The 57,671-nt window shown below is 68.0% G+C and carries 46 protein-coding genes and 2 tRNA genes (1 of these 48 running past the window's edge); 17 read left to right on the top strand and 31 right to left on the bottom strand.

Annotated features, from left to right (window positions below):
- The 3 genes from A5712_RS09990 to A5712_RS09980 all read right to left on the bottom strand — a co-directional run.
- Positions 1-2,261, bottom strand: partial view of an NAD-glutamate dehydrogenase gene (locus tag A5712_RS09990; RefSeq protein ID WP_068104012.1) — the 5' portion only. It extends 2,611 nt beyond the left edge of the window; the window shows 2,261 of its 4,872 coding nt (coding positions 1-2,261); it begins with the start codon at positions 2,259-2,261; its stop codon lies beyond the left edge, outside the window.
- A gap of 79 nt (positions 2,262-2,340) precedes the next feature.
- The gene (gene ettA, locus A5712_RS09985) at positions 2,341-4,017 is read right to left on the bottom strand and encodes an energy-dependent translational throttle protein EttA (protein ID WP_068104010.1); all 1,677 of its coding nucleotides are present in this window, start codon (positions 4,015-4,017) and stop codon (positions 2,341-2,343) included.
- An 80-nt stretch (positions 4,018-4,097) separates the two neighbouring features.
- Positions 4,098-4,580 carry a single-stranded DNA-binding protein gene (locus A5712_RS09980; RefSeq protein ID WP_068104008.1) on the bottom strand — a complete coding sequence of 161 codons (483 nt, stop codon included), beginning with the start codon at positions 4,578-4,580 and terminating at the stop codon, positions 4,098-4,100.
- A 371-nt stretch (positions 4,581-4,951) separates the two neighbouring features.
- Between A5712_RS09980 and A5712_RS09975 the strand changes: the two genes are divergently transcribed.
- The 3 genes from A5712_RS09975 to A5712_RS09965 all read left to right on the top strand — a co-directional run bounded on the left by A5712_RS09975 (position 4,952) and on the right by A5712_RS09965 (position 7,053).
- The gene (locus A5712_RS09975; RefSeq protein ID WP_068104006.1) at positions 4,952-6,484 is read left to right on the top strand and encodes an adenylate/guanylate cyclase domain-containing protein; all 1,533 of its coding nucleotides are present in this window, start codon (positions 4,952-4,954) and stop codon (positions 6,482-6,484) included.
- A gap of 69 nt (positions 6,485-6,553) precedes the next feature.
- Positions 6,554-6,799: a type II toxin-antitoxin system Phd/YefM family antitoxin gene (locus A5712_RS09970; RefSeq protein ID WP_068104003.1), complete on the top strand. Its 246-nt coding sequence runs from the start codon at positions 6,554-6,556 to the stop codon at positions 6,797-6,799.
- A complete protein-coding gene (locus A5712_RS09965) occupies positions 6,796-7,053 on the top strand; it encodes a Txe/YoeB family addiction module toxin (protein WP_068104002.1) in 258 nt (85 codons plus the stop codon). Before A5712_RS09970 ends, A5712_RS09965 begins: the two co-directional genes overlap by 4 nt.
- A gap of 81 nt (positions 7,054-7,134) precedes the next feature.
- Here A5712_RS09965 and A5712_RS09960 read toward each other — a convergent pair whose 3' ends face one another.
- The 5 genes from A5712_RS09960 to A5712_RS09940 form a co-directional block, all read right to left on the bottom strand.
- The gene (locus A5712_RS09960; RefSeq protein WP_068104001.1) at positions 7,135-9,168 is read right to left on the bottom strand and encodes a cytochrome c oxidase assembly protein; all 2,034 of its coding nucleotides are present in this window, start codon (positions 9,166-9,168) and stop codon (positions 7,135-7,137) included.
- Between the two features lie 26 nt (positions 9,169-9,194).
- The gene (locus tag A5712_RS09955) at positions 9,195-11,564 is read right to left on the bottom strand and encodes a glycerol-3-phosphate 1-O-acyltransferase (protein ID WP_068103996.1); all 2,370 of its coding nucleotides are present in this window, start codon (positions 11,562-11,564) and stop codon (positions 9,195-9,197) included.
- Positions 11,561-13,336, bottom strand: coding sequence for an HAD-IB family hydrolase/lysophospholipid acyltransferase family protein (locus A5712_RS09950; protein ID WP_068103994.1), 1,776 nt, complete (start codon positions 13,334-13,336; stop codon positions 11,561-11,563). The genes A5712_RS09955 and A5712_RS09950 overlap by 4 nt, the downstream gene beginning before the upstream one ends.
- Positions 13,333-14,802, bottom strand: coding sequence for a wax ester/triacylglycerol synthase family O-acyltransferase (locus A5712_RS09945; RefSeq protein WP_068103992.1), 1,470 nt, complete (start codon positions 14,800-14,802; stop codon positions 13,333-13,335). The genes A5712_RS09950 and A5712_RS09945 overlap by 4 nt, the downstream gene beginning before the upstream one ends.
- Before the next feature lie 151 nt (positions 14,803-14,953).
- Positions 14,954-16,201, bottom strand: coding sequence for an alpha/beta hydrolase (locus tag A5712_RS09940; RefSeq protein WP_068103990.1), 1,248 nt, complete (start codon positions 16,199-16,201; stop codon positions 14,954-14,956).
- A 186-nt stretch (positions 16,202-16,387) separates the two neighbouring features.
- Between A5712_RS09940 and A5712_RS09935 the strand changes: the two genes are divergently transcribed.
- A tRNA-Arg gene (locus A5712_RS09935) sits at positions 16,388-16,461 on the top strand.
- A gap of 25 nt (positions 16,462-16,486) precedes the next feature.
- Here the strand turns inward: A5712_RS09935 and A5712_RS09930 are convergent.
- Entirely contained in the window at positions 16,487-16,795 is a 309-nt protein-coding gene (locus tag A5712_RS09930) for a hypothetical protein (protein WP_068103988.1), read from the bottom strand.
- Between the two features lie 185 nt (positions 16,796-16,980).
- Here A5712_RS09930 and A5712_RS09925 point away from each other — a divergent pair, with 185 nt between their 5' ends.
- The 4 genes from A5712_RS09925 (at position 16,981) to A5712_RS09910 (ending at position 19,164) form a co-directional block, all read left to right on the top strand.
- Positions 16,981-17,268, top strand: a complete 288-nt coding sequence (locus A5712_RS09925) for a hypothetical protein (protein WP_156766502.1) — start codon at positions 16,981-16,983, stop codon at positions 17,266-17,268.
- A gap of 204 nt (positions 17,269-17,472) precedes the next feature.
- Positions 17,473-17,775 (top strand): hypothetical protein, encoded by a 303-nt coding sequence (locus A5712_RS09920; protein WP_068103984.1) that lies wholly within the window; start codon positions 17,473-17,475, stop codon positions 17,773-17,775.
- Between the two features lie 176 nt (positions 17,776-17,951).
- Positions 17,952-18,383: an Hsp20/alpha crystallin family protein gene (locus tag A5712_RS09915; protein WP_068103981.1), complete on the top strand. Its 432-nt coding sequence runs from the start codon at positions 17,952-17,954 to the stop codon at positions 18,381-18,383.
- 94 nt (positions 18,384-18,477) lie between these two features.
- On the top strand, positions 18,478-19,164 hold the full coding sequence (locus A5712_RS09910) for a cutinase family protein (protein WP_197519359.1): 687 nt from the start codon (positions 18,478-18,480) through the stop codon (positions 19,162-19,164).
- A 33-nt stretch (positions 19,165-19,197) separates the two neighbouring features.
- On the opposite strand, the gene A5712_RS09905 is transcribed toward A5712_RS09910, so the two are convergent.
- The 3 genes from A5712_RS09905 to A5712_RS09895 all read right to left on the bottom strand — a co-directional run bounded on the left by A5712_RS09905 (position 19,198) and on the right by A5712_RS09895 (position 30,634).
- Positions 19,198-19,998 (bottom strand): DUF732 domain-containing protein, encoded by an 801-nt coding sequence (locus tag A5712_RS09905; protein WP_068103980.1) that lies wholly within the window; start codon positions 19,996-19,998, stop codon positions 19,198-19,200.
- Positions 19,999-20,306: 308 nt separating this feature from the next.
- Entirely contained in the window at positions 20,307-29,963 is a 9,657-nt protein-coding gene (locus tag A5712_RS09900) for a type I polyketide synthase (RefSeq protein ID WP_068103979.1), read from the bottom strand.
- Positions 29,964-30,070: 107 nt separating this feature from the next.
- Positions 30,071-30,634 carry a TetR/AcrR family transcriptional regulator gene (locus A5712_RS09895; protein WP_068103978.1) on the bottom strand — a complete coding sequence of 188 codons (564 nt, stop codon included), beginning with the start codon at positions 30,632-30,634 and terminating at the stop codon, positions 30,071-30,073.
- A 65-nt stretch (positions 30,635-30,699) separates the two neighbouring features.
- Between A5712_RS09895 and A5712_RS09890 the strand changes: the two genes are divergently transcribed.
- The gene (locus A5712_RS09890) at positions 30,700-31,125 is read left to right on the top strand and encodes a nitroreductase family deazaflavin-dependent oxidoreductase (RefSeq protein WP_068103976.1); all 426 of its coding nucleotides are present in this window, start codon (positions 30,700-30,702) and stop codon (positions 31,123-31,125) included.
- A gap of 3 nt (positions 31,126-31,128) precedes the next feature.
- On the opposite strand, the gene A5712_RS09885 is transcribed toward A5712_RS09890, so the two are convergent.
- Complete coding sequence (locus A5712_RS09885; RefSeq protein ID WP_068103974.1) at positions 31,129-31,377, bottom strand: hypothetical protein; 249 nt, start codon at positions 31,375-31,377, stop codon at positions 31,129-31,131.
- A gap of 131 nt (positions 31,378-31,508) precedes the next feature.
- Here A5712_RS09885 and A5712_RS09880 point away from each other — a divergent pair, with 131 nt between their 5' ends.
- Complete coding sequence (locus A5712_RS09880) at positions 31,509-32,279, top strand: enoyl-CoA hydratase (protein WP_068103972.1); 771 nt, start codon at positions 31,509-31,511, stop codon at positions 32,277-32,279.
- A 35-nt stretch (positions 32,280-32,314) separates the two neighbouring features.
- Here the strand turns inward: A5712_RS09880 and A5712_RS30165 are convergent, their stop codons facing one another.
- Positions 32,315-32,692, bottom strand: coding sequence for a DUF4189 domain-containing protein (locus tag A5712_RS30165; protein ID WP_082973375.1), 378 nt, complete (start codon positions 32,690-32,692; stop codon positions 32,315-32,317).
- Between the two features lie 262 nt (positions 32,693-32,954).
- Between A5712_RS30165 and A5712_RS09870 the strand changes: the two genes are divergently transcribed.
- Positions 32,955-33,389: a hypothetical protein gene (locus tag A5712_RS09870; protein ID WP_068103969.1), complete on the top strand. Its 435-nt coding sequence runs from the start codon at positions 32,955-32,957 to the stop codon at positions 33,387-33,389.
- Here A5712_RS09870 and A5712_RS09865 read toward each other — a convergent pair.
- The 11 genes from A5712_RS09865 to A5712_RS09815 all read right to left on the bottom strand — a co-directional run bounded on the left by A5712_RS09865 (position 33,386) and on the right by A5712_RS09815 (position 45,977).
- The gene (locus A5712_RS09865; RefSeq protein WP_068103968.1) at positions 33,386-34,543 is read right to left on the bottom strand and encodes a dihydrolipoamide acetyltransferase family protein; all 1,158 of its coding nucleotides are present in this window, start codon (positions 34,541-34,543) and stop codon (positions 33,386-33,388) included. The two genes, A5712_RS09870 and A5712_RS09865, sit on opposite strands and share 4 nt — an antisense overlap.
- A complete protein-coding gene (gene bkdB / locus A5712_RS09860) occupies positions 34,540-35,574 on the bottom strand; it encodes a 3-methyl-2-oxobutanoate dehydrogenase subunit beta (RefSeq protein ID WP_068103967.1) in 1,035 nt (344 codons plus the stop codon). The genes A5712_RS09865 and bkdB overlap by 4 nt, the downstream gene beginning before the upstream one ends.
- The gene (gene pdhA, locus A5712_RS09855) at positions 35,571-36,662 is read right to left on the bottom strand and encodes a pyruvate dehydrogenase (acetyl-transferring) E1 component subunit alpha (protein WP_068103966.1); all 1,092 of its coding nucleotides are present in this window, start codon (positions 36,660-36,662) and stop codon (positions 35,571-35,573) included. Before pdhA ends, bkdB begins: the two co-directional genes overlap by 4 nt.
- A gap of 128 nt (positions 36,663-36,790) precedes the next feature.
- Positions 36,791-37,612: a CoA ester lyase gene (locus A5712_RS09850; protein WP_068103964.1), complete on the bottom strand. Its 822-nt coding sequence runs from the start codon at positions 37,610-37,612 to the stop codon at positions 36,791-36,793.
- The gene (locus A5712_RS09845; RefSeq protein WP_068103962.1) at positions 37,612-38,106 is read right to left on the bottom strand and encodes a MaoC family dehydratase; all 495 of its coding nucleotides are present in this window, start codon (positions 38,104-38,106) and stop codon (positions 37,612-37,614) included. Before A5712_RS09845 ends, A5712_RS09850 begins: the two co-directional genes overlap by 1 nt.
- Complete coding sequence (locus A5712_RS09840) at positions 38,103-39,278, bottom strand: acyl-CoA dehydrogenase family protein (RefSeq protein ID WP_068103960.1); 1,176 nt, start codon at positions 39,276-39,278, stop codon at positions 38,103-38,105. The genes A5712_RS09845 and A5712_RS09840 overlap by 4 nt, the downstream gene beginning before the upstream one ends.
- On the bottom strand, positions 39,275-41,245 hold the full coding sequence (locus A5712_RS09835; protein WP_068103958.1) for an acetyl/propionyl/methylcrotonyl-CoA carboxylase subunit alpha: 1,971 nt from the start codon (positions 41,243-41,245) through the stop codon (positions 39,275-39,277). The genes A5712_RS09840 and A5712_RS09835 overlap by 4 nt, the downstream gene beginning before the upstream one ends.
- Before the next feature lie 4 nt (positions 41,246-41,249).
- Positions 41,250-42,836, bottom strand: coding sequence for a carboxyl transferase domain-containing protein (locus A5712_RS09830; protein WP_068103957.1), 1,587 nt, complete (start codon positions 42,834-42,836; stop codon positions 41,250-41,252).
- On the bottom strand, positions 42,833-43,483 hold the full coding sequence (locus A5712_RS09825; protein ID WP_068103956.1) for a CoA transferase subunit B: 651 nt from the start codon (positions 43,481-43,483) through the stop codon (positions 42,833-42,835). Before A5712_RS09825 ends, A5712_RS09830 begins: the two co-directional genes overlap by 4 nt.
- Positions 43,480-44,226: a CoA transferase subunit A gene (locus A5712_RS09820; protein ID WP_068103955.1), complete on the bottom strand. Its 747-nt coding sequence runs from the start codon at positions 44,224-44,226 to the stop codon at positions 43,480-43,482. Before A5712_RS09820 ends, A5712_RS09825 begins: the two co-directional genes overlap by 4 nt.
- Before the next feature lie 83 nt (positions 44,227-44,309).
- Positions 44,310-45,977, bottom strand: a complete 1,668-nt coding sequence (locus tag A5712_RS09815) for an AMP-binding protein (RefSeq protein WP_068103954.1) — start codon at positions 45,975-45,977, stop codon at positions 44,310-44,312.
- Positions 45,978-46,038: 61 nt separating this feature from the next.
- Between A5712_RS09815 and A5712_RS09810 the strand changes: the two genes are divergently transcribed.
- Both A5712_RS09810 and A5712_RS09805 read left to right on the top strand, forming a co-directional pair.
- Positions 46,039-46,686 (top strand): TetR/AcrR family transcriptional regulator, encoded by a 648-nt coding sequence (locus A5712_RS09810; protein ID WP_082973374.1) that lies wholly within the window; start codon positions 46,039-46,041, stop codon positions 46,684-46,686.
- Between the two features lie 67 nt (positions 46,687-46,753).
- On the top strand, positions 46,754-47,542 hold the full coding sequence (locus A5712_RS09805) for an MmpS family transport accessory protein (RefSeq protein ID WP_068103950.1): 789 nt from the start codon (positions 46,754-46,756) through the stop codon (positions 47,540-47,542).
- A 2-nt stretch (positions 47,543-47,544) separates the two neighbouring features.
- On the opposite strand, the gene A5712_RS09800 is transcribed toward A5712_RS09805, so the two are convergent.
- A complete protein-coding gene (locus A5712_RS09800) occupies positions 47,545-48,864 on the bottom strand; it encodes an MFS transporter (RefSeq protein ID WP_068103948.1) in 1,320 nt (439 codons plus the stop codon).
- A 43-nt stretch (positions 48,865-48,907) separates the two neighbouring features.
- Between A5712_RS09800 and cmrA the strand changes: the two genes are divergently transcribed.
- Together cmrA and A5712_RS09790 are read left to right on the top strand one after the other, a co-directional pair.
- Positions 48,908-49,714, top strand: a complete 807-nt coding sequence (cmrA, locus tag A5712_RS09795) for a mycolate reductase (RefSeq protein ID WP_068104094.1) — start codon at positions 48,908-48,910, stop codon at positions 49,712-49,714.
- Positions 49,715-49,883: 169 nt separating this feature from the next.
- Complete coding sequence (locus tag A5712_RS09790; RefSeq protein ID WP_156766500.1) at positions 49,884-50,819, top strand: cyclopropane mycolic acid synthase family methyltransferase; 936 nt, start codon at positions 49,884-49,886, stop codon at positions 50,817-50,819.
- Positions 50,820-50,822: 3 nt separating this feature from the next.
- Here the strand turns inward: A5712_RS09790 and A5712_RS09785 are convergent, their stop codons facing one another.
- Entirely contained in the window at positions 50,823-52,379 is a 1,557-nt protein-coding gene (locus A5712_RS09785) for a helicase HerA-like domain-containing protein (RefSeq protein WP_068103946.1), read from the bottom strand.
- Between the two features lie 105 nt (positions 52,380-52,484).
- On the opposite strand from A5712_RS09785, the gene orn reads away from it, so the two are divergent.
- Both orn and A5712_RS09775 read left to right on the top strand, forming a co-directional pair.
- Complete coding sequence (gene orn, locus A5712_RS09780; protein WP_068103945.1) at positions 52,485-53,132, top strand: oligoribonuclease; 648 nt, start codon at positions 52,485-52,487, stop codon at positions 53,130-53,132.
- Between the two features lie 53 nt (positions 53,133-53,185).
- A tRNA-His gene (locus A5712_RS09775) sits at positions 53,186-53,261 on the top strand.
- A gap of 47 nt (positions 53,262-53,308) precedes the next feature.
- Here the strand turns inward: A5712_RS09775 and A5712_RS09770 are convergent.
- The 4 genes from A5712_RS09770 to A5712_RS09755 form a co-directional block, all read right to left on the bottom strand.
- Positions 53,309-53,599, bottom strand: coding sequence for a hypothetical protein (locus A5712_RS09770; protein WP_067155278.1), 291 nt, complete (start codon positions 53,597-53,599; stop codon positions 53,309-53,311).
- Positions 53,600-53,686: 87 nt separating this feature from the next.
- Positions 53,687-54,910, bottom strand: a complete 1,224-nt coding sequence (locus A5712_RS09765) for an Ig-like domain-containing protein (protein ID WP_197519358.1) — start codon at positions 54,908-54,910, stop codon at positions 53,687-53,689.
- Between the two features lie 108 nt (positions 54,911-55,018).
- Positions 55,019-55,912: a DMT family transporter gene (locus A5712_RS09760; protein ID WP_068103944.1), complete on the bottom strand. Its 894-nt coding sequence runs from the start codon at positions 55,910-55,912 to the stop codon at positions 55,019-55,021.
- Positions 55,905-57,671, bottom strand: a 1,767-nt coding sequence (locus A5712_RS09755) for an MMPL family transporter (RefSeq protein WP_068103942.1), incomplete at its 5' end; no start/stop codon positions are given. The genes A5712_RS09755 and A5712_RS09760, both read right to left, overlap by 8 nt.

Genomic DNA, 57,671 nt, shown 5'->3' with positions numbered 1-57,671 from the left:
AGCGTGGCCTGCACCAGCGACGCGAACGCGCGCAGGATGCGGTCGGTGTCCAGGCCCACCACGGCGTCGATGTCCGCGGCGACCGCGGCGGCGGCCGCTTGCGCGTCGCGACCGGTCGGCGACCCCTTGGCAGCGGACGCCCGCGGATCGAAGAGCGCCTCGAACAGGGTGACAAGGGACCGCACGGTCGACGGATGCTCGCTCAGCACCGATTCGATGTGGGACTGGCTGTACGGAAAGCCGGCCTGCCGAAGGTATTTCGCGTAGGCGCGCAGCAGCACGACCTGCTGCCAGGTCAGCCGCGCGCGCATCACCAGCTCGTTGAACCGGTCGATCTCGACGCGCCCCTGCCAGATGGCGGTGACGGCGTCGGCAAATCGCTCCGCGGTGGACTCCCGTTCGGCCGCCGTCGTCGCCAGCGGGATCGTCGGGTGCGGCTGGATCTTGAACTGGTAGATCCACACCGCCAGCCCGTCCTGCCGCGTGACGGTGAACGGGCGCTCCTCGAGCACCACGACGCCCATGCTCTGCAACATCGGCAACAGCTGGCTCAACGAGGCGGTGTGACCGCCGACGAACCAGGTCAGCTGGGCGGCCGCGTCCTCGCCGCGGTCGGATAACACCAGCTTGACCGAATCATCGGACAGCTCTTTGATGATCGCGATGTGCTCGATGGCGTCGTCGGGCGTGACGGCCTGCTTGTAGACCTCGGAGAAGGCGGCGGCGTAGTGCTCGGCGTCGGCGTGCGAGACGGGCCCGGCGGAGACCTCGGCCGCGGCGGCGATCAGGCGGTCACCCCAGGTTCGCGCGGCTTCGCTGAGCAGCCCCTGGATCCGGACGCGGTTGGCTTCCGACACGTCGACGGTCGGGGTGTTCTCGGGCAGCCGGACCATGAAATGCATGAGCGCCCAAGGTGATTCGCTGACGCGCGCGGTGAACTCCAGTCGTGTACCGCCGAATTCGTGGACCAGGATGTCCTCGATCTGCAGGCGCACCGGGGTGGTGTAGCGATCGCGGGGCACATAGACCAGGCAGGAGACGAAGTACTGCAGGCGGTCGGCGCGCAGGAACAGCAAGGCGCGCCGCTGCGATCCCAGGTCCACCACCGCTTTGGCCATCGTCAGGAGCCGTTCGGCGCTGAGCGTGAACAGCTCCGAGCGCGGGACGGTCTGGATGACGTCGAGCAGCAACTGGCCCGGGTGGATGGGGTCGCCGTCGGCCATCGCGAGCGCCTCGCGGACCCGGCTCGAGACCGTCGGGATGTCCAGGACGTCGGCGTTCATGGCGGCGACCGTGAAAAGTCCGACGAAGCGGTGCTCGAAGACCGCCCTGCCGCCCTGGCCGTCGTCCGCGTATTCGCGAACCGCGATCGCGTACGGGTAGGCGCCGTAGCGCAGGTAGCTGCCGACCACGGATTGGGCCAGGACCAGCAGGTGGTCCTCGTCGGTCAGTCGCGGGCGCGAACCGGTGCGGGTGCGCAGGACCCCGAGGCCGGTTGCGCCGTCGGCGGAGACCACGTTGTCGTGCACCCGCGCGCGTTGATAGCCCAGCAGCAGGAAGTTTCCGTTGCCCAGCCAGCGCAGCAGCTGGGCGACGTCCTCGCGGTCCGGCGCCGAAAATCGGTCATCGGCGTTGGTCTGGACGGCCTCGGCCAGCTCGCTCAGGGCGCTGATCATCGAGGCGGCGTCAGTGGCGACCTGCTCGACGTCGGCAAGCACCTTGGGCAGCAGCCGTTCCACCTCGGCGAGGACCTTGCTGTCGACGGACGGCGACAGCGGGACGTAGATCCACGCCTCGCCGTCGTATTGCGACTTGCCGGGCAGTTTCGGTTCGACGCTGAGCAGCTCGCCGGCCGAGTCGCGGTGCACGTCGAACACCGGGGTCATGATGCCCGCGTAGGCGACTCCCAGCCGGTGCAGCAGCACCGTGACGGAGTCCAACAGCATGCTGCCGTGGTCGGTGACGACCTGCAGGGCGGGCCCGAATCCGTCGGGATCGTCGGCCGGGTGCACGCAGACACAGCTCTTGCCCTGCGATCGGCACTCGGCCAGGCGATAGTGCGCGCGCAGCATGGCGGGGGTCACCATGGCCGCGGGGTCGACGGGACCGGGTACGCCGGCGTCCAGGGCTCCCGGTTCGTCGCCGCGGGGACCGCGGTAGCTCTCGATGTAGGCGTTCGCGATCCAGTCGGGGATGTCGTCACTCGTGGTGAACGTGGTCCACGGCTTGAGATCCTGCCTAGCACCGGGATCGATCGTCATGCCGATTGCTCCCAACTCGCGACGGACGCCATTGCCCACCGGTACCCCGCTTTCCCGCGGGGCGCCGGCAGCCCTGACACTAGTCGCGCGTCAGCTTGCGGTGGGTCACTCGGTGCGGCCTGGCGGCGTCGACTCCGAGGCGTTCCACCTTGTTCTCCTCGTACGCGCCGAAGTTGCCCTCGAACCAGAACCACTTGGCCTCGTTGTCCTCGTCGCCTTCCCACGCCAGGATGTGCGTGCACGTGCGGTCGAGGAACCAGCGGTCGTGGCTGATCACCACCGCGCAGCCGGGGAACTTCTCCAGCGCGTTCTCCAGCGAGCTCAGAGTCTCGACGTCGAGGTCGTTGGTCGGCTCGTCCAGCAGGATGAGGTTGCCGCCCTCCTTCAACGTGAGCGCCAGGTTCAGCCGGTTGCGCTCACCGCCGGACAGCACGCCCGCCGGCTTCTGCTGGTCTGGCCCCTTGAAACCGAACGCCGACACATAGGCCCGCGACGGGATCTCGTTCTGCCCGACCTCGATGTAGTCCAGCCCGTCGGAGACCACTTCCCACACCGTCTTCTTGGGATCGATGCCGGCGCGGGTCTGGTCCACGTAGCTGAGCTTGACGGTCTCGCCGACCTTGACCGTGCCGCTGTCCGGCTGCTCGAGGCCGACGATGGTCTTGAACAACGTGGTCTTGCCGACCCCGTTGGGGCCGATGACGCCGACGATGCCGTTGCGCGGCAGCGTGAACGACAGGTCCTTGATCAGGGTGCGCCCGTCGTAGCCCTTGTCGAGGTGGTCGACCTCGACGACCACGTTGCCCAGCCGCGGCCCCACCGGGATCTGGATCTCCTCGAAGTCGAGCTTGCGCGTCTTCTCCGCCTCGGCGGCCATCTCTTCGTAGCGCTGCAGGCGTGCCTTGCTCTTGGCCTGGCGCGCCTTGGCGCCGGAGCGGACCCAGGCCAGCTCCTCGGTCAGCCGCTTCTGCAGCTTGGCGTCCTTGCGGCCCTGCACGGCGATCCGCTCGGCCTTCTTCTCCAGATAGGTCGAGTAGTTGCCCTCGTAGGGGTAGGCGCGGCCGCGGTCGAGCTCGAGGATCCACTCGGCGACGTTGTCCAGGAAGTAGCGGTCGTGGGTCACCGCGAGGATCGCCCCCGCGTACGCGGCCAAGTGCTGTTCGAGCCACTGCACGCTCTCGGCGTCCAGGTGGTTGGTCGGCTCGTCGAGCAACAGCAGGTCCGGTTTGGACAGCAGCAGCTTGCACAGCGCGACGCGGCGCCGCTCCCCGCCGGACAGGTTGGTGACCGGCTCGTCGGGCGGCGGGCAGCGCAGCGCGTCCATCGCCTGCTCCAGCTGGGAGTCGAGGTCCCACGCGTCGGCGTGGTCCAGCTCCTCCTGCAGCCGCCCCATCTCCTCCATCAGCTCGTCGGAGTAGTCGGTGGCCATCAGTTCGGCCACCTCGTTGAAGCGGTCGAGCTTGACCTTGATGTCGCCCAGGCCCTCTTCGACGTTGCCGCGGACCGTCTTCTCCTCGTTCAGCGGCGGCTCCTGCTGCAGGATGCCGACGCTGGCGCCGGTGGCCAGGAACGCCTCGCCGTTGTTGGGCTTGTCCAGGCCGGCCATGATCCGCAAGACGCTCGACTTGCCGGCGCCGTTGGGGCCGACGACACCGATCTTGGCCCCTGGGAAGAAGCTCAACGTGACGTCGTCCAGGATCACCTTGTCGCCGTGCGCCTTGCGGACCTTCTTCATCGTGTAGATGAACTCAGCCATGCCGCGGTTTTGCCTTTCTGGTCTTTGAGAGAGATCTCGCGGACCATCCTAGGCATCGCGCGGCGGCGCCGATCCCGCAGCTAAGCCGTCAGCGGCAGCGCTGCCGAATCGTCGGGCTCGACGCCGTCGTCGGCATCGGTCTCCTCACCAGCGGCATCCGTCCCTCCCGCCGTCGACGGCGCGGCGTCCGCGGGCGTCGGCCCGGTGTAGCCCGGCCTCTCGATGCGCACGATCGCGCGCGACACGTCCGGCCCGACGGATGTCGCCCGCATCTCGAGCGATGAACGGCGATTGCCGTCGCGGTCCTCGTACTCGCTGGTGTACACGTGGCCCACCACGATCACCGGCGCGCCCTTGCCCAGCGCGGCACCCACGCCGGTGACCAACTTGCCCCAGCAATTGACGTTGATGAACAGCGAGTTGCCCGACTCCCAGCCTCCGTCGGCCGTGCGCCGCCGGGAGTTGCTGGCCACGCGGAACTTGATGACCTCCTGGGTGCCGACCTGTCGGCGTTCGGGGTTGTTGACGATGTGGCCGACGACCGTAAGCGGTGTTTCAAACATGGGCTCAATTCCCTTTCTCGATTGCATTTCGCTCTGTGGTGACCATTGACCCCGGCACTACCGACGGACCCGGCGCAATACCGCTCGCACCCGCTGCCCGTGTGAAAAAAACCGTGACTGTGGATAGTTCCCCGTTTTGTCCGGATTGGGGATTTCAAGACCACTACCAGGCTGCTTGGCTGGGATCACTTGGCCGAGCCGGGCGTCCGAAATATTGCGTCGTTTCCTGAGATTGAAAGCAGCGATAGGTGCCGCCCGCCGCACCCAACATCTGCGCACATCTCAGATCGTCTCTGGCGCTGTCCGCGGAATCGTCAACACTTCCAGGTTTACTGAAGTCGTTAACTTGGCGGACGTTTAATCTCGCTGGCATGGGTCGCTTGTGGCAGTTTGTGTGGGACAGGTATGGGTCGCGGTACTCATGGGCGCTTTGGGCGATCGTCTTCCAATTCTTGCTGCCCGTCTACCTTGTTCCGCCGTTTGCCGTTGTTGCGTTAGAGAAGTCGGATCGCTACCTCGAAGCGGCGGCCATCACGGCTGTCGGCCTGCTGCTGCCGGTGTATGTGACGTTACTTCCCGGCCTTGGAGACATCCGCCTTGCGGAGCAGTGCGCAGCGGGCGTTGAGGTCGATCGAGCGAAGGCACTGGAGGCCACGTATACCTGGGCTCGGCGGACGGTTGCCCGAGCCTTGGTGAGCAATGCCGTTGCGCTGACGGTGATATTGGTTGTTGTCGGTGCGGCTGTGGGGGCGACATGGTCACGGTTGATCCAGTACGGAATTCTTGGCGCCGCCTACGGCGCTGGCATACAGGTGATAGCAGTGCACAGCTTCGCGGAAGCCGCACTACGACCTGCCAGGATCGCCATCGCCGGTGACATGAGCATCGGTGATTCGCTGCCGCGCTCCCGCCCGACGTTCGCCGTTTGGTCGGACATGCTAGTGGTCGCGGTCTCGTTCGTCTTCGCGGTTGGAGGGGCGATCGTGGCGGCTGTATTCAATCGGGTTAGTGAGGTCCCCGTAGCCTCCGTGGTGATCGGATGCGCGCTAACCCTTGTCTTCGGGGTGCCGATGACCGTCGGCGCCTCCTTCTCGCCGTCCTTGCGACCCATTCGTGAGCTCACCGAAGCAACCAAACGTGTTGCGGCCGGCGACTACCGCCAACGGGTGCCGGTGGTGCAGGATGACGACCTCGGTGCGCTGGCGGCATCGTTCAACCGCATGCAGGCCGGTTTGGCTGAGCGGCAACGCCTTCAGGCCGCATTTGGCACCTACGTTGGCCCCGCCCTCGCGGCGCGGCTGCTCGAACAGGGTGATGACGTGTTCACCGGCGAGCGGCGCGAGGTGACAGTGATGTTCGTTGACGTTCGCGACTTCACCCCGTTCGCCGAGGCGAACACGCCTGAAAACACTGTCTCTCGCCTCAACGCGCTGTTCGAAATCATGGTGCCGGCTGTCATGGACGCAGGGGGGCATGTCAACAAGTTCCTCGGTGATGGGGCTCTGGCGGTCTTCGCCGCCCCCAATGACCTCGCGGATCACGCCGACGCCGCCGTGAGCGCCGCTGTCCTGATTCACCGTCTTGTCGCTGAGCGATTCGGCGAGACCCTGCAGATCGGCATCGGGATCAACACGGGTGCGGTGATCGCTGGCACTATTGGCGGCGGCGGCAAGCTCGAGTTCACCCTGATCGGTGACACCGTCAACGTCGCTGCCCGCGTCGAACAGCTCACAAAAACCACCGGAGACGCAATTCTTCTCACCCAGCAATGCGTCGACGCATTGGAGTCTCGACCGGCCGGGCTCATCGACCGGGGACGCCATGTCCTGAAAGGAAAGACAGACCCTGTGCAGGTCTTCGGCCTCGATCACGAGGTCGACGCGCGGGTTGGTTTCACTCGCTAGTAGAAGGTAGACGATCCTGTGGACTGGCTACTGGTACCATATCTTGTACCACTAGCAAGGAGGGTCCCGGTGGCGATCACTGCGAGCGAGGCGCGCAAGAATCTGTTTCCTTTGATTGAGAAGGTGAACGCCGACCGGATGCCGGTTGAGATCACGTCGAAGGCGGGTCGCGCCGTGCTGATGTCCGCGGACGACTGGGAAGCGTGGCAGGAGACGGCGTACCTGTTCCAGTCCCCGGCGAACGCCCGCCGGCTTCTCGACGCGGCTGACGCACTGGATCGGGGTCGCGGAATCCGGGCCGATCTCGCCGAGTGAATATCGTCTTCTCGCCTCAGGCCTGGGAGGACTACCTACACTGGCAGACCGCCGACCGTGCGGTGCTCAAGCGGATCAACACGCTCATCGCCGACGCTTGTCGGTCGCCGCAGGAAGGCATCGGCAAGCCGGAACCGTTGAAATACGGCCTCGTCGGCGCTTGGTCTCGACGGATTACCCAGGACCACCGACTGGTCTACCGGGTTGTCGGCGATGACCTGCAGATCCTGCAGGCCCGATATCGCTACAGCTAGCCGGGCGGATGCCACGCGATCTCGTCAGGGCCCGCGAGCGTAACGACACTGCGAAAATTCGCACGCGATTTCGCAGTGTCGTTACGCTCGCGGACTTTCGCTACGCCCGGGCGTTTCGCCCCGCGCCAGCTCGGCCAGCATCGCGTTGTAGGCAGCCAACTCGGCGTCGTCGTCCAGCTCGGCCGCGCGGTCCAGCCGCCGCGCGGTGCGCTTGTCGCTGCGCGCCCACTGCACCAGCAGCGCGATCATCACGATCACCAGCGGCACTTCGCCTGCGGCCCAGGCGATTCCGCCACCCAAATGCTGGTCGCCGATCAGGTCGGTGTGCCAGGGCAGCCCGAGCGATCGGTAGTAGTCGGCGCCGAGCACCTTTCGGGTGCCCATCAGCACCACCCCGAAGAACGCGTGCAGCGGCAGGGATGCGAACACCACGCCGACCTTGGCCAGCGGCGGGATCGGACGCGGAGTCGGGTCAACCCCGATGACGATCCAATAGAACACATAGCCGCTGACCAGGAAGTGCACGTTCATCGCCAGGTGCCCGGCGTGACTGCTGACCGCGGTGTCGAACAGGTTCGAGAGGTACAGGCCGTAAAAACCGGCGACGAAGAGCACTGTGGCGACGATCGGGTTGGTGACGAATCGCGAATAGCGACTGTGCAGCGCGGCCAGCAGCCACTCCCGCATGCCGGGCGGGTCGTCGCCGCCGGCGGCGGGCAGCGCCCGCAGCGCCAGGGTGACCGGGGCGCCCAGCACCAGCAGGATCGGGACCAGCATCGACAGGCCCATGTGCGCGACCATGTGCATGCTGAACATCGCCGGCATGTAGCGACCGACACCCGACGAGGTCACGAATAGCAAGGTCAGGCAGCCCAGCAGCCAGGACACCGTTCGCCCCGGCGGCCAGTGATCGCCGCGGCGGCGCAACCTCAGCACGGCGGCCACGTACAGCGCGGCGAACACGATCGCGGCGGTGCCGAAGATGAGGTCGAAGCGCCAGTCGAGCAGGATGCGCACCGCGGTGGGAGGTCCATCGAAGTCGTAGCCGATCTCGGCCTCCGGGATGGTGGGCAGCCGGGCCGGGGGCGGCGGCGGCGCGGTGCGGCCCAACCCGACGGCGATGCCGAACGTCAGGCCGAACACCGCGGCCTCGATCAGCGCCAGCCTGATCAGGAGCCGGCGTGCTCGCGGTGGAGTCGGATCGCCTTGCAGCGCAACCGCTCCCGAGCGTCGCTGGCGCCAGCCGAGTGTGCCCAGCGCGCACAGCGCGACGAATTTCGCGACGACCAGCCGCCCGTACCCGGTCGTCAACAGGTCGGACGGCAGCACCCGCACCAGGGCGTTGACCACTCCGCTGAGCGCCATCGCCACCCAGCACCACAGCGCGACCGTCGAGAACCGTCGTGCCGCCAGGCCCAGGTAGTCACCGCCGCGCAGCCCGTGGGCGAGCAAGGCGAGCAGGCCGCCGGCCCACACGCTGGCGGCGACGAGGTGGATCAGCAGGCTGTTGGTGGCGAAGTCGTGCGAACCACCGGCCGACGAATGACCGGTCAGCCCGAGCGGAACCAGCGTCACCAACGATGCGGCCAGCAGCAGCGGCGTCCACGACCAGCGCAGCACCGACACGCTCGCCACGGTGACGAGCGCGGCCAGGATGGCGGTCCAGCGCCAGGCCGAGGCGGTGTTGACCAAGCCGGCCAGCGACCAGATGGTGCCGGGGTCGAGGTCGCCCAAGCGGTGACCGGAGACGTCGGAGATGGTCAGCGGGACGAGCAGGGCGGCGCACACCGCCCAAACCCCCGACGCGACCGTCCCGAGGCGAAGCGCGCGATAGCCACCGACATCGAGGACGCCGCTGCCCTGCGGCGGCACCAGAAACGCCGCGAACAGGAACGACCCGACGGCCAGCACCGCGGCGATCTCCCCCACCGCCCGGACGAACGGCAGCCCCAGCGTGGTGGCCGGGCCGGGGTCGGGCAATCCCGTCGCGGTCAGCGCGCCCGCCAACGAGAGCGCCCCGATCCCCGCGGCCGTGCAGCCCGCCAGCACCGCGACGCCGATCAACACCGGCCACACCCGCGCCGCGCGGGTGGCCACCGGCCGGTCAACGGTCATGCACCCAGCGTATTGGGCGCTGCCGACTACCGAGCTTGGCCGTCCAGCCGCTCCCGGCGCGCGCGGGCCTCGCGGGCGATGAACTGCTCGCGGGCGATCCGGCCGACGTACTCGGAATCCTCGAGGATGTTGCGCAGCTCTCGGCGGAAAGCGGTCCGCCGTTCGGCGAGGTCGGGGGCCGGCGCGATCAGATCTTGGTCGACGACGACCTGATACGCGGTGGCGAACAGCAGCGTCGATACCGATTCGCTGCTATGGACCCTGGTCTGTGCCACGTATTGCCGGCCCACCCCGAGCGCCGACTCGGTCAGCTCCTTGGGCCCGACGTCGGCCGGCGCGTCGCGCAACACGTCGGCGACGATCTCGTACGCCTCGAAGAACACCCGCAACATGGCTTCCGCCATCAACGGACGCTTGGCGAACAGCATCGCGTGGATTTCGTCGCCGCCGGCGGTGACGTGCGCTTCCCAGTCGTCGTGCCACGCCATCTCTTCGGCGATGTGGTCCCGGAACGCCGCCGAGTCGGCGAAATAGAAATCGAACTTCAGCAGATCCCGCAACCGCATCGCCTGCGCCCAGAACGCGGCGACGCGGTCGCCGTCAGGGTCGGTGACGCGCCGGGCGTGCGCCAGCGCCAGCTCGACGATCGAGGTCTCTAAAAAGGCGTGGATCAAGGAGTTTCGGTAGAACGCCGCGGCGTGCTGCTGCTCGGGCGCGATTCGCCACACCGGCTCGCGGCCGCCGTCCACGCGGGTGATCGGGTGTCCGTTGGACAGCGTGTCGACCGCGGCGAGCACTCCGTCGCGCCGGCGCAGCCGCAGGGCGCTCGTGGACATCGGGGTCTGCTTGCGCTCCAGATAATCCAGCGAGTCCTGCAGGGTGTGGTGCAGTTGGCCGAGCGTCAACGCCGCGCCCCGCGTGGTGAGCAGCAGCGCGCACACCAAACCCGTCGCCGTTACCGGGGTCGCCTGCAGGATCCGCCACGCAACCTGAAACGACATCTTCTGCAGCGCAAGCCGTTTGGCGTCCTCATCCAGCGCGCGTGCCCCGTGCGGCGGACCGAGGTACTGCCGCATCGAGACCGCTTCCGGGAAGCGCACGTAGATCTTGCCGTAGTTACGCTCGCCCTGCGCCTTGATGAAGTTATAGAGCCAGACGACGCCCTCCGGTGTCTTCTCGCCCCCGCGGGCATACGCGGCGTACTCGGCGGTTTCGTGCAGCTGGTCGAAGCCGATCGACACCGGCTGCAACAGGATGTCTTCGCTGCGGCCGTCCAGGTACGCGTCGGCGACGTACGACAGCAGACCGAGCTTGGGCGGCAACATCTTTCCGGTGCGCGAGCGGGTGCCCTCGATCGACCAGCTCAGGTTGAACCGCTTCTCGACGATGTAGCCGACGTATTCGCGCAGGACGTACTTGTAGAGCGGGTCGTCGCCGATGTTGCGGCGGATGAAGATCGTCCCGGCACGGCGCAACAGCGGACCCATCACCCCGAAGGACAGGTTGATGCCGGCGAACACGTGCACCGGAGGTAACCGGTTCTCCTGCATCGCCACCGGCACCACCGCGCCGTCGATGTAGGAGCGGTGCGAAAACAGCAGCACGGCGGGATGGGTTTCCAGCGCGGTACGCATCGCGGCCACCTGGTACTCGTCATAGTCGATCTGGGGGTCGAATCCGCGGCTGAGCGCCCTGCCCAGGACCCCGACCAGGTCGACGGACACCCGGCTCCACCCGGTGGACAGTTCGTCGAGCATCTTGCCGGCTTCCTCGACGGTGGCGCCCGGGATCTTTTTCAGGCCGGCGCGAAAACGTGTGGAGGCCAAGATCTCTGGCTTGACCAGCCGCGGCGACTTGTACTGCGGCCCCAGGATCCGGTATTCGGCGCGTTCCAGCGCCAAGATGGCCCGACGGGTGACGAAGTGCGCGAAGTCGTGTCTGTCTTCGCCGACGGTGGTGTCGCGCCACTGCTGGCGCAATTCGGAGACCTTCGCCGGCTCGCCGGCCACCACCCGCGCGCGTAGCGGGTCATTGCGGATGATGTGCCGCTGCTGACGTGGGTTGGGGTGGTATGGATCCTGGCCCGGGAGCAGCCCGGCGAGCTTGGCGACCCGACCGCGATTGGCGGCCGGCAGCCAGAACACCCGCACCGGAACGACCGAGCGGTCGTCGTTGGATTCGGACTCGAGCCGCTCAACCAGCTCGGGTAGCGCCGTGGGCGGAGCGTTTTCTTCGGGCAGCGCCAATACCTCGAACGTCGCGTCGGGGTTGCCGGCACGCTCCTGATCCACCCACGCCATGACCAACTCCCGCTCGACCGGAGAGGCCATGGACGCCAATATCAGCGAGTCTTGTGCGGCGACGACGGCGCTGATATCCGCGGCCGGTTTGGTCACTGCCGCCCTCTCGGCGCGGAACCCGGCGACTCCCCGCTGACGGTTCCCCGCCCGCTGGGCTGTTGCGCCTCACCGTCTTTGAGCGCCACCTGAGACTCGTTCGGGTTCGCCTTCGCCGGCTTTGCCTTGGGCGCAGCCTTTTTCGCGGCGGCCTTTTTCGCGGCGGCCGTTTTGGCGGGCGCCTTTTTCGCGGCAGCCTTCTTGGCGGCCGCCTTCTTCGCCGGCGCCTGGGCCTTTTTCGCCGCCTTCTTCTCGGCGTACAGATCGACCTCGGGCAGTTCGTCGACAGGCCAGTTGGCCAGCGTGTCCAGGTAGAGCTGACGCACCTCGGCGATGTGGTCGGGCAGCTTCTCAACGGTCCAGTCGTCGACGGGAATTGGCGGGAATACCGCGACGTCGACCGTGCCGGGGTTGATGACGGTGGAGTTTCGCGCGGCGACGATCTCGGCGTTGCGGATGACGATGGGGACGATCGGGATTCCCACCGCCATCGCGATGCGGAAGGGCCCCTTCTTGAACGGCCCCACTTCGGTGGTGTCGACCCGGGTGCCCTCCGGGGCGATCACGATGGAGAGCCCGTTGCGGGCCCGGTCCTCGACCGTGTGCATCGTCTCGACCGCGGCGACCGGATCGTCCCGGTCGATGAACACGGTGTCGACCAGCTTGCCGAGCGTGCCCATGATCGGGTCCTTCTGCAGTTCCTTCTTGCCGACGCCGACCCAGTTGTCGCGCACCAGCGCGCCCGCGATGACGGGGTCGACCTGGTTGCGGTGGTTGAAGATAAAGACCGCCGGACGCTGCGCGGTCAGGTTCTCCTGGCCGATGACGTTGAGCTGCACCCCGGCGATCGCAAGCGACAACTGGGAGAAGGTGGAGGTGAAGAAGTTCACGCCGCGCCGACGGCTGCGGGTCAGCACGCCGATGCCGACGGCGCCGGCGGCGACCGGGAACATCGAACTGAAGCCGGCGAGCGTTCGCAACTGCCGCTGCAGGCCGAGCCGACCCCGGCTCTCGAATCTCAGGATCGGCCAGCCGCGGCGCTTGGCCACCGCGGCCATCTTTCCCTCGGGGTTGGTCGGCCGTGGATTGCCGACCAGATACATCAGGGCGACGTCCTCGTCGCCGTCGGCGTAGAAGTAGCTGTCCTTGAGGTCGATGCCGTGCTCGGCGGCAAACCGTTGCACGGCAGCGGCTTTGCCCGGTCCCCACAGGATCGGCTTCTGCACACCGCCGGTGAGTATCCCGTCCTCGTTGGTCTCGAACTTGTTGGTGAGCATGTTGGAGATCCCGAGGAAGCGCGCCACCGGGTTGACCTGAATGGTCAGCGCCGACGAGCTCAGCACCACGGTGTGGCCACGGGCCACGTGTGCGCGCACCAGCTCGCGCATCTCGGGGTAGATCCGCGACTCGATCCGTTGCACGAAGAGCCGCTCGCCGATCTCCTCCAGGTCGTCCAGCAGCCGCCCGGCCAGCGCAGCGGCGGCCTTACCGATGAGGTCTTCGAACTCGATGCGCCCCAGGGTGTGGCTCAGGCCGGCCTGAACCATGCTGAGCAGCTCACCCACCCCCATGTCGCGGCGCAGCAGCCGCTCCTGAGTCAGGATGACGGCGGTGAACCCGGCGACCAGTGTGCCGTCCAGGTCGAAAAACGCGCCGATCTTCGGTCCGGGCGGGCTGGCCATGATCTCGGCGACCGAGCCGGGCAACCGCATGTCGCCTGCCGGTTGCTTTTGCGCGCCAACGTTTTTGGCCTGCTCTTGCGAGGCGCTCATGAGCTCGCCACCGATCGCGCGGAGACGGCCGGCTCGGTGAAGGAGGCGGGCACCGCGCGCGGCGCCGGGTCACCCGCCAGCGCCAGGATCTCGTCGAAGCCCTCCAGCAGGCACTGGGCGAACAGCGGTTCGTTTCGCACCGAGGCCCGGTCGTAACGCACGGTGATCGTGCACCACCCGCCCCGGGAGATCAGCACCACCATCATCGCCACCCCGGGCAGCGGGCCGATGCCGTACTGCCGCAAGACCTTTGCGCCGGCGATGTAGGTGTCGCCGGGATAGACCGGGACGTTGCTGGCCTGCACGTCGGACCCGATCACCGAGCCGGTGATCCCCTCCAGCACGGGCGTGGGCAGCACGCTGAGCACCGGGGCGATGGAACCGATGATGTTCATCGCGGGCTCGTCGCGGCGCTGCGTCATCTGGGCGCGGATCTTCTTCATCCGGGCGACGGGATCGGCGGTGCCCAGCGGCGCGGCCAGGTTGACGCCGGTGAAGCGGTTGCCGCCGGCCGTGTCGGCGTCTGCGCGCAGGCTCACCGGCACGGCCATCGGCAGCGTGCTGATGGGGACGCCGAGGGCCACGTGGTAGCGGCGCAGGGCACCGGACAGGCCGGCGAGGTAGGCGTCGTTGATCGATCCCCCACCGGCTTTCGCGGCCCGGTGCAGGTCGGAAAGCGGAATGTCGATCGCTTCGGTGCGGGTGGCGAGGCTGCGCCGGCGCAGCAGCGGCGACGGCTCGGCGGCGCGGTTCATCACCCGCACGCCCGACATGGCGTAGCCGACCACTCCGCCGACGGTGGAAACCGGGTCCAGCACCGCCTTGCCGGCCGCCGACACCGCCCCGGACACGGCGCCCACGACGCCGTTGACGATGGCCAGGGGCAGGCGGTTGATGCCTTGGCGCATCAGGTCATTGGGCGTCAAGTCCTGCGGAACGGGTTGCGGCGGCGTCGGCCTGGCCGGCGGCTCCCGCTCCAGGTCATAGATTTCGGCGAACATCTCGACGCCGCCAACACCGTCGGTGACCGCGTGGCTGACGTGCAGCAGCGTCGCGGCCCGGCCGTCGGCCAGGCCCTCCACCAGCGTGGCGGTCCACAGCGGCCGCGAGATGTCCATCGGCGATTGCAGGATCACCTCCGCCAAGTCGAACACCTCGCGCAGCGTGCCTGACCCGGACACTCGCACCCGTCGCACGTGGAAGTCGAGGTTGAAGTCGGGATCGACGACCCAGCGCGGTGACGCCGTCGGCAACGTCGGTACGACGACCTTCTGGCGCAACCGGCGCACCCGCCGGGAGGCGTTTTCGAATCGGGTTCGGAACCGGTCCCAGTCCGGTGTGGTGTCGAGGAGTTCGAGCGCCATGATCCCGGACCGGGTCCGGGGGTTCGCCTCCCCCCGATGCATCAGATAGTCCACCGGCCCGAGCTCGTCGGCCAATTGAATGGCCTCGCCCGACTCAGCCATGATCGCGAACTCGACGCGCCAACGTTGTCACCGCTGACCAAGCCTCCTGTCTGGGACCCGCAAACCGGATTGCCCAACCCACGCTAGTCGGCTTGCCGCGCTGGTGAAAGGCGCGATCCAGTCGGCATTAAGGCAGCAAAGCGGCCCCGGCTCAGCTGGCCGAAGTCGCCGACAGCGGCAACGAACGCGCCAGCGAGCCGGCGCGGCCCCCGTAGACGATGCCCAGGAAGTCGGCGACGGCCCCGGCGGCCAACCGCGACCGCACCGTCGGGGTGATGTCGAACGCGTGGTGCGCGTTGGCGAGTTCGGCGTAGCCCACCGTGGCGGCCCCGGCATCCCGTAGCGCTGCGCAGAAGACCCGAGCCTGGCCGGTGGGAACCAGTTCGTCTTTTTCGCCGTGCAGCACGAAGAACGGCGGAGCCTCGCTGTGCGCGTAGGTGATCGGCGACGCCGCCCTGAAGCGCTCAGGGTTCTCGCTGTAGCGGGACTTGAGTACGAAGTGCTCGAGGAACGGCAGCATCATCTCGTGCATATTCTCGAAGTCGGTGAAGTCGTAGACGCCGTAATAGGGCGCGACGGCCTGCACGGTGGTGTCCGCGTCCTCGAAGCCGGGCTGGAACGTCGGATTGTTCGGGGTGAGCGCAGCCAGCGACGCCAGGTGGCCGCCCGCCGACCCACCGGTGATCGCGATGAAGTCAGGATCACCGCCGTAGTCGGCGATGTTCTCGCGGACCCACGCGATCGCCCTCTTCACGTCGATGAGGTGCGTGGGAAATGTGCAGCGTGGGCTCTTGCTGTAGTTGATCGAGACGCAGATCCAGCCGAGCTCGACCATGTGGCTCATCAGCGTGTAGGCCTGATGGCGTTTGCCGTTGACCGACCACGCCCCGCCGGGGACCTGAATCAGCACCGGTGCGCGCCGGCCGGGCGCCAGGTCGTGACGCCGCCAGATGTCCAGCAGGTGTTCGCTGCCGCCGGGACCGTAGGAGATGTCGGACGTCTCCGCGGCGTACCGGCGGTGCGGCCCGGGCCTGCGCAGCAGCCCGCCGCGCGGCGCAGCCTCGGGCTGGACATAGGCCGGGTGGCGAACAAGATCACGAAAGTCCGGCCCGAAGCACTCGACGAGCGCGGCGGTGAGGGCTTGGTCGGCTTTCTGCGCGGCCCACGAGGTACCGACGCGGCCGATGGCGGGTTGCGATACCCGGGATAAGGCGTGGCCGGTCACCACGTGCGGGGGAAATTCGGTGGAGAGCCAGCCGGCAAACCAGCCGACCGCGAACGGCGAGCCACGTAGCAACAGCGCACCCGCGCGGTACGTATCCCTGGCGTCGGCCGCCAGTCGCAGCGCCTGCGCGCCGGCCTCCGAGCACCGCGAAGTCAAGTTCAAGGCCACGCTCATAACAACGCACCCCTCGACGGCTATGCACACGCTTCGTTGCGGTTAACGGCTGATGATCAACCGGTGTTGTGCGTGTGTCGAGGTCTCACACCATAACCGATAAGTGCGGCGGCGGAAGACTTTTCGGGCGCGTCGCGTTCAGCCAGTCTTTCGGCGTGTCGCGTTCGATAGACTGACCTGCACATTGCCTCCGTAGCTCAGGTGGATAGAGCAAGGGCCTTCTAATCCCTAGGTCGCACGTTCGAGTCGTGCCGGGGGCACTGGCATTTTTTTGCGGCCATCACGTCACCCGTCAGCGGCGTCTGCGGCGGCGATCAACGCGCTGCCCAGCTTCCGCGCTTCGCTCGACGTGATGACCGGGGTGTGAGCGCCGTCGATGATGATCTTGCGCTCGGCGCGCCCATCCACGTACTGCCGCCCGATGACCGACACCACTATGTCCTCGATGTCGGCGCATCGGCCGTGGTCGGTGACGTGCTTAATCCGCCACTCCGGTCCGTCGAACACCCTGAAGGCCGCCCCGAAGCTCTCCCATTCGTCGACGCAGGTGGCCCCGTTGGGGGCAGCGAGGTCCCGCGATTGGGCTGTGGTCATGGTCGGTTCTCCTTGGGTCGTGGGGGCCAACTCGGCCCGTGTTAGTCAGTTGACTACACCACCTGCACGGTGTGTAGTCAAGTGACTAACTGCCTCAACGGGACGTGATCGTGGTCACCCTGTCGCCGCCGATGGTCGTCGCGAAGGTGGGGTCAGCGACGCGCGGACAGGCGAGAATGGCGGCCATGAACGAACCAGACAACCTCGGAATCGACGTAGCGCTCTTCTGCCCGGCACAACACCACGTCGGCAACCTCAGAAAGTTTGCAGCCGAGATCGGCTATCAGCCGAGAGGCGGAATGCTCGCGGCGTGGCCGCAACACCCGTCGGACTCGTGGTGGGAAGTCCGATGCCCCGACGGCTGCCCCGGCGTATTCGGCGGCGCCGTGGATCCGATCCGCCAAGAGGTGAAGCGGCTCGCAGATGACCCCAGGCGCACGAATGCGCACTACACGCTGAAGCAGGTCGGCTGACCGCGCGGAGACCACGCGTCAATTGCTGCGCCCAATTCAGCGGCGAAATCACAGATCATTTGCGCGCGGCGATGCTCCAAAACCAACGGGCCGCGGGAATGCCGAACATTTATAGAAGACCGCCGGCGGGACGTCGACGGAATTACCTCAGAATTAACTAGGAGATCGCTTTGACGGGCGCGCGGCGCCCTAAGATCGCCGGGCATGAGCGCTCCTACCAGCACCCCTTCGCCCGGGCCGGGGTGGTGGCTGGCATCCGACGGTCAGTGGTACCCGCAGCGGTGGGAGAGCAATTTCATCTACCGCACGAATGAGTCCCTGCAAGCTGTCGTAGAGGAGGTCGCCGAACTGTCGAAAGCTTACGGGGAACAGGGCTGGGAAATCGTGAACTCCTCTGTGCAACGCACTCAGGTCGCCCACCACTTCAAGGGCTACGACAAGGACGGCGAGCTGTATTTCGAATGGAGCATGGTCTGCACGCTCAAACGGCCGCTCCGTCCCGGCTAGGGATTGGGTCCATTCCACCGAAACGAAACCCGCTGTGCACCTTGGCCAGCGTCCGGGACCGACCGGTTGAACGCGCAATGAACCTCTCGGCAACTTCGGCGGCCCCCGTCTAGCACCGGCGGCCGCACAGTGGTTCGATCGAAATCGAAAGAGATGCAACGATTTCAGGAGAATCCATGGCAACTCTGCCGGTCCAGCGTCAACCCAGAACCCTGATGCCCGATCTCACCGAGCTCTTCAGCGGCACCCCCCTATTGGCGGGCCTGCGCCCGCTTTTCGACCGCAACCTGCTGCGGGTCGAGGACGAGTTGAACGACGGCCGCTACGAGGTTCGCGCCGAGATCCCAGGCGTCGACCCCGCGAAGGACATCGACATCACCGTGCACGACGGGATGCTGACCATCAAGGCCGTGCGCAGCCAGGCCGTCGAATCCCACGGTCGGTCCGAATTCAGCTACGGGGCCTTCGCGCGCTCCGTCCCACTGCCCGCCGGGGCCGACGTCGATGACGTCCACGCCACCTACGAAAAGGGCATCCTCGCCGTCTCGGTGCCGGTCCCCAACGGCGTGCCGGCGGCCAAACGCATCGAGGTCGAAATTCGGGAGTAATTCCGCGGCCAACGGCCACTGAGTCCCCGGGCGTGCCATCCGGTGGTGCGATGCGGGCGGAACGCTTCGATCCCGATATGTCAGCATTGGAATCGTGAACGCACGCCAATTGGCTCGTTTGCTTGTTTCCGCGGTGGTGACGACCGGGGCGCCGCTTCTTGGCGCACCGATCCTCGCTCCCCCCGCCTCGGCCGCCCCCTGCCCCGACGTCGACGTGACGTTCGCCCGCGGCACAGATGAGCCGCCGGGCGTCGGCGGCGTCGGGCAGGCTTTCATCGACTCGCTACGTTCGCAGGTCGGCGGTCGGTCCCTTGGTGTGTATGCCGTCAACTACCCGGCCACCGAGGATTGGCCCCCGTCCGCGTCCGCCGGCGCCGTCGACGCGAAAGCGCACGTTCAATCCATGGTCGCGACCTGCCCCAACACCAAGCTGGTGCTCGGCGGATATTCCCAGGGCGCGATGGTGATCGATCTGATCACCATCGCCCGAGCGTCGATCGCGGGCTTCAACGCCGACACGCTGTCGGCCGACGAGGCCGCCCACGTGGCCGCCGTCGCCGTGTTCGGGAATATGGCCGACAGGGTTGTAGGGCCCATGAACGAGGCCAGCCCGTGGTACGGGGCCAAGGCCATCGACTTGTGCGCGCCCGGCGATCCGGTGTGTTCTGGGGGCGGCCTGTCGCTGCCCTCGCACGACCAGGTGTTCTCCCCGGAGCACTTGTCGTATCAGAATTCCGGGATGCCCAGTCAGGCAGCTAGTTTCGTGGCGAGTCACCTCTAGCCACAACCCTTGTAGCGCAAGGCATTCAGCGCCTCACGGTGCGAGCCGGACAAAGCCCGGCGACGGATCCGCGGGGACCCCGCCACCATTTCCGCCAGGGCTACCACCGCCGTTGCCGCCACCGGCGCTACCGCCGCCGCTGCCTCCGGCGCCGCCAGGCTGCGGACCCCCGGCGGGCTCCATCTGCTGCGGTGGCGGCGGCTGCTGTGGCGGGGGCTTCGCGGTTTGCGGCGGGGGCGGCGGGTGCTTTGGTGCGGACGGCGCCGCTATCGGCTGCCGTGGCGTCTGGATCTGTGCCGCCTGCGGCGGCGGTGCCGGAAGCTGCGGCGGATTGGGATCGTCGATCTCTCCGGACGGAACCGCCACGGGCGACTCCCGAAGATCGCTCCGCACGTCGACCGCCGGCCGTGTGACCCGGTGCGCGGACCCTTCCCACCCGCTGGGATTGGTCCTTAGGGAAGCGATTTTGCCCCGATCGTAGGGGCAGTAGGCCCCGACCGCGGCGGTGATGAAGCGCGCCTCGGTGCGCGCGAGGCGGCCGAGGTCGAAATCGCGCTCGCTCGGGTCGATGCCGACCGCATTGTTGACCATCGCGTCCACCAAGCCGGCCGCCGGCATGCCGGCGTCGAGCGTGCGACACACGTCATGGCCGGTTTCGATGAGGCTCGGGACGCCACGAAGTGCGGGGATGCCTTGTTGATCGAGCAGTGCCAGGAACCGGTCGTCTTGGCTCGGGTCGGCGATAGCCGCGCCGCCGCGCACAATTGCAGCTCCCGTTAGCACCACAAGGGCGGTAATCAGGGCACCGGAGCGGCCGGTGGTGCCGGTGAACATAGGAGGGATTTCCGTTCTGGTCGGGCCGTCGCGTGACGGGCGAATTGCCATGTACACCAGGCACTTGCGCCGCCCCTCCGGTTTCACGGTGCACTTGCCAACGCTGCTATGCCTTGAATCCGTTCACCATTTGTTCATCTTTTGTTAACCATTCCGTTCATAATAAATCACCGCGATTCCGCGGTAAATACCCGATTTTCTGAACCGAGCCGGATCAGCTCAATCACATTGCGGTACAAGGCAACAGAGATTCCGTCGACGCCGAAAGCCGCTACGCTATCGGTTACAACGGCCCCGACGCGCCGCGATTAGCAGTCGATCTCTGCGTTCAGATCGAATTCGGCGAACGTGCGCGACACGCTTTCCCGTAGCTCCTCTTTGGTGTTCGACCGCCCGAGAAGATACGCCGAGATTCGGATGAACATCTTGCCGCGGCCCCGTCCCGAACCCAGGAACAATTGTCCGCCCATGGCCTCGAGCGTGCTTTGCTTCATATCGGGCTCGAGGTTTCTCATGTATGCGTAATCGGCCTCGGTGCCGTCGGGGCGGTTCGCCGACGGGGACAGGTCACCGACGTTGGAGCACGTGACCGGCAGGGTGGAGCCACCCGTCGCCATCCCCGCGACCTTCCTGGCCGCCCATACCGGCGTCAACGCGGCCAGCGGCAGCGGCGCCAGCCACTCGTTGTCGGGGTCCTCCATCGCCTCGAGGATCGTTTGCGTGATCTTGGCTTGCATATCGGCCAGGTCCGTCGCCGCGTGGGTCGGGTCGACCGGAACGTCGACGCTGGTGAGCGCGTTGCCTCGGGTATCGCCTTCGGTCCGCAGCGTCACCATGAATCGGAGGGTGACGGTCCCGTCGTCCTGAACCCGACCCATCCGTACCGCGAGCCGGCACGCGATTCCCGCCACCAGGGAGTTGCTGCTTGCGCCAAGGCTTTTCGCGCGGGCATCCCATTCGGCAAGGTCGACGTATGCCGTGACGGCGGGCACCTCTACCGGCCGGTCGTCGGCCGACCTCCTCGGCGACGGCGGTGCCGCCTTGAACGATGAGTTGAGTTCCTTGCGGTCGCGCCGGGCGCGGCGAGCCACCGCGGTCAACGCGTGCCCTATGTCGGGCAGGTCTTTGACGGTTTGCCGGAGATCCTCACGCACGGCCCGCCCGAGGGTGCGGGATCCCGCGGGGGGATAGCCCAGATCGCGCGTCCTGCCCTCGGCGGCGTCTTCTATCGCCTGGCCGAACGCGATGGCGTCGACGATCGTGTGCGAGGCCACCAGGCTTACCGCGGTGCCGCCGTCCTCGAGCGGAAGCACGCCGAGGTGCCAGGCCGGCCCCCACTCCGGGTCGATGGGCAGGCGGGCCCGCTCGTCGGCCCACGCGTTCACCTGGGCACGCGGACGTGGCGTCGCGGCGAAGTCGATCTCCTCCGGCGGCGGTGCCTGCACCCACCGATCGCGCGCGAATGGCAACGTGGACCGTTCGATTCGGCGCCCCAGCAACCCGCGGCCCAGGTTGCGATGAAAACGCTTTAGCCCCTCGACGTCGACGGCACGGTCGTAGATCCAGGTGACCTGAATCAGGGCGCCGTGCACCGCTCGCAGCGCCAGGAACGCCGCCTGATCCAGGTATGCGAGCCGATTGTCGACGGGCTCGCCACGCGTGCTGACCTGAGCCGCCGGCGCGGCGGGCGCGGCAGCGTCGGTCAGCAGCTCCGCGAGGTGTCCGGCGAGCTTCGCCGGGGTGGGGTGGTCGAAGGCCAGCGTCGCCGGCAGGGCCAGGCCGGTGCGTTGGTTCACCGTGTTGCGCAGTTCCAGGGCCGTCAGGGAGTCGATGCCGAGTTCCTTGAAGGGGATCTCGGGGTCGAGGGCGGCCGGGTCGGGGTGGGCCAGCACGGCGGCGGTGGTGGCGGTGACCATGGCGGTGAGGGTGTCCAGCCGTTGTTGCGGCGTTTGGGTGGCCAGCGTGGCGGCCAGCGTGCGCGGGCTGGCGGTGGCGGCCTGGCGGCGGCTGGTGGTCAGGGCGGACAGGATCGGGTCCAGCGTGCCGTTGCGGGCCTGGCGGGCCAGCGCGGCAATGTTGAACGGGCTGGCCAGCAGGTTGGTCGGCTGACTGCTGAGCGCCGCGTCGAAGAGGGCCAGGCCGTGCTCGTTGGTGATGGGGGTGAGCCCGGTGCTGCTCAGGCGGGTCAGGTCGCTCGTGCTGAGGTGGGCGGTCATCCCGGACGGGGTTTGCCAATAGCCCCAGGCCAGGCTGGTGGCCTGGCGTTGGGTGTGATGCCGGTGGCGGGCCAGCGCGTCCAGGAAGGCGTTGGCGGCCGCGTAGTTGGCCTGCCCGGCGCTGCCCAGGATGCCCGCGGCGGAGGAGAACAGGACGAACGCGGCCAGGTCGCGGTCGGCGGTGAGGTGATGCAGGTGCCAGGCCGCATCGGCCTTGGCGGCCAAGACCGCATCGAGCTGTTCGGGGCTCAAATCGGTCACCAGCGCGTCGTCGAGGACGCCCGCGGTGTGGATCACCGCGGTCAACGGATGGTCGGCGGGGATCGTGTCGAGTGCAGCGGCCACCTCGGCGGGGTTGCTGGTGTCGCACGCGGCGATCGCGACTTGGGCGCCGAGCCCGGTCAGCCGCTCGCGCAGTTCGCCGGCCCCGGGCGCGTCGATTCCGCTGCGAGACAACAGCAATAGATTCTCGACGCCGTAGCGGGTGATCAGATGTTGGGCGAACAGCGCGCCCAGCATCCCGGTGCCGCCCGTGATCAGCACGGTGCCTTGGGGATCTAATACCGCGGGCGGGATCAGCACGATCTTTCCGGTGTGCCGGGCTTGGCTCATGTCGCGGAAGGCTTGCGGCGCGCTCAGCAGGCCGTAGCTCGTGGTGGGCAGCGGCTTGAGGACGCCGGCGGCGAACATGTCGGTCAGGGCCGCCCATGCGGGCTGTAGGGCTTGCGGCGGTTCGCTGGACAGGTCGTAGACCTGATAGTCGACTCCGGGATGGGACGCGGCGATGTCGGCGGCCCGGCGGATGTCGGTCTTGCCGATTTCGACGAAACTGCCTCCGCGGGGCAGCAATTGCAGCGACGCGTCGATGAACTCGCCGGCCAGGCTGTTGAGCACGACGTCCATGCCCTGCCCATCGGTGGCGGCTTTGAAGGTGTCGACGAAGTCCAGCGTGCGCGACGACGCGATGTGGGCGGGGTCGAGCCCCAGCTGGCCCAGCACGTGGTGTTTGTTCGGGTGGGCGGTGGCGAACACCTCGGCACCGAGGTGGCGGGCGATCTGGATGGCGGCCTGACCGACGCCTCCGGCGCCGGCGTGGATGAGCACGCGTTGGCCGGCCGATAGCCCGGCGATGTCGACCAACGCGGCATAGGCGGTGAGAAAAACGATGGGCGCGGATGCGGCCTGGGTGAACGACCATCCGTCCGGGACGGGCACCACCATGCGCTCATCGGCGATCGCGGTGGGCGCGAACGCGTTGTGCGGGAAAAGCCCCATCACCGCATCACCGGGGCGCAGCGATGCGCCCGGGGCCGCGTCGAGGACGACCCCGGCTGCTTCGCTGCCCATTCCGTCATCGGCGATCGCGCCCAAGGCGACGACCACGTCCCGGAAGTTCAGCCCGGCGGCCCGGATCTGCACGCGAATCTGCCCCGGCGCCAGGGCATTTGGCGCATCGGTGGGGAGCAGGGTCAGGTTGGTCAGGTCACCTTTGCCGGTGGTGCCCAACTGCCAGTCGGGAGCATCGGGTGGGGTCAGGGTTGGGATGCGGGCCACGCGGGGGATGTGGGCAACACCGTTGCGCAGGGCCAACTCCGGCTCGCCCGCCGGTCGCGCCGAGACGATGGCCAGCAGGGTGGTGGCGGTGGCCGGGGTCTCGTCGGTGTCGATCAGGATGATGCGGCCGGGGTGCTCGTTTGCAGCGGTGTGGATCAGCGCCCACACCGCGGCGTGCGCCAGATCCGGGACACCGTCATAAGCGCCGATGCTGACCGCATGGCGGGTGACGATCACCAAATGGGCGTTGGCATTGTCGGGACGGGTCAGCCAGCCCTGAAGCTGGGCCAAGGCATGCCGGGTCAGGGCGTGCACCCGCCGAAGTGGATCGGTTTCGGCGAGTTGCGGGAGGGCCCAGATGACCAGCTCCGGGCACGGGGTCATGGTGGCCAGGTCGTCGTGAATTGTGCCGCGGGACAGGCCATTCGGCAACTGCTCGGGTGAATCGGTGCACACCGCCCAGGCCGGTGGTTGGTCCGCGGACACATCGGGCAGGTCGGGCAGGGGCGGCCAGGTCAGCTCGAACATGCTCTCCGAGAGCCCGGCCGTCGAAGCGGGCCGGCCGATCTGATCGGACATGGCGCGCAACGTCACCGCGCCGATGGTGATCACCGCAGCGCCGGTGGGGTCGGTGGCGTGCAGCGTGAACGTGTCCTCGCCGGTTCGAGTGAGGTGCACGTGCAGCTCGGTGGCCGCGGTGGCATGTAGGGCAATCCCGTTGAACGCGTAGGGAAGCCGCGGCGATCCTGAGTCATTTCCGTCCAGCACGGCGGCCAACGGGTGCAGGGCCGCGTCCAGCAGGGCCGGGTGAATGCCGTAGCCGGCGACCTCGGTGCCGGCGGGCAGCGCCACCTCGGCGTAGACGGCGTCGGGTCGGGCCGCATCGGTGCCGATGCTCCGGACCGCCCGGAACGGACCGCCGTAGTTGTAGCCCTGCTGAGCCAGCCGGCCGTAGAAGTCGTCCTGGTCGAGTGCTTCCGCACCCAACCCCGGCGGCGGAGACCCGGCGGCCGGCTGGCGCACGGTGAGCGCGCCGCTGGCGTGCAGCGTCCACGCGGCAGGAAACTGGCCGCCGGCGCGCGAGTGCACGCTGAACGGGCGCCGGCCCAGCTCGTCGAGCGGGTGCACGAGGACCTGCAAATCGGTCGGCGCCTGCTCCGACAACACCAGGGCGGTGTGCAGGATCAGCTCGTCGATCACCGGGGCACCGGCCAGCTCCCCGGCCCGCAGAATCACCTCGATGAACCCCGTCGCCGGGAACAAGATGGTGTCGTTGACCCGGTGCCCGCCCAGCCACTCCTGGGTGGCCGGCGACAGCCGCCCGCTGACCATGATCTGGTCTTCGTCGGCCAATTCGGCGACCGCACCCAGCAAGGGGTGCTCGGCGCGGTCCAGGCCGAGGGCGGCGGCGTCGTCGACCGGCGTGGGGGCGAGCCAGTAGCGGCGGTGGTCGAAGGCGTAGGTGGGCAGCGCGACGGTGCGGGCGTGTGGGTAGAGCGCCTGCCATGAGGGGCTGTGGGCGTGAGTGTGCAACTGCGCCAACGCCATAGCCAGGCTGTCGTGGTCCGGACGTTCCCGGTGCAGCGTGATGACAACCGTCGACTGGGCACGCCCCGGGGTCTGCGCGAGCGTATCGGCCAGCGCGGGCGCCAACACCGGATGCGGGGACAGCTCGACAAACGTGCACTCCCCCGCGGCCAGCCGCTCGGCCACCCGGTCATAAAAGCGCACCGGCTCACGCAGATTGCGATACCAGTAGCCGGCGTCCATCGTGGTGGTGTCCAACGGGTCACCCGAAACCGCCTGTCCCACCGTCGAATACAACGGAATGCGGGACAAGGCCGGGGTGACCTCGCCCAGCTCGGCCAGCAGCCGCTCGCGCACCGCCTCGACCTGAGCGCAGTGCGAGGCGTAATCCACCGCAATCGCCCGGAACTGGATGCCATCGCGCTCACAGGCCCCGCTGAACTGCTCCATCGCGGAAGGCTCGCCGCTGATGATGGTGTGCGACGGGCCGTTGATCGCCGAAATGCTCAACGCCGCCCCCCACGGCCGCAGCAAGGGCTCGAGTTGCTCAGCGCCCAGCAGCACCGAGGCCATCGCACCGGCCCCACACAGTTCGCCCAGCGCCTGGCTGCGCCGCGCCACAATCTGGGCCGCCTCGGGCAGGGAAAACACCCCGGCGATGTACGCCGCGGCGATCTCGCCCTGCGAATGTCCGATCACCGCATCCGCCGTGATGCCGTACGAGGCGAGCACCTCGGCCAACGAGACCATCATCGTAAACAGCACCGGCTGAACCACATCGACACGATCCAGCGCCGGCGCCCCCGACTCCTGCAACAGGACCTCGCGCACCGACCAGCCGGTGAACGGACGCAACGCCTCGTCGCAGTCATCGACCATCGCCGCAAAGACGCGGTGGCGCTCGTAAAGCTCACGCCCCATACCCGGGTACTGGCCGCCCTGGCCGGGCAGGACGAACACGGTCTTGCCGCGGACCTGGGCCAGGTAGTGGTGTTGGGTGAGCTGCGGGTGGGCGTGGCCGTCGCGCAGGGCTAGCAGCGCGCCAAGCAGGTCTTCACGGGCATCGGCGGTGATCACCGCCCGATACGGGTGGTGGGTGCGGGTGGCACCGAGGCTGTAGGCCACATCGGCGAGATCCAGGTCCGGATTAGCGAGCAAGTGTTGGCGCAGCCGGTCGGCCTGCGCGCGCAACGCCGCGGGTGTGCGCGCCGACACCGGCCACACCCGCAGCCCGAAGTCGACACCCTCGGGTTCTTCGGCTGGCTCGACCGGCGCTTCGGGGGCTTGTTGGACGATGACGTGGGCGTTGGTGCCGCTGATCCCGAACGAGGACACCGCCGCGGTGCGGGGATGATCGGCCTGCGGCCACGGTGTCGCCTCGGTCAGCAACCGCACGGTTCCCGCCGACCAATCCACATGCGGGCTGGGGCGATCCACGTTCAGCGTCGGCGGCAAGCTGTCGTGGCGCAGGGCCTCGATCATCTTGATCAGCCCCGCCGCCCCGGCGGCGGCCTGGGTGTGTCCGATATTCGACTTGATCGAGCCCACCCATAATGGGTGATCCGCCGAGCGGGCCGCGCCGTAGGTGGCTATCAGCGCACCGGCCTCGATGGGATCGCCCAACGTGGTGCCGGTGCCGTGCGCCTCGACCACATCGACCTGATCGAGCCCGATGCCCGCGTTGGCCACGGCCTGGGTGATGACGCGTTGTTGGGAGGGTCCGTTCGGGGCCGTCAACCCGTTGGAGGCGCCGTCCTGGTTGATTGCCGATCCTGCGATCACCGCCAGCACCGGGTGGTTATTGCGCCGGGCATCGCTGAGCCGCTCCAACACCAGCACCGCCGCACCCTCACCCCAGCCGGTGCCATCGGCGTTGGCGGAGAACGCCTTACAGCGCCCATCGGCGGCCAGCCCGCGCTGGCGGGCGAACTCGGTGAACACCGACGGCGTGGTCATCACCGTCACCCCACCCGCCAGCGCAAGAGAAGACTCCCCATTGCGCAGCGACTGACACGCCAAATGCGTCGCCACCAACGACGACGAACAGGCGGTGTCGACGGTGATTGCGGGGCCCTGCAACCCGAGCGCATAAGCGATTCGCCCGGACGCCACGCTTGGGGACAGGCCGGTCAGCGCGTAGCCCTCCACGCCCTCCGAGCCGCCCCCGCCGTAGACCTGCGACCACGCGCCGACGAACACGCCGGTCTCGGTACGCACCAACCCGGCCGGGTCAATTCGGGCCGTTTCCAACGCTTCCCAGCACACCTCCAGCAGCTGCCGCTGCTGAGGATCCATGGTTTGGGCCTCTCGGCCCGAGATCCCGAAGAACTCCGCGTCGAACCCGGCCGCGTCCGCCAGGAAGCCTCCGGAGCGGGTGTAGGTCTTGCCCACCGCATCCGGGTCGGGGTCGAACAACTCCCCCAAATTCCAACCCCGGTCGGCCGGAAACGCTCCGACGGCGTCGGTGCCGGTGGCCACCAGATCCCACAACGCCGCCGGCGAATCCACCCCACCGGGGAACCGGCACGCCATGCCCACCACGGCGATCGGCTCGTCCACCGCAACCTGCGACTCCACCGGCGAGGCCGCCGCGACCGGCCCGATCAGCAGCTGGGCCAGGTGGGCGGCCAACTCGTCGGGGGTGGGATAGTCGAACGCCAGCGTCGGCGGCAACGGCAGTTCGGTTTCGCTCTTGAGCCGGTCGAGCAATTCGGTGGCTTTCACCGAGTCAAAACCCAGGTCGCGAAACGCCGACCCGGGGTCGATGTCGTCCGGGCTCGGACGCCCCAACACCGCCGCCGCCTGCGCGCAGACCATCCCCACCAGCAGGTCGTGTTGCTGCTGGCTTAGCGTGCGAACACGTTGGGCCAATCCCGAGTCGGCCCCGGCGTCCGCGGCGGTGTCCTCGACCGCGGGCGGCTTTGACGGGCCGATGTGCGCGTCCAAACGGGTGAATGCGCCCTGCTGATAAAGCTTTGAGCAATCCCGTCGCCTCACCTTGCCGCTTGTGGTGAGGGGAATCGAATGTGGGGGCACCAGAACGAGATCCGCGACGCTCAGTTCGTGCGTCCTCGATATCGCTGCGATGATTTCACGCCGGGTGGCGATCAACCGTTGCGCGTCCTCTTCGGAATCGCCGCCGGGCTTGAGTTCGACGATTGTGACGAGTTTCTCGGGACCGTCATCGTCCGAAACCGCGATCGCCACGCAGCGGCCGCGGGTGATCTCCTGGATCGTCGCCTCGATGTCGTCGGGAGAATGGTTGCGCCCGTAGACGATCAAGAGATCCTTGATCCGGCCGACGATGAACATCTCGCCTTCGGAGTAGAAGCCCAGATCCCCCGTCCGCAGCCACGGCCCTTCCGGTGTGCCGTCCGACGCGCCGACGATAGCTCTGCCGAAGACACGTTCTGTCTCTTCGGGTTTCTGCCAATAGCCAGAGCAGACGTTCTCGCCGGTCGTCCAGATCTCGCCGACCGTTCCCTCCGGGCACTCCATGCTCGTCTCGGGGTCGACGATTCGCACGATCGGCCACTTCGGCATGCCATAACTGACCAGCGGGATACCGGCACCGTCCGCGCACCGCTCGCCACGGCCGGCGGTCATCTGCTCCGAATCGAAGGAGACTGTCACCGGGGGGTGACCCGCCTGGCGGGTCGCCACCACGAGCGTGGCCTCCGCGAGTCCGTAGGAGGGACGCAACGCCTCGGGGCGGAAGTTGAAGCGGGCGAACCGGTCCGCGAATCGCCACAGCGTCGGCGGGTTCACGCGCTCGGCGCCGTTGAGGATGGTGTGCACGCCCCCGAGGTCCAGCCCCGCCAGGTCGTCGTCCGACGTCTTTCGCGTCGCCAATTCGAACGCGATGTTGGGCGCGGCCGAGAAGGCGTGCGGATTGCCGGCCAGCATTTGCATCCACCGCGCCGGGCGCTGCAGGAAGGACGGCGGACTGGTGAGCACGGTGGGAAAGCCCCACAGGACCGGGAAGGCGATACCCAGGATCAGGCCCATGTCATGGAAGAGCGGCAGCCACGACACCACGGTGGTGTCCGACGGCGCCATGCCCCCGTCCGCCTCGTAGTACATGGCCATGATCTGCTCGCAGTTGACCTGAATGTTCTTGTGCGAGACCACAACTCCCGCGGGGGTACGGGTCGACCCGGAGGTGTATTGCAGGTGCGCGATGCTCGTCTGGCCATCGGTGTCCGCGGCGACCGTTTGCCGGGAGTCGAGATCCAGCCGATCGACCTCGACGACCGATGGCGCACCGGGCTCCGACTTCGCGTACTCGGCGATGATGTCCACGGCAGCGGATGTGGTCAGAATGGTCGAAGGTGACGCGTCATGCAGGACGGCGCTGACCCGCTCGTCGCTGGCGCCACCCACCGGCATTGACAGCGGAACCGCGATCTGACCGGCCTGCAGCGCGCCGAGAAAGCCGACGACGTACTCGAGCCCCTGCGGCGCCAGGATGACGGCGCGGTCACCGGTCGACCCGCAGTCTTTCAGTTCCCGTGCGAGGTTCAGCGTGCGGCGATACAGCTGCGACCACGTCAGGCTTTCCGCGACGCCCTCCCAGTCGTTCTCGTAATCGACGTAGGTGAACGCCAGGTCGTTGGGCCGCGAGCTGGCACGCTCCCGCAGGACCTCGGGAATGGAATGCTCAAGCACAGCTTGACGATACCGATGAACGCACGGGGCGTCGGCGAAACCGCCCAGCCCAGAAAAGCGGCTGGCGCGCGGTTGAGCACGTGCGTTTTCGCTTCGGCGCCCGGCTGCTACGCGGGCAGGTGCAGCCTCATGACCTCGATCAGGTGACGTCCGACGTCGTCGAGCGCATCGGTCGACTGCGTCGCGATCGCGAGGATGACGGCGCCTTCGATGGCGGCGACCGTGAGGGTCGCCAGTGAGCGTGCGTTTTCACGATCGGCGCCGGAGCTCACCAGCCGGTCGGCGAGGATCGTCTGCCAGTCACCGAAGGCCTCGCGGGCCGCCTCGGCGGCCGCCGGCGCTTCGGAGCGACCCAGAACGGCTGCCACAATCGGGCAGCCCGCCTGGAGCTGCGTCGCGGTCAGCTGCGCCTTCCACGCGTCGATGAAGGTCTGGACCGCCTCGGCGGGATCGCCGCCGTCGTCCCCCGACCGGATCACCGCCGTCAACTCGTCCCCCGCCAGGCGGGTGGCTTCGGCGACGAGCTCGGCCTTGCCGCCGGGAAAGTTCAGGTAGACGGTCCTGCGGGCGACTCCGCTGTCCTCCAGCAGCGCGTTGAGGCCCGTTCCGGCGACTCCCCGCCGTCGCACCAATCCCGTGACGCTGGCGATGAGAGCATCCCGCGCCGACATATTTCGCCGCCTTTCGTTGCACCTAAGGCTTGAACTATACCAATCGGTCTACTAGCCTCAACGCCATGACGAGCACCAACGAGCAGAAGACGCTGCGAAAGTTCCGCAGGGAACGTGCGATCGGACGCTATCTGCTCAACCCGGCGGTGAAGGGGCTGAGCGCGCTCGGGGTGCGCACCGCCATGGCCGCCGAACTGGAAACCATCGGCCGCAAGACCGGCCAGGCGCGCCGGGTTCCGGTGTCGGCCCAATTCGACGACGACGGCGCGTGGGTTATCTGCCAGCACGGCAGCCGCTCGGGCTGGGGCAAAAACATCGCCGACAACCCGAATGTCCGCCTGCGACAGGGCAATCAGTGGCGCACCGGGGTCGCGACATTCCGGCCGGACGACGACGTCGTCGCGCGCGCCCGCAAGTTCGGACGGCTGGCGGCCAAGATGGTGAAGGCGTTGGAGACGACACCGGTGTCGGTCCGGATCGACTTCACCTAGTTGCTAAGCGCCCGGCGCGTACTGCCAGACCGCGTCGTGGCCCGCCGCCGTCGTCGGGTTGCACCACATCGTGTGCCCGGCGGCATCGCGGGCGGTGGCGTTCCGCACGGAGCATGGGTGGCCCGCGGCCGGCAGGTTGAAGTAGGCGACCGCCATGCCGATAGCGATGATGATCGCGGTGGCGGAAGACACCATCGCCAACCGGAGGAATCCGAGTTTCCTGTTCGCTTTCTTCTCCGCCGTGGTGCGCATGGTGCTCCTCCCGTCTGACGCCGGATCGCTCGTTTCTCGTGAACCGAGCATCGGCGGGAGGGCTTGAGGGATCCTCAATGGATTCTTGGCGGGCGTTTGGGCCGGTGAGCGCGCCAAGTACCGTTATCCGGGTGAGCCAGTCCGACCCCGTCCTGTACAGCGTCGACGCCCGCGTCGCGCTGGTTACCGTCAACGACCCCGATCGGCGCAACGCCTTCACCGACGAGATGTCGGCGCGCCTGCGCGAGGCTGTGGAGCGGGCCGAGGCCGATCCCGACGTGCACGCCGTCGTGGTCACCGGCGCGGGCAAGGCGTTTTGCGCCGGCGCCGACCTCAGCGCCCTGGGCGCCGCCGGCGCAGGTGCGGCGGAGTCGGGGCTGCGGCGCATCTACGACGGCTTCATGGCCGTCGGCAACTGCCGGTTGCCCACAATCGCCGCGGTCAACGGGGCGGCCGTCGGCGCGGGCCTGAACCTGGCCCTGGCCGCCGACGTGCGCATCGCGGGGCCCGGCGCGTTGTTCGACGCCCGTTTCCAAAAGCTCGGCCTCCACCCCGGCGGGGGCGCGACGTGGATGCTGCAACGCGCGGTGGGTCCCCAGGTCGCGCGCGCTGCCCTGTTGTTCGGGATGCGCTTCGACGCCGAATCCGCTGTGCGGCACGGGTTGGCGCTCACCGTCGCCGACGATCCCGTCGCCGCGGCGCTGGAGCTGGCCGCGGGTCCCGCGGCGGCTCCCCGTGACGTGGTGCTGGCGACCAAGGCGACCATGCGCGCCACGATCAACCCGGGATCGGTGGACACCGAGCAGCACGACCTCGCCATGCGCACGGAGCTCGGCCCGCAGGCGTTCTCCATCCAATCGCCGGAATTCGCAAGCAGATTGGCCGCGGCGCGGCGGCGTTAGCCGCCTACCACGTCGTTCGCGTTTCGGCGGGGCCGCTAGCTCGTTGGATCTCCCGCGCAATGGGTGTGGTCTGCCAGAACCGTTCCGCCGGCGGAGTTTGCCACGGCGGCCGCCTCCGCGTCAGCACGTGTGGGACCCCAGCCGCCGAAGTATCTGGTGTGCGCCGGAGGCATGGCAATCGCCACGCACCCCCCCTGCCCGCTGGCCAACAGGCGACAGTCGCTGATCGTACTGCGGCACGCCGACATCACCGTCTTCTCTGCGTCGGATTGGCTGCTTCCCCCAGTGGTGAACTTGATCTTCCCCGTGGAGTCCGAGATCGCCATGGCGATCCACGGGTCGTCGGCATGAGCGAGCGGCGTCGCTGCGAATGCCATGCCGATGGCAATCGCTGCCGCTGCTGGTGTCTTCATGGCGCTCCCCGCCCCTTTTCCGTTGCGCTGCGCCGCAGTGGCGCAGGTAAACGCGAGGAGACGATTCTCCCCCTTCGCCGCCTCCGGCGCGACAGCAGCCAGGCGGCCACCGCGCTGACCTGCGCATTTGTCGCGAGCGGCCGGTTTTCAAATCGCGGCGGGGCGCAACCTGTGATACACCATCAAAAGCGCCCGACGCGCGTGATCGGGTGCAGACGGGAGCGAGAGCATGGCAATCGCACGGGGGTTGGTAGCAACCGCTATGTTCGCCGGTTTAGTCGTCGGCGCGGCCGGCCCGGCGTGGGCTGACACGCCGACCATGGACGGCAGCTATACCGAGACCGCGACACTGCCTTCCGGTGGAACCCTGACCTCCAGCTGGACGGTCAACTCCTGCGGCGACGGGTGCGTCTTCATCAAGGCGGGTGCGGGCGGGAGCCAGGCGCGGTTGGTCGACGGTCAATGGGTGCTCGACACGCTCAACAACATCAGTTGCGCGGACGGTTCATACACGCAATATGGGGCGAGCTCGCACATGACGTGGGACCCGACCACCCTAACCGGAACGGCCCAACACACCTACATCGTGCCGGCCTGCGGCCGACCGCCGGGCTACACCGAGACCGACCAGATAAAGATCGAACAGACCCCCTCGACGTCGGCGACGCCGACGCCGACGCCGACGCCGACGTCCTAGAGGTCGAGCAGGGCGGTCTCGGGCGCCTCGATCAGATCCCTTAGCTCGCAGACGAATTGCGCCACCTGGGCGCCATCGGCGACGCGGTGATCAAACACGCACGTGAGGCTCATCGTCGAGCGGACGACGACTTCGTCGCCGAGAACCACCGGGCGTGGCCTGATCGCTCCCATGCCCAGGATCGCCGCCTCCGGATGGTTGATCACCGGCACGCCGTCGTCCACGCCCAGCGCCCCGAAGTTCGACACCGTGAACGTCGAGCCCAGCAACTGCGCGGGCGTCAGGCTGCCCTCCCGCGCGCCGGCGATCAATTCGGCTGTCCTGCCGGCCAGTTCGCGGGTCGTCTTGTTCTGCGCGTCGGTGATCACCGGGACCAACAGCCCCCGCTCGGTGGCCACGCCGAACCCCAGATGCACGGCTCGATGGACCTGCACCTGCGGGCCTTCGGGCGAGTCGACCCAGGTCGAGTTGAGAATTATGTTGCGGCCCAAGGCGATAACGAGAAGCCGCAGCGTCAGCACGAACGGCGTGATCTCCGGGTGAGCGGGGCGACAACGGTCGCGCAGCCGCAGCAGCGCGCTGCAGTCAACGTCGACGCTGACCGCGGCGGCCGGGATTTCCTTGTGGGACAACGCCATCTTCTCGGCCATCCGGGCCTGCACGCCGCGGACCGGCCGAATGTCGGTCCCCGTCCCGCGGGCGGCCGCCAGGACGTCCGCGCGGGTGATGATCTCACCCGGATCACGCGGAATCGAGGCGAGGTCGACCGCGAGTTCCTTGGCCAGCTTGCGCGCGGGTGGGGCGGCGAGCGGCCGGGCGGCCCGTCGGCTGGCGTCGATGGCCGCGTCGGCGCCGTAGCCGACCAGCGTCGGCGCCGCGGCGTCACCGTTGGTGGCGGCGGGCCCGGTGTCGATGCGGACCAGCACCGCGCCGACCTTGAGCACATCGCCCTCGGCCCCGTTGGTCTCGACGATTCGCCCGGCGTACGGGCTCGGGATTTCCACCTCGGCCTTGGCGGTCTCCACCGAACACAAGACCTGGTTGAGCTCGACCTCGTCGCCGGCGCTGACGTACCAGCACGACACCGTCACCTCTTCCAGCCCCTCGCCGAGGTCGGGAACCCGGAACGGTTTGATGCGCTCGTCGGTGCTCACGGCAGGCCCAGCACGCGCTCGACGCAGTCCAGCAGCCGGTCGGGGCCGGGTAGCCACAGCCCTTCCAACCGGGCCGGCGGATAGGGCGTGTCGAAACCACAGGCGCGCAACACCGGTGCCTCCAGCTCGTAGAACATCTCCTCCTGGATGCGGGCGGCCAGGCCGGCCCCGTAGCCCAGGCTGCGCGGTCCTTCGTGCAACACCACGCAGCGCCCGGTCCGATGGATCGACGCGGCGATCGTGTCGAAGTCCAGCGGGACCAGTGACCGCAGATCGATGACCTCCAGGCTCCAATCGCGTTGGCGCTGGGCGTCTTCCGCGGTGGCCACGGCGGTGCTCACCAGGCTGCCGTAGGTTATGACGGTCACGTCCCGGCCCGGGCGCCGCACCATGGCCTGCCCGATGGGCGGTTCCGGCCGGCTCACGTCCACCAAGTCGCGGCCCTGGTAGCGCCGCTTCGGCTCCAGGTACATCACCGGGTCGGGGCAGGCGATCGCGTGGCGAAGCAGCCAATAGGCGTCGGCCGGGCTAGACGGCACCACCACCTTCAGGCCGGCGGTGTGCGCCCAGTAGGACTCGGTGGAGTCCGAATGATGTTCGGCCGCACCGATTCCGCCGAATGACGGGATCCGGACGGTGACGGGCATGTTGATCTCGCCGCGGGTGCGGGCGCGGTACTTGGCCAGGTGGCTGACCACCTGATCGAACGCCGGGTAGCTGAATCCGTCGAACTGGATCTCCGGCACCGGGACAAATCCGCGCAACGCCAGTCCGATCGCGATGCCGATGATGGCCGACTCCGCCAGTGGCGTATCGAAACACCGCTCCTCGCCGAAGGTTTCGGCGAGCCCTTCGGTCACCCGGAACACCCCGCCTTCGACGGAGACGTCCTCGCCGAACACCAGGACGCGATCATCGGCGACCATCGCATCATGCAGCGCGCGGTTCAGTGCCTGCACCATGGTCAGCTGTTGCGCTCCGGTTGCCGCAGCAAGGGCAGGCAGGCCCGGGGGCTCGGCGAGCTGGGTCATTCGAGCCTCCCCAGTTCGGCCCGCAGCTGTTGGCGCTGCGCCTCCAGCCCGGGCGTGATCTCGGCGTACACCGTGCTGAACACCTCGTCGACGTCGAAGTCGGGCGCGTCGAACACCGCCTGGCGCAGTTCGGACCGCATCCGCTTGCCACGCGCGATGACCCGATCCTCCAAGCGCTGCGACCACAGGCCCTGGCCCTGTAAGTACGTGCGGTAACGCGGGATCGGGTCCAGGGCCTCCCACCGGTCCACTTCGTCCTGGGTCCGATACCGGCTCGGATCGTCGGCGGTGGTGTGCGGGCCGAGCCGGTAGGTGACCGCCTCGATCAGCGTCGGGCCGCCACCGGCTCGCGCCCGGGCGGCCGCCTCGGCCGTCACCGCGTAGCACGCCAGGACGTCGTTGCCGTCCACCCGGATCCCGGGCATTCCGTAGCCAATTGCCTTGTGCGCGATGGAAGGTGCGGCCGTCTGCTTGGAGACCGGAACCGAGATCGCCCACTGGTTGTTCTGCACGTAGAACACGCACGGCGTCGCGAAGACGGCAGCGAAGTTCAACGCCTCGTGCACGTCGCCCTCGCTGGTGGCGCCGTCGCCGAGGAAGGCCACCGTGACCGAATCCTCCCCCAGGCGTTGCGCGGCCATCGCCGCGCCGACAGCGTGCAGCGTCTGCGTGCCGATCGCGATCGACATTGGGGCGCAGCATTTCTTGGTGAAATCGAGGCCGCCGTGCCACGTTCCCCGCCACGCGGCCCCCACGTGCCCGGGCGGGATGCCGCGCACCAGATACGCGCCCAGCTCACGGTATTGCGGAAACAGCCAGTCGGTCTTGCGCAGACACGCCGCGGCGCCGACCTGAGCAGCTTCCTGGCCGCGGCACGACGCGAACAGCGCCAGTTGCCCTTGGCGCTTCAGGTTGACGAATTCGGTGTCGAGCTCGCGGGTGACGACCATCATCTCGTAGAGCCAGCACAGCGTCTCCGGCGGAAGGTCGCGGCCGTAGCGGCGCTCGGCGGTCGGCGTGCCGTCGGCGGCGATGAGCTGGACCGGCTCGAGATCGACGGTCATCGGCTTCTGCGCGAATTCCGTCATACCGCCTCCTTGGCGATCGCCAGCTACGCGAGAGCCTGCGCTCGCCGCGAGACTGGCTTATCCCCCATTATGCGCCCAAATACCAAGACACCGCGTTGATCACGGCTGAGGCGAAAACGTGTCGCGCTTTACTCCGACGCGGACTCGCCCGCCCGCCGCAGCAACATCTCCGCGTGCTTGAGCACCGGCGAGTCGACCATCTGGCCCTCGAACGCGAACACGCCGCGCTCCGAGCGCGCTGCGGCCAACACTCGTCGCGCCCAGTCCAGCTTCTCCTCGCTGGGGCGGTAGGCCTCCCGCACGACGGCGACCTGGCTGGGGTGGATGCAGACGGTCGCGTCGAAACCGACGGCGACGGCGTCGTCGGCCTCGGTCCGCAGGCCCTCGATGTCGCGGATGTCCAAATGGACGGCGTCGAGCGCGATCCGGCCGAACGCGGACGCCGCGAGCAGTGCGGCCGACCGCACATGCCGGGCGACGTCGCGATAGGTGCCGTCGGCCAGCCGGCTGGAGCTGCCGCCGAGGGTGGCGACCAGGTCCTCGGCACCCCACATCACTGCGGCGGTGCCCTCGGCCGCGGCGATTTCGGCGACGAACACCGCGCCGCGCGGCGTCTCGATCAGCGCGACCACCTCGCGCGGCGCCAGCGCGGTCACCTGCGCGGCCGATTCCGTCTTGGAGAGCATCACCGTGGTGTAGGCGGTCTCGGCCAGGGCCTCCAGGTCGCGGGCATACTCGTCGGTGCCGGCGGCGTTGATCCGCACCACGGTGCGCTCGGGGTTCAGCGGGGTTTCCCGTAGTGCCTTGCGGGCGGCGGGCTTGTCGGCTTCGGCCACGCCGTCCTCGAGGTCGAGGATCACGACGTCGGCCGCGGCGGCGGCCTTGGCGAAACGCTCGGGACGGTCGGCCGGGCAGAACAACCAGGCCGGCCCGGCGGCGCGCAGGTCCATCACGACTCCTCTGTGTCTGGCCGCTTTTGTACCAGAGTGGTCCGCACCGCCCGCGCCACGACGTCGCCGTGCTGGTTGCGACCCGTGTGCTCGAGGGTGACGATGCCCTCGCCGGGCCGGCTCTTCGACTCCCGCTTGTCGGTGCACACGGTCTCGGCGTACAGGGTGTCGCCGTGGAAGACGGGCTTGGGGAACGACACCTCGGAGAAGCCGAGGTTGGCGACGATCGTGCCGAGCGTCAACTGCGCCACCGACAGCCCCACCAGCGTGGAGAGGGTGAACATCGAATTCACCAGCCGCTCGCCGCGGAAGCCCGGCTGCTCGGCGGCCCACGCCGCGTCCAGGTGCAGCGACTGGGTGTTCATCGTCAGCGTGGTGAACAACACGTTGTCGGCCTCGGTGACGGTGCGGCCGGGCCGGTGCAGGTAGGTCGTGCCGACCTCGAACTCCTCAAACCACAAGCCCCGCTGGATGATCGACCGGGGTTCCGTCACGACAGCCCCAGCGATCGCGCGATCAGCATCAACTGCACTTCCGTAGTGCCTTCACCGATCTCGAGGATCTTGCTGTCGCGGTAGTGGCGCGCCACCGGATATTCGTTCATGAAGCCGTAGCCGCCGTGGATCTGCGTGGCGTCGCGGGCGTTGTCCATCGCGGCCTCGGAGGAAACCATCTTCGCGATCGCCGCCTCCTTCTTGAAGGGCTTGCCCGCCAACATCTTCGCGGCGGCCTCGTAATACGCGGTGCGGGCGACGTGGGCGCGGGCTTCCATCCGCGCGATCTTGAAGCTGATCGCCTGGTACGAGCCGATCGGCTGGCCGAACGATTGGCGTTCCTTGGCGTACTTGACGCTTTCGTCGACGCAGCCCTGCGCGACGCCGGTCGCCAGCGCGGCGATCGCGATGCGGCCCTCGTCCAGGATGGACAGGAAGTTCGCGTAGCCGGTCCCGCGGGCGCCCAACAGGTTCTCCTCCGGGACGCGGGCGTCGGCGAAGCTCAGCGGGTGGGTGTCCGACGCGTTCCAGCCGACCTTGTTGTAGACCGGTTCGACGGTGAAACCCGGTGTGCCTCTGGGCACGATGATCGTCGAGATCTCCTTCTTGTCGCCCGCGAGCGTTCCGGTGACCGCCGTGACGGTCACCAGCGACGTGATGTCGGTGCCGGAGTTGGTGATGAATTGCTTGCTGCCGTTGATCACCCACTCACCGTCGTCGAGCCGGGCGGTGGTGCGGGTGGCGCCCGCGTCGGAGCCGGCACCCGGCTCGGTCAGCCCGAAACCCGCCAGCGCCCGGCCGGCGGTCAGGTCCGGCAGCCATTTCTGCTTCTGCTCCTCGGTGCCGAACCGGTAGATCGGCATCGCGCCGAGCCCGACGCCGGCCTCCAGCGTGATGGCCACCGACTGGTCGACCTTGCCGAGTTCTTCCAGCGCCAGCGCCAGGGCGAAGTAGTCGCCGCCCATGCCGCCGTACTCCTCCGGGAAGGGCAGTCCGAACAGGCCCATCTCGGCCATCTTGGCGACGACCTCGTACGGGAAGCTGTGTTCCTCATCGTGTTTGGCCGACACCGGCGCGACCACGCTCCGCGCGAAGTCGGCGACGGTGTCGCGAAGGTCCTCGTATTCCTTGGGTAATGTTCCCCCGGAAATCGTAGTAATTGTTGTCGTCATGATCCGTCCTTAATTCGAGCCAGTACCTGATCGACTTTCACCTGATCGCCGACCGACACCAGCAGCTCCGCTCGGCCCGAAACCGGTGCGGGCAGCGAATGTTCCATCTTCATCGCCTCGACGACGACGATCACGTCGCCCTCAGAGACCTCGTCGCCGGAGCTGACCTGCACGGCGATCACGTTGCCGGGCATGGGGCTGACGACCTCGGCCGGCCGCTCGCCCGCCGCGCGGTGAATCTTGTGTTCCTCGGCCTCGCGCAGGTGCCAGGTGCCGCGCTCGTCGGCGATCCACAAGTGCCGGTCGGCCTCGGCCCACCAGTAGTCGCGGCGCCGCCCGGCCAGCGTCGCGCTCATCCGTGCGCCGTCGAGTTCGGCACTGGCCGAGATGATCTCACCGTCGCCGACCTGAACCCGGGCGGCCTCGGGCGTTCCCCACACCGACACCGTCTCGCTGCGCAGCGGGGTGCGCATCGCGGTGCGTACAGGCGCGGCGCCACCGCCGACCCGCCATCCCGTCGGCACCGCCCACGGATTGCCCCGGCCGCGGCGCGCCAGAACCCACTGGCGGTAGAGCCCGCCCGCGGCGAGCACGTCGTCGGGCGCCGGCGCCGGCGCGAAGTCCGCCAGCCGCTCGTCGAGCAGCGCGGTGTCCAGATCACCGGCGCGCACCCGCTCGTCGGCCAGCAGGAAGCGGAGGAATTCGACGTTGGTCTGCACGCCGAGGATCACGGTTTGCCCCAGTGCCCGATCGAGTTTCGCGAGCGCCGCCTCGCGGTCGTCGCCGTGGGCAATCACCTTGCTCAGCATCGGGTCGTAGTCGCTGCCGACCAGCGTGCCGGCCAGCAGCGACGAGTCCACCCGCACGCCGCCGCCCGACGGTTCGGACACCGCCAGCACCTCGCCGCCCGTGGGCAGGAACCCGCGCGCGGGATCCTCCGCGTACACGCGGGCCTCGATCGCGTGTCCACGCAATTCGACGTCGTCCTGGGCGAACCCCAGCTTCTCGCCGGCGGCCACCCGCAGCTGCCACTCCACCAGGTCCAGGCCGGTGACCGCCTCGGTGACCGGATGCTCCACCTGCAGGCGGGTGTTCATCTCCATGAAGAAGAACTCGTCGGGACGATCCGCGGAGACGATGAACTCCACCGTCCCGGCGCCGACGTAATCCACGCTGCGGGCGGTGTTGCAGGCCGCGGCGCCGATGCGGCCCCGCGTCGCGGGATCGAGCAGCGGCGAGGGCGCCTCCTCGATGACCTTCTGGTGGCGCCGCTGCAGGCTGCACTCGCGCTCGCCCAGATGGACCACGTTGCGGTGCGTGTCGGCGAGCACCTGCACCTCGATATGCCTGGGCCGCAACACGAACCGCTCCAGGAACAGCGTGTCATCGCCGAACGAGGACGCGGCCTCCCGCCGCGCACCCACCAGCGCCTCGCGCAGCCGCGCGGGGTCCTCGACCAGCCGCATGCCCTTGCCACCGCCGCCGGCCGACGGCTTGATCAACACCGGATAGCCGATCTCGTCGGCGGCGGCAACGAGCTCGTCATCGGTCAGGCCCGGCTTAGCCACCCCGGGCACCACCGGAACGTCGAAGGCGGCCACGGCGTTCTTCGCGGTGATCTTGTCGCCCATCACCTCGATCGCCCGTGGCGGCGGGCCCAGGAACACCACCCCGGCGCGTTCGCAGGCCGCGGCGAAATGCGCGTTCTCCGACAGGAATCCGTAGCCCGGGTGAATCGCCTGGGCCCCGGTGCGCACCGCGGCGTCGACGACCTTCTCGATGTCCAGGTAGCTTTCGCGGGCCGCGGCGGGGCCCAGGCGCACGGCCGTGTCGGCCTCGAGCACGTGCCGCGCGGCGGCGTCGGGGTCGCTGTAGACGGCGACCGACCGGATGCCAAGCCGGTGCAACGTGCGGATCACCCGCACCGCGATCTCGCCGCGGTTGGCCACTAATACGGTGTCGAACATCGCCTCACATCCGAAATACGCCGTAGGAGACCGGTTCCAGCGGCGCATGGGCGCACGCCGAAAGGGCAAGCCCGAGAATCGTTCTGGTGTCGGCCGGGTCGATGATGCCGTCGTCCCACAATCGCGCCGTCGAGTAGTAGGGGTTGCCCTGGTCCTCGTACTGCGCCCGGATGGGCGCCTTGAACGCCTCCTCGTCGTCGGCCGACCACGGCTTGCCCGCCGCGCTGAGCTGCTCGCCGCGCACCGTCGCCAGCACCGATGCGGCCTGCTCGCCGCCCATCACCGAGATGCGGGCGTTGGGCCACATCCACAGGAAGCGGGGCGAATACGCGCGTCCACACATCGAGTAGTTGCCCGCCCCGTAGGAGCCGCCGATGACGACGGTCAGCTTGGGCACCCTGGCGCAGGCCACGGCGGTAACCATCTTGGCGCCGTGCTTGGCGATGCCGCCGGCCTCGTAGTCGCGGCCGACCATGAAGCCGGCGATGTTCTGCAGAAACAGCAGCGGAATCCTGCGCTTGTCGCACAGCTCGATGAAATGCGCGCCCTTCAAGGCCGATTCGCTGAACAGCACGCCGTTGTTGGCGACGATCCCCACGGGATGGCCCTGGATGCGCGCGAAGGCTGTCACCAGCGTCTTGCCGTAATTGGCCTTGAACTCACTGAATTCGCTGCCGTCGACCAGGCGCACAATCACCTCGTGCACGTCGTAGGGCACGCGGGGATCCGGTGGCACCACGTCGTAGAGCTCCGTCTGCGCGTGCTTGGGCTCGACGGACGGTTGCACCTCCCACTGGGCGGGCTCACGGGGCCCGAACGTGGCCGCGATGTCGCGGACGATCCGCAGCGCGTGCTCGTCGTCGTGGGCGAGGTGGTCGGTGACGCCGGAGACCCGCGAGTGCAGGTCGCCGCCGCCGAGTTCCTCGGCCGAAACGATCTCACCGGTGGCCGCTTTGACCAACGGCGGGCCGCCGAGAAAGATGGTGCCCTGCTCGCGCACGATGACGGCCTCGTCGCTCATCGCCGGCACGTAGGCGCCGCCCGCCGTGCACGACCCCAACACCGCGGCCACCTGCGGAATCCCCTTGGCGCTCATGGTCGCCTGGTTGTAGAAGATCCGGCCGAAGTGCTCGCGGTCGGGAAAGACCTCGTCCTGGCGCGGCAGGAAGGCGCCGCCGGAGTCGACCAGGTAGATGCACGGCAGCCGATTCTGCAACGCGACTTCCTGCGCGCGCAGATGCTTCTTGACCGTCATCGGGTAGTAGGTGCCGCCCTTGACGGTCGCGTCGTTGGCGACGATCACGCACTCGCGCTCGGATACCCGGCCGATCCCGGTGATGATCCCGGCTCCCGGGGACTCGTCGTCGTACATGCCGCCGGCCGCCAGCGGGGCCAGCTCCAAAAATGGGCTGCCGGGGTCGAGCAGGCGGTCCACCCGCTCGCGGGGCAGCAGCTTGCCGCGGCTGACGTGGCGTACCCGCGCGCGTTCGTTGCCGCCCAGCGCGGCGGCGGCCAGCTTGGCGTTCAATTCGGCGACCAGTCGGCGGTGCTCGTCGGCGAACGACGGCGCGGTGGTGACGGCGGTGCTCATGTGGGCCTCCCGGTGGTCGCCGGCATAAGGGGCGGTTCGGTTTTGGCGATCACCTCGTCGACCGAGACCTCGGGGGCGGTCTCGACGAGGTGCAGGCCGTCGTCGTGCACGTCGATGACGGCGAGGTCGGTGATGATGCGGTCGACGCAGCCGACGCCGGTCAGCGGAAGGGTGCACCGCTCAACGACTTTCGGGCTGCCGTCCTTGGCGGTGTGTTCCATCATCACGATCACCTTGCTTGCGCCGTGCACCAGGTCCATCGCGCCGCCCATGCCCTTGACCAGCTTTCCCGGAATCATCCAGTTGGCCAGGTCGCCGGTCGCCGAGACCTGCATGGCGCCGAGCACCGCGACGTCGAGGTGCCCGCCGCGGATGATCCCGAACGAGGTCGAGGAGCCGAAGAACGCCGCACCCGGCATCGTGGTGACCGTTTCCTTGCCCGCGTTGATCAGATCCGCGTCGACGTCGTCGGGCCTGGGATACGGCCCGACCCCGAGTATCCCGTTCTCCGAATGCACGACGACGGTGACTCCCTCGGGGATGTGGTTCGGGATCAGGGTGGGCAGGCTGATGCCGAGGTTGACGTATTGGCCGTCCTCGAATTCGGCGGCCACCCGCGCGGCCAGGCCCTCCCTCGTCCAGCTCATGGGCGCACCGTGACCTTCTCGATCGGCTTGGCGGGATCGGGCACGTGCACGACCCGGTGCACGAAGACGCCCGGGGTGTGCACCGCGGCCGGGTCGATCTCCCCGGGCTCGACGAGGTGTTCGACCTCGGCGATGGTGATCCTGCCGGCCGTCGCGCAATCCGGGTTGAAGTTGGCGGCGGCCGCCCGGTAGACGAGGTTGCCGTGCCGGTCGCCCTGCCACGCGTGCACCAAGGCGAAGTCGGTGCGGATCGCGCGCTCGAGAACGTAGGTGACGCCGTCGAACTCGCGGGTCTCCTTGGGCGGCGCCATCACCGCCACCCCACCCGAAGCGTCGTAGCGCCACGGCAGGCCGCCGTCGGCGACCGGGGTGCCGACCCCTGCGGGCGTGTAGAAGGCCGGGATGCCCATCCCGCCGGCGCGCAGCCGCTCCGCCAGAGTGCCCTGCGGGGTGAGCTCGACCTCGAGCTCACCGGCGAGGAACTGGCGGGCGAACTCCTTGTTGTCGCCGACGTACGACGCGACGGCCCGGCGAATTCGCTTGTGGTGCAACAGCGCTTCCAGGCCGACACCGTAGCCGCCGCAATTGTTGGACACCGTCTCGAGGTCGCGCACGCCGGAGTCGACCAGCGCCGAGATCAGCGCTTCCGGGATGCCGCAGAACCCGAATCCCCCGACCGCCAGGGACGACCCGTCGGTTATGTCGGCGACCGCCTCAGCGGCGGTCGCGACTACCTTGTCCATCGCCGCAGCAGCCTCCTGATTTCAGTTAATCTTCATTAACTGGCGTGAGAATACCATCGCCGAGCACGCGGCGTCCAGGGCGCTCAGCCCTGGTCACGCAGGTACTCGATCGCTTGCTCGCGCATGTCGGTCTTGCGCACCTTGCCGGTGACGGTCATCGGGAACTCGTCGACGATCCGCAGGTAGCGCGGGACCTTGAAGTGCGCGATCCGCCCGGCGCAGAACTCGTGCAGGCCCTCGATGGTCAGCGCCGGCGCTCCAGCGCGCAGCATCACCACCGCCATGACCTCCTCGCCATACCGTTCGTCGGGCACCCCGATGACCTGCGCGTCGACGACGTCGGCGTGGCTGTACAGGAACTCTTCGATCTCGCGCGGTGAGATGTTCTCCCCGCCGCGGACGATGAGGTCCTTGATGCGACCGGTGATCTGGACATAGCCGCACTCGTCCATCACGGCCAGGTCCCCCGTGTGCATCCAGCCGTCCGCGTCGATAACCTCGGCGGTCCGCTCCGGGTCGTTCCAATACCCGGCCATCACCGAATAGCCCCGCGTGCAGAACTCGCCCGCCACCCCGCGCGGCACGGTATGCCCGCCCGTCGCGTCCACCACCTTGACCTCCAGATGCGGGCCCACCCGGCCGACCGTCGCGACCCGCCGTTCCAGTGAGTCGTCGATGCGCGTCTGGGTTGATACCGGCGATGTTTCGGTCATGCCGTAGCAGATGGAGACGCCCGGCATGTGCATGCGCTCGATCACCTTGCGCATCACCTCGACCGGGCACGGCGAGCCGGCCATGATCCCGGTACGCAGGCTGCCCAATTCGTACTCGTCGAAATCTGGCAGGCCGAGCTCGGCGATGAACATCGTCGGGACGCCGTAGAGGCTGGTGCAGCGTTCGGCCTGCACCGCCCGCAGGGTAGCGGCGGGATCGAAACCCGGCGCCGGAATCACCATGCACGCGCCGTGGCTGGTGGCCGCCAGGTTGCCCATCACCATGCCGAAGCAGTGATAGAAGGGCACCGGGATGCAGATCCGATCGCGCGCGGTGTACCCGAGCAGCTCGCCCACCAGGTAGCCGTTGTTCAGGATGTTGCGGTGGCTCAGCGTCGCCGCCTTCGGGTATCCCGTTGTGCCGGAGGTGTATTGGATGTTGATCGGGTCGCGGCAACGCAGGTCGGCCGCGATGTCCGCCAGCCTAACCGGGTCGGTTTCGGTGGCGGCCAGCTCGGCCCACCGCTCGCCGTCCAGGAGCACCACGTCGCTCAGGTCGGGGCAGTGCGGCGCCACCTCGCGCAGCATGGCCGCGTAGTCGGTGGTCTTGAAATCGCGGGCGGCGATCACCATCGCGACCCCGGATTGCCTTAGCGCATAGTGCAATTCGCGTTCCTGGTAGGCCGGGTTGATGGTGACCAGCGTCGCACCGATCTCTGCGGTCGCGTACTGGACGAGCACCCACTGCCACCGGTTGGGCGCCCAGATCCCGACGCGATCGCCCCGGCGGATCCCGGCGCCGACCAATCCCGTTGCCAACCTGCGCACGGAGGCCAGCAACTCGGCGTAGCTCCAGCGTCGCCCCGCGGCCACGTCGACCAGTGCGTCGCATTGCGGATGCTCGGCGGCCGTGGCGGCGAGGTTGGCCCCGATCGTCGTTTCGAGCAACGGCGGATCGCTCGGCCCCCGGTCGTATGAAAGGTGTGCCACGGCGCCTCCGGCTGGTTCGGTTACCAACCGTAAACCCTTCTCAGACATCTGTAACCGGGCCACGCCGTGCTAAGTTAGTGACGATTAACCGAACGGACGGAGGCCCGCCGTGACTGCATCCGCCCCAGAGGGCCAGGCCGACGCCCCAAATCGCCGGAGCCAGTTGAAGTCCGACCGGCGCTTGCAACTCCTGTCGGCCGCCGAACGGCTCTTCGCCGAGCGCGGCTTCCTCGCGGTGCGCCTCGAAGACATCGGGGCCGCCGCCGGGGTCAGCGGCCCGGCGATCTATCGCCACTTCCCCAACAAGGAGTCGATGCTGGTCGAGTTGCTGGTGGGGATCAGCACCCGCCTGCTCGCCGGCGCCCGGAGCGCGCGAGCCCGCAATGCCGACGCGACGGCCGCGTTGGACGAGCTCATCGACTTCCACCTCGACTTCGCCCTGGGTGAACCCGACCTGATCCGGATCCAGGATCGGGACCTGGCGCACCTGCCCGAGGCCGCCGAAAAGCAGGTCCGCAAGGCTCAGCGTCAATATGTCGAGGTTTGGGTGGGTGTACTGCGTGAGCTCAATCCCAAGCTGGCCGAGGCCGACGCCCGGCTGACGGCCCACGCGGTGTTCGGCCTGCTGAACTCGACACCGCACAGCATGAAGTCGCCGGACGACACGCGGTCGCGACCGGCTCGCGCGACGCGGTCACGCGCAGTCATGCGGGCGATGACGGTCGCCGCGCTCAGTGCCGGCAATTCCTGCCCCTAAGTCGCGTACTCCGGAGTCTCACCGCCGAACCGCCCGGCCCAGGTACCCTGCAAGCCATGAGGTGGACATGAACGATCCACGTCGACCCGAGCGGTTTAGTCCCCCTCTATCGGGGTCAGGACCGGCCGGGCGGCAGGGTTACCCGTATCCGCCCGTCGACCCCGCATATGCCGACCAGGCGGGGCCCTACGCGCCCACCTATGGCGGGTATGGCTCGCAATGGACCTCCGGTCTGAACGACACCAAACAGTTGCCCGGCTACTGGCAGCAGGAGCTCCCGCCGCCGGGTGAGGCACCGCCCGAGGGGGCCGCGCCCCCGGCGCCGGGGGGCCGGAAGCCGCCGCGCTGGTTGTGGATCGGCGCCGGTGTGGCGGTGCTGCTGGCGGTCGCGCTGGTGATAGCGCTGGTGCTGGTCAACGACGCAATCAAGAACCAGACCGTTGTTCCGCCGCTGCCGGCCATGCCCGGTTCGACTGAGGAAACGCCGACGCCGAGCCCGTCGACCCGGACGACCCCGCCGTCGCGCACCTTCCGGCCCTTGCCGCCGCCGACGGCGTCGGGCGCGCCGCCCGAGACGACCGGCCCGGTGGAGATGCAGGACGTCGTCTATAACGTCACCGGCGAGGGCCGCGCGCTCAGCATCGTCTACATCGGAACCGGCGACATGCTGCAGACCGAGTTCAACGTCGCGCTGCCGTGGAGCAAAGAGGTCAGCCTGTCCAAGTCGGCCGCGCACCCGCCGAACGTCACGGTCGTCAACTTCGGCCACAACGTCACCTGCTCGCTGACCGTCGCCGGGGTGCAGGTGAGCCAGCGCGAAGGGGTGGGCCTGACGGTCTGCGACGCGCGCGGCTAGGCCTACGCGGGCTGGCCGGCGCGCGCCGGAACCCGAACCACCAGCATGGCCACGAGTCCGGCGGTCAGCACCAGGCATATCCCGGCAATCCCGGCACGCACGGCGCCGAAGACGTCGACGAAGACGGAGAACAGCCATGGCGCCACGAACGCGACGGCCCGTCCCGTCATCGTGTAGAGGCCGAACGCGACGCCCTCCCCGCCGTCCTTCGCCAACTGCAGCAGCAGGGCGCGCGACGACGCCAGGGAAGGACCGACGAACATGGCCAGCAGCAGTCCGCAGAGCCAGAACGCGTGCGGACCGGACACCGCCATCATGGTGGCCGAGACGGCGATGAGCGCGACCAGCGACCCGACGATCACCGGTTTGGATCCGATCCGGTGGTCGACGAATCCGCCGGTCATCGCGCCGATCGCGGCCACCACGCTGGCCGCCACGCCGAACACCAGCACGTCGGCCTGGGACAGGCCGTACACGTTGACGCCGAGCACGGCGCCGAAGCCGAAGATGGCCGCCAGCCCGTCCCGGAACAGCGCGCTGGCCCCCAGGAAATAGACCAGGTTGCGGTTGCGGCGCCATTCAGTACGCACCTCTGCCCACAGCTTGCGATAGCCGCCCAGCATGCTGGTCGGGCGCGACGTTTCGCCGGAGTCCGGCAGCCGGTGGGCGACGAACAACAGCGGTAGCGCCAGCACGGCGAACCACGCCGCGGTCAGCAGCATCGCCGCCCGGACATAGAGCCCGTCGTGGACGGGCAGGTGCAGCAGCCCGCGCTCCGGGCCGGTGCCGGCGATGAACCCGAAATAGACCAGTAGCAGCAGAACCACGCTGCCGGTAAACCCCGACGCCGCGCCGAAGCCGGAGATGCGCCCCGCCGTCTGCGGCGTCGAGACCTGACGCAGCATGGCGTTGTAGGGGACCCCGGCGAGATCACCGCACGCGGCCGTGGCCGACAGCAGCACCAGGCCCGCCCACAGATAGCTGGGATCGTCCCGGATCAAGAACATCGAACTGGTCGACGCGACGGCGAGACCGCTCAAGACCGTCAGCACCACGCGCCGACGATGCGGGGCCTCCACCCACACCCCCACGACCGGCGCCAGCACCGCGATGGTCAACCCCGCGACCGCGAGCGAGCGGCCGAGCCAACTCGCCGGCGAGGTGCCACCGGACATTCCCGCGCCGACGCTGCCGGTCAGGTAGACCGAGAAGACGAAGGTCGCCACGATCGCGTTCATGCCGAGGGAGCCGCAGTCGTACAGCGCCCACGCCACCACCTGCGATGGCACGGGCCCGACGGCGTCCGGCCCTCGCTGACTCATGCTCGGCACTCTATTGGGTGCGGGGCTGTCTACCATGGGCCGCATGCCGGTCCCAGCTCCCAGTCCCGACGCGCGCGCAGTTGTCACCGGGGCTTCGCAAAACATCGGCGCGGCGCTGGCCACCGAACTCGCCGCCCGCGGGCACAACCTGATCGTCACCGCGCGCCGCGAGGACCTGCTCAACGACGTGGCCGCGAGGCTGACCGACAAGTACGGAGTCGTTGTCGAGGTGCGCCCCGCCGACCTGGCCGACGCGACCGAACGGGCGAAACTGTGCGACGAGCTCGCCGCGCGGCCCATCTCGATCCTGTGCGCCAACGCGGGCACGGCGACGTTCGGTCCGGTCGCCGGCCTCGACCCGGCGGGCGAGAAGGCGCAGGTGCAGCTGAATGCCATTGCCGTGCATGACCTTGCGTTGGCGGTGCTGCCGGGCATGGTCGAGCGTAAGGCAGGCGGCATCTTGATCTCCGGTTCGGCGGCGGGCAATTCGCCGATCCCCTACAACGCCACCTATGCGGCCACCAAGGCCTTCGCCAACACGTTCAGCGAATCTCTGCGCGGCGAACTGCGCAATTCCGGTGTGCACGTCACGCTGTTGGCGCCGGGGCCGGTTCGCACCGACCTCCCCGATGAGGCCGAACGGTCCCTGGTAGAGAAGCTGGTACCCGACTTTCTGTGGATCTCGACGGAGCACACCGCACAGATTTCCTTGGATGCGTTGGAGCGCAACAAGATGCGCGTGGTGCCCGGCCTGACATCGAAGGCGATGTCGGTGGCCAGCGGGTACGCCCCTCGCGCAATCGTCGCGCCGATCGCGGGCAGTTTCTACAAGAAGCTCGGCGGCGGGTAGGGGCTATATCCGCCCCGAGTGCGGAGCGCCGGTCTCGGGCGTGTGTTCGGGGTCACCGAAGCGGTATCCGCCGAACGACAGGCCACGCCCGGCGAACCCCTTAGACTTCCCCTCATACGGGGAGCGAGGCGGGTATTCTGCACAGACAGTGCATTTCGTTCGGGGGGAGATGACGAACATAGCCGAGGTGCAGCGCGGTCCGACCAAGATACGGACCCGTTCCGAAGACATCCGGGCACACTACGACCTCTCAGACGACTTCTTCGCGCTGTTCCAGGACCCCAGCCGCACGTATAGCTGCGCCTACTTCGAGCCGCCGGATCTCACCCTCGAAGAGGCGCAGTTCGCCAAGATTGACCTCAACCTCGACAAGCTGGACCTCAAGCCGGGGATGACGCTGCTGGACATCGGCTGCGGCTGGGGCACCACCATGAAGCGCGCCGTCGAGAGATTCGACGTCAACGTCATCGGCTTGACGTTGTCCCACAATCAGCATGCCCACTGTGAACAGGTCCTCGGCGCCATCGACGGCACTCGGTCGCGCGAGGTTCGGCTGCAGCATTGGGAAGACTTTTTCGAGCCCGTCGACCGGATCGTATCGATCGAGGCCTTCGAGCACTTCGGGCACGAGAACTACGGCGACTTCTTCAAGCGGTGCTTCGACATCATGCCGAACGACGGTCGGATGACGATCCAGAGCAACGTCAGCTACCACCCCTACGACTTGGCCGCCCGCGGCAAGAAGCTGACCTTCGAGACGATGCGATTCATCAGGTTCATGATCACCGACATCTTCCCCGGCGCGCGGCTGCCGTCACCATCGATGATGGTCGAACACGCCGAGAAGGCGGGATTTATTGTGCCAGAACCGATTTCGCTACGTCGGCACTACATCCGGACGCTGCATCTCTGGGGTGACGCGCTCGAGTCCAACAAGGAGAAGGCCGTTGAGGTCACCTCCGAAGAGACCTACAACCAGTACGTGAAGTACCTGCGCGGTTGCGAACATTACTTCTCCGAGGAGATGTTGGACTGCATTTTGGTCAGCCACCTCAAGCCGGGGGCCGTCACGAACTCAGCTGACAAAACGCCGAATTTGCGGTAGGCGCTACTTCCGGCGGCGTCCGCCGGTGCCGAAGATCGCTTTCACCGCTTCGCGGATCGCGGTGTTGATGCCGCTTTTCACCGTCGGGTTCTTCAGGACTTCCTCCCACATGGCCGGACCCTTCGTCTCCGCCGGCTCCACGGGAGCGGGCATCGGCGGAATCGGCTCGTTCGGTGGGACCGGCGGGTAGTCGGACTGGGCTTGCGGAACTTGCGGACCGGCCTGTTGCTGGGCCGGTTGTGAAACCGTTGGCCCGTACTTGGCTTGCAGCGGACTGTCTTTGGCCGCGGCGGCGATCGCGTCGGTGCCGATCGAGGCCATCAACGAACGGGGCACCCGCATGCGCGTCCAGGCGACGGGAGTCGGTGCGCCCTTTTCGGACAGCACGGTCACGACGGCCTCGCCGATCCCCAGCGACGTCAGGGCCGACTCCAGGTCGTAGACATCGGTTTTCGGATAGGTGCGCACGGTCTTGGACAGCGCCTGCTGATCGTCGGGCGTGAACGCCCGCAACGCGTGCTGCACCCGAGCGCCCAGCTGAGACAGCACGTCGTTGGGTATGTCCGTGGGCAGCTGGGTGCAGAAGAAGACCCCGACACCCTTGGAGCGGATCAGCTTGACGGTCTGTTCGACCTGCTCGAGGAACGCCTTGGACGCGTCGGCGAACAACAGGTGCGCCTCGTCGAAGAAGAAGACCAGCTTGGGCCGGTCCACGTCGCCGATCTCGGGGAGTTTGGCGTACAGGTCGGCGAGCAACCACATGAGGAAGGTGGAGAAGATGACGGGACGCACCGACTGACCGGTGAACTCCAGCAGCGAGATGATGCCCTGGCCCTGGCCGTCAGCGCGCAGCAGATCGTTCGGATCGAGCTTGGGCTCGCCGAAGAACGTGTCGCCACCCTCGGCATCGAGGTTCACCAGCGCCCGCAGGATGACGCCCGCCGTCGTCGCCGACACGCCGCCCAGGGACTTCAGGTCTTCCTTGCCCGCGTCGCTGGTCAGGTAGCTGATGGCGCCGCGCAGATCGTCGGTGGTGACCAGCCGCCAGTCTCGACCCTTCGCCCAATGGAAGATCAACCCGAGGGTCGACTCCTGGGTCGCATTGAGCCCCAACACCTTTGACAGCAGAACGGGGCCGAAGCTGTCGACCGTCGCACGTATCGGCACACCGATTCCCTTGGTGCCCAACGACAGGAACTCCACCGGGAACGCCGTCCCCGTCCAGTTGTCGCCGGTGTCTTTCGCACGCGCGGCGGTCTTGTCGTTGGCTTCTCCGGGCCGGGACAGCCCGGACAGGTCGCCCTTCACATCGGCCATCAGCACGGGCACGCCCGCGGCGCTGAGCTGTTCGGCGATCAGTTGCAGCGTCTTGGTTTTGCCGGTTCCCGTCGCCCCGGCCACCAGCCCGTGGCGGTTGACGGTGGCCAGCGGGATGCGAATCTGCGCGGCCGGGTCCGCCGCCCCGTCGACGACGACCGTGCCCAATTCCAAAGCCTGGCCCTGGACGGCGTAGCCGCTGGCGATCCGCTGCGCGGGTGTCGCCGCTGATTCGGTGGTCATCGTGCTCGCCCCTCTTTCCGAGTCGCGCCCGTCCGGTCCGGCACACTCACACTACTTCCCAGGCCCCGGCAGAGGCAGAGCTCAAATGCGCATACGCTGAGCGCTGTGCGGGACGAATTGGTGTGGATCGACTGCGAGATGACGGGGCTGGACCTGGCCTCGGACAAGCTGATCGAAATCGCGGTGCTGGTCACCGACGCCGAGCTGAACGTCCTGGGCGACGGGGTCGATGTGGTGATCCACGCCGACGACGCCGCGCTGTCGTCGATGGTCGAGGTGGTCGCCGAAATGCATTCGCGCTCGGGGCTCATCGACGAGGTGAAGGCGTCCACCGTCGACCTGGCGACCGCCGAGGCGATGGTGCTGGACTACATCACCACGCACGTCAAGCAACCCAAGACGGCGCCGCTGGCGGGCAACTCGATCGCCACGGACCGTTCGTTCATCGCGCGCGACATGCCGAAGCTGGACTCCTACCTGCACTACCGGATGATCGACGTCAGCTCCATCAAGGAACTCTGCCGGCGCTGGTATCCGCGCATCTACTACGGCCAGCCCGCCAAGGGGCTCACGCACCGAGCGTTGGCCGACATCCATGAATCCATCCGCGAATTGCAGTACTACCGGCGGACCGCGTTCGTGCCCCTGCCGGGGCCGTCTACCAGCGAAATCGAGATGGTGGTCGCCGATCTCCAGGACGGAGAGAATCCAACTCAAACAATCGATTCGGAGACCGAGCCACCGAGCGGCTAGTATCGATGGTCGCCGCTCGTTGGCCCCGTTATGGGTGCCGGCTCGCGGCAATGGTGGCTGTAGTTCAGCTGGTAGAGCACCAGGTTGTGATCCTGGGTGTCGCGGGTTCGAGTCCCGTCAGCCACCCCAACAGGCCGGAGGGCGTCTCGTCCTCCGGCCTTTTTGCAGGGATGCGTCTATCCCGGCGCCAGCGGCCGTTTCAGCGTGCAGACGATGCTCCACTCGAAATAGTGGTCGCCGCCCTTGTCGTAGTCGCTGAAGTGGCGGGCGACCTGGACCCGTTGCACCGAGGAGCCGACGATCTCCCAGCCCTGTTCTCCGTAGACCTTGGACTGGCGGGCCGCCTCTTCGATCACGGCGTCCAACGACTCGTTCGTGTAATGGACGAAGGTGGTCTCCCAACGCTGCGGGTACCAATTGCCGTCCGACGCCAGCCACCAACCGGGCCCGGGAGAAGGGGTGCTCATGGCCCGGCACCCTACAACGTTCAGGTCGCAGACGAATGAATGAAACGTGAAAGACGCATTGCCGAGCCGCCGGAACGGGTCGCCAGGTTAAGTATTGGCGTTACCCGCCTGCCACACCGGCCACGGGACGTTCCAGTCGCCCAGTCCCTCGGTGCCCGGCAGGGTCGATCCCACGGTGTGGACCACCTCGACGATGTCGCCGCTCTTGCTGTGGTCGTAGAACCACTCGGCGTTGCTCGGGCTCACGTTCAGACAGCCGTGGCTGGTGTTCGCGTGGCCCTGGGCGCCGACCGACCAGGGCGCGGAATGCACGAAGACGCCGCTATACGAAATCTGCGTGGCCCATTCGACATCGGTGCGATACCCGTTGGGCGAGTTGACCGGCACGCCGTAGGTCGAGGAGTCCATGATGATGTGCTTGTACCGACCGCCAACGATGTAAAAACCGTTTGCCGTGGGCGTGCTGTCCTTGCCCATCGAGGTCGGCATCGTCTTGACGACTTCGCCGTTGACGCGCACGGTCACCATCTTGGTGTTGTCGTCGGCCGTCGAGATGACCTCGTCGCCGATGGTGAAGTGCGTCTTGACGTTGTCCTCGCCGAACATTCCGCCACCCAGATCGACGCCGTAGGTGTTGACCGCCACGTCGATGGCGGTGCCCGACTTCCAGAAATGCTCTGGGCGCCAACGCACCTCGCGGTTGTTCAGCCAGTAGAACGCGCCCTCGACGGGCGGGTTGGTGGTGATGACGATCGCCTTCTGCGCCGCGGCGCGGTTGGCGATGTTCTCGTCGAAGCGGATCGCCACCGGCTCACCAATGCCGACCACCTCACCGTCGCCCGGCGCCACGTAGGGCATCGTCAGGTGGGCCGGTGAACTCGTCTGGAAGGTCATCTGCCGGGTCGCGGCCCCACCGAGGCCCAGCGCTTTCACGTTCAGCGTGTAGCGCCGGTTGTAGCCCAGTTGGTCGGTCGTCGACCAGCGCAGCCCGTCGGGGCTCAGCTGACCGTTGACCGTCTTGCCGTTCTCGTTGACCATCGTGACCGACCCGATGACACCGTCGGCAACGCTGACCGTCACCGGCGCGTCCACCGTGACGCCGACGGCGCCGTCGGTCACCGAGGTGGTGAGCTTGGGGACCAGCAGGTCGGCGAACGGCGTGCCCTTGTCGAAGATGACCTTCGCGGGCGCCGCGGTGTGACTGCTGCTGCAGGCAACGGCGACGACAGCAAACGCGACCATGGCGGCAGCCAGCCATGATCGACGTTTGCGCAAAGGCGTCATCGAGCGACCTTCCAATTCGATCGGCATATTCGGTCACCGCTGACCAGAGTGGAAGCATTGTAATGGGTTTTTGGCCGCTCACAATGCGTCATGCGAACGGATTGCGCACTCCCCCTGTGCAACCCGCGGACGGGATTATGCCGGTAGGCCGACCTGGCGCCGGCGGCCGGCCTCGACGCCATCACGGGTCGCGACGGCCTCGACACGGGCGAGCTTGAAGATCGCCGCCGTCATGACCAGCGCCGCGACCACCAGGGCGGCTATGCCGGCGCGGCCCGCGTTCAGCGTCTCGCCGAGGACGACGACGCCCAGCACCGATGCCACCACCGGCTGCGACATCTGCAGCATGGGCATCGACGCCGTCAGGGGCCCGGCCCGGAACGCCGCCTGACTCCAGACCACGCCCCCCGCCGCGGCCAGCACGCAGGCGTACAGCTCCGGGGTTCGGGCCACCGCCCACCCGCCATCGCCGAGCCGGGCGACGACCTCCTTGGTCAGCACCCCGAAAACACCCCACAGCGACCCCGACACGAACGCGAACAGCGCGGCGGCCACGGCACCACCCCGAATCCGGCCGGCCACGACGCACGCCACCAACAGCGGCGCAAGCACGACACCCACGGCAAGCCAGGTTCCCAGCGCGGCGCTCGAGCGACCGGCTCCTGGGTTGCCGACCACCACCACCACGACCACCGCGGCGGTCAGCAACCCGCCCCAGATCCACTCGCCGCCGGTCACCCTGCGATGCCACGCGCGCGCGTTGATGGGCAGCGCGAACAACAGCGAAAGCATGAGCAGCGCCTGCACCAGCAGCACCGACCCCTTGGCCAGGGCGGCCGCCTGCAAAGCGATGCACGCGATGAGGAGCAGCGCGCCCCACCACCACCGCCGATTGCGCAGCAGGGTGGCGAGCAGTGCGATGTGGCCGATGGACCTGTCCTCGATGCAGTGCGCAGCCCGTTGCTGCAGCACATCGCCGATGGCGATGCAGAGCGCAGAGCTCAAGGCCAGGACGGCGGCGCTAACCACGCTCTGTCACCGCCCGGCTGGGCCATCTCCTGATCCGGGGCTGCCGCGGCTCGTGGGCGTCGGCGCCCCAACGGCGCCGACCAACCTTGGCGGCGTCGGCCTCCCCCGTCGCCAACCGTTCACGCAGCCGAATTAACGGCCGGGGCGCCCACCACGTCCACCGGCCGAGCAGGTGGATGAACGCGGGAACCAGGACCATCCGCACCAGGGTGGCATCGGCCAGCACGGCAAGCGTCAGGCCGACACCGAGCATTCGCATGAACGAGACGTGCGCGGGGATCAGCGCGGCGAACGAGATCGACATCACCAGCGCGGCGGTGGTGACGACCCGGCCGATGCCGGCCAGGCCCAGCGCCGTGCTTTCGTCGGTGACCGCATGCGCCTCGGCGGGATTCGGTCGCTCCTCGCGCGCGACCGGAGAGGCCAGCCAGTACTCGTGGATCCGCGAGACCAGGAACACCTCGTAATCCATGGCAAGCCCAAATGCGATGCAGAACAACAACACTGGGATGTTGGCGTTCAACGTCCCGTTCGGTGTGGTCCCGAATGCGCCCAGGTGCCCGTCCTGGAAGATCCATACCATCGCGCCGAACGCCGCCGTCAACGACAACACATTGCAGACGAGCGCCTGCAGCGGTAGCACGGCGCTGCCGGTCAGCAGGAACAGCAGCGTGAACGTGATGACGGCGATGAGCGCCAGCACGGCCGGCAGCCGCAGGGTGATCGCGTCGACGCTGTCGCGGTTGATCTGCGCGAGCCCGGTCATCTCCACCGACCGCCCGTCCGGCCTGCTGACCGCGTGCAACCGGTCGAGCTGTGTGTTCGACGCTTGCGAATACAGCGGCGCGGTGGTGGCCACGGTGAGGAATGCGCTGCCGTTGGCCATGCCGGTGGCCGCGGCGGGCGGCCCGGCCAGGGATCCGGCCACGAACATCCCGGTGGGCGCCGTGACGGCGGACACGTCGGGTACCCGCGACAGCGCGGCGGCGTAGCGCTCTAGGTCGGCGGTGGTCACCCCGCGGGCGTCGGGGAGGACGACGGATATCGAGTTTCCTAATCCGTTGCCGAAATCGTTGTCGAGCATGTCGGCCACCTGGCGCGCCGACGCCGAGCGGGGCAGCACGCGCTCGTCCGGGAAGCCCCACTTCACCCCCAGGAACGGGGCACCCAGCAACAGCAGCAGCGCGACGACGGCCATGCCGACCGGCATGGCGTGGCGCAGCACGAACTTGGTCGACCGGTACCAGAACAGCGAATAGACCGCCTTGTGGGCGTGATCGCGCCACGACTTCGACCGCGGCGGCACCCGGCGCGCGAACCACCGGCGGACGTCGAGCGCGTCCAGCCGGGGACCCAGCAGCGTGATCGCCGCCGGCGTCACCACCACGGTGGCGATCGCCACGATCACGGCGGTGGCCACGATGGTGTAGGCGGACGATTTCAAGAAGTACATCGGGAACAGCGCCATCACGGCCATCGACAACCCGACGGTGGTGGCCGAGAACAGCACGGTGCGGCCGGCGGTGGCCATCGTCCGAAACAGCGCCCGATCTTGTTCGCCGGACCGTGCCAGCTCCTCGCGGTAGCGGCTGATGATCAGCAGGTTGTAGTCGATCGCCAGCGCGAGACCCATCGCGATGCTCAGGTCCAGGGCGTACGTCGACACGTCGGTCGCGAAGCTGATCAGCCGCAACACCGACATCGTGCAGACGATGACCAGCCCGCCCACGCCGATCGGCAGCGCCGCGGCCACCACGCC

Source organism: Mycobacterium sp. E2327 (genome assembly GCF_001672675.1).
GTDB lineage: Bacteria > Actinomycetota > Actinomycetes > Mycobacteriales > Mycobacteriaceae > Mycobacterium.
This window is presented reverse-complemented; position numbering and strand designations above follow the sequence as displayed.

Excerpts from the sequence above, each read along its gene's own strand:
- ettA (WP_068104010.1), bottom strand. The coding sequence starts at position 4,017 with ATGGCTGAGTTCATCTACACGATGAAGAAGGTCCGCAAGGCGCACGGC.
- A5712_RS09980 (WP_068104008.1), bottom strand. The coding sequence starts at position 4,580 with ATGTTTGAAACACCGCTTACGGTCGTCGGCCACATCGTCAACAACCCC.
- A5712_RS09975 (WP_068104006.1), top strand. The coding sequence starts at position 4,952 with ATGGGTCGCTTGTGGCAGTTTGTGTGGGACAGGTATGGGTCGCGGTAC.
- A5712_RS09960 (WP_068104001.1), bottom strand. The coding sequence starts at position 9,168 with ATGACCGTTGACCGGCCGGTGGCCACCCGCGCGGCGCGGGTGTGGCCG.
- A5712_RS09950 (WP_068103994.1), bottom strand. The coding sequence starts at position 13,336 with ATGAGCGCCTCGCAAGAGCAGGCCAAAAACGTTGGCGCGCAAAAGCAA.
- A5712_RS09945 (WP_068103992.1), bottom strand. The coding sequence starts at position 14,802 with ATGGCTGAGTCGGGCGAGGCCATTCAATTGGCCGACGAGCTCGGGCCG.
- A5712_RS09940 (WP_068103990.1), bottom strand. The coding sequence starts at position 16,201 with ATGAGCGTGGCCTTGAACTTGACTTCGCGGTGCTCGGAGGCCGGCGCG.
- A5712_RS09930 (WP_068103988.1), bottom strand. The coding sequence starts at position 16,795 with ATGACCACAGCCCAATCGCGGGACCTCGCTGCCCCCAACGGGGCCACC.
- A5712_RS09925 (WP_156766502.1), top strand. The coding sequence starts at position 16,981 with ATGAACGAACCAGACAACCTCGGAATCGACGTAGCGCTCTTCTGCCCG.
- A5712_RS09920 (WP_068103984.1), top strand. The coding sequence starts at position 17,473 with ATGAGCGCTCCTACCAGCACCCCTTCGCCCGGGCCGGGGTGGTGGCTG.
- A5712_RS09915 (WP_068103981.1), top strand. The coding sequence starts at position 17,952 with ATGGCAACTCTGCCGGTCCAGCGTCAACCCAGAACCCTGATGCCCGAT.
- A5712_RS09905 (WP_068103980.1), bottom strand. The coding sequence starts at position 19,998 with ATGTTCACCGGCACCACCGGCCGCTCCGGTGCCCTGATTACCGCCCTT.
- A5712_RS09895 (WP_068103978.1), bottom strand. The coding sequence starts at position 30,634 with ATGTCGGCGCGGGATGCTCTCATCGCCAGCGTCACGGGATTGGTGCGA.
- A5712_RS09890 (WP_068103976.1), top strand. The coding sequence starts at position 30,700 with ATGACGAGCACCAACGAGCAGAAGACGCTGCGAAAGTTCCGCAGGGAA.
- A5712_RS09885 (WP_068103974.1), bottom strand. The coding sequence starts at position 31,377 with ATGCGCACCACGGCGGAGAAGAAAGCGAACAGGAAACTCGGATTCCTC.
- A5712_RS30165 (WP_082973375.1), bottom strand. The coding sequence starts at position 32,692 with ATGAAGACACCAGCAGCGGCAGCGATTGCCATCGGCATGGCATTCGCA.
- A5712_RS09870 (WP_068103969.1), top strand. The coding sequence starts at position 32,955 with ATGTTCGCCGGTTTAGTCGTCGGCGCGGCCGGCCCGGCGTGGGCTGAC.
- bkdB (WP_068103967.1), bottom strand. The coding sequence starts at position 35,574 with ATGACCCAGCTCGCCGAGCCCCCGGGCCTGCCTGCCCTTGCTGCGGCA.
- pdhA (WP_068103966.1), bottom strand. The coding sequence starts at position 36,662 with ATGACGGAATTCGCGCAGAAGCCGATGACCGTCGATCTCGAGCCGGTC.
- A5712_RS09850 (WP_068103964.1), bottom strand. The coding sequence starts at position 37,612 with ATGGACCTGCGCGCCGCCGGGCCGGCCTGGTTGTTCTGCCCGGCCGAC.
- A5712_RS09840 (WP_068103960.1), bottom strand. The coding sequence starts at position 39,278 with ATGACGACAACAATTACTACGATTTCCGGGGGAACATTACCCAAGGAA.
- A5712_RS09835 (WP_068103958.1), bottom strand. The coding sequence starts at position 41,245 with ATGTTCGACACCGTATTAGTGGCCAACCGCGGCGAGATCGCGGTGCGG.
- A5712_RS09830 (WP_068103957.1), bottom strand. The coding sequence starts at position 42,836 with ATGAGCACCGCCGTCACCACCGCGCCGTCGTTCGCCGACGAGCACCGC.
- A5712_RS09825 (WP_068103956.1), bottom strand. The coding sequence starts at position 43,483 with ATGAGCTGGACGAGGGAGGGCCTGGCCGCGCGGGTGGCCGCCGAATTC.
- A5712_RS09820 (WP_068103955.1), bottom strand. The coding sequence starts at position 44,226 with ATGGACAAGGTAGTCGCGACCGCCGCTGAGGCGGTCGCCGACATAACC.
- A5712_RS09815 (WP_068103954.1), bottom strand. The coding sequence starts at position 45,977 with ATGTCTGAGAAGGGTTTACGGTTGGTAACCGAACCAGCCGGAGGCGCC.
- A5712_RS09805 (WP_068103950.1), top strand. The coding sequence starts at position 46,754 with ATGAACGATCCACGTCGACCCGAGCGGTTTAGTCCCCCTCTATCGGGG.
- A5712_RS09800 (WP_068103948.1), bottom strand. The coding sequence starts at position 48,864 with ATGAGTCAGCGAGGGCCGGACGCCGTCGGGCCCGTGCCATCGCAGGTG.
- cmrA (WP_068104094.1), top strand. The coding sequence starts at position 48,908 with ATGCCGGTCCCAGCTCCCAGTCCCGACGCGCGCGCAGTTGTCACCGGG.
- A5712_RS09790 (WP_156766500.1), top strand. The coding sequence starts at position 49,884 with ATGACGAACATAGCCGAGGTGCAGCGCGGTCCGACCAAGATACGGACC.
- A5712_RS09785 (WP_068103946.1), bottom strand. The coding sequence starts at position 52,379 with ATGACCACCGAATCAGCGGCGACACCCGCGCAGCGGATCGCCAGCGGC.
- A5712_RS09770 (WP_067155278.1), bottom strand. The coding sequence starts at position 53,599 with ATGAGCACCCCTTCTCCCGGGCCCGGTTGGTGGCTGGCGTCGGACGGC.
- A5712_RS09765 (WP_197519358.1), bottom strand. The coding sequence starts at position 54,910 with ATGCCGATCGAATTGGAAGGTCGCTCGATGACGCCTTTGCGCAAACGT.